Source organism: Ruegeria sp. BJ3, from assembly GCF_056535665.1.
The window spans coordinates 3307071-3364538 of sequence record NZ_JBQFIT010000001.1; the positions used below are offsets into that span (position 1 = coordinate 3307071).

Genomic DNA, 57468 nt, shown 5'->3' on the forward strand with positions numbered 1-57468 from the left:
CGCGGCCTGCGCTTTCGAGCCTTCGCTGACCTTTTCGTCGAACACCTGTTTCAGCGCCGCCTCGGCCGCCTGCTGGATCCGCTGGTCCAGCGTGGTCTTGATAACCACGTCCTCGGTGGTGTTGCGGGTAAAGAACTCGGGGCCGCTGGCCATGACCCAGTCGGCAAAATAGCCCCCGGCGCGGGCGGCGGCGGCCTCGGACAGCTCGGCCGGGTTGTTGCGGGCCGCAGTTGCCTGTGACGTGGTCAGGTGACCCTGATCCTCCATCAGGCTGATGACCACCTTGGCCCGGTCCTGCGAGCGTTGCAGGTTGTTGGTGGGTGCATAGCGCGTGGGCGCAACCAGCAGCCCCGCCAGCATCGCCGCCTCGGCCGGATCCACCTCGGCCGCGGACTTGCCGAAATAGCGCTGGCTGGCCGCCTCGAACCCGCGGGCCCCGGCCCCCAGAAACGCCCGGTTCAGATAGATGGTCAGGATCTCATCCTTGGAGTATTTGACCTCCATTGCCATCGCGTAGATCGCTTCCTTGGCCTTGCGCCACAGCGACCCCTGGCGGCAGTCAGCCTCGTATGCCGCTTCCGATTCCCACTCGGTCGGATCGTACGGCACGCCCAGACACAGCAGCTTGGCCGTTTGCTGGGTGATGGTCGAACCGCCATGCCCCGACAGTGGGCCACGCCCCTCGGACAGGTTGATCTTCACCGCACTGGCAATGCCGCGCGGGCTTACGCCGAAGTGACGGTAAAACCGCTTGTCCTCGGTCGCGACTACCGCATTCTTCAGATGCGGCGACACGGTGTCGGTGGTGATAACGCCGCCGAACTGATCACCCCGCCATGCAAAGACCTTGCCGTCCCGATCCAGCAGGGTGACCGACCCGCGCGCGCGCCCGTCCAGCAGCGCATCGACCTCGGGCAGGGTGGAGTACACAACCCCAACGGCAAGCGCCAGCAGCAGAGCGGCTATCGCACCCACCCGCCAGGTCAGCCCCCAGATCAGGTGCCATATCCAGCGGAACAGCCGGCGAAAGAAGCCGCCTTGCCCGCCTCCCGAACGCTTGCGCCGGGGCTTGCGGCTGGTCTTTCGGGTCGTAGTCTTGCGCGCCGTCGCCTTCTTGCCCGCCGGTTTCGCCGTCCGCTTGGCAGACGAGGTCTTGCGGCCTCCGGACGGATACCGTTTGTCCGCCACCAGCGGTTTTCGACGCTTGGACTCAGTCATGCTCAAACTCTGCCCGTTTTTGCTTTTGTGGCACCATACCGTGCTGTCGCGCCTATGTAGAGGTGTGAAATAGCGCGAATTTCCCTCTCACACTTGCGTATTTTTTAATCACTTTGCCGCTTTTGTGCAAAAAATGTGCAACTTTGCCCCTCTTCCCCAGCGTCTTTTTGCCGAAATCGTTCCTTGAGCGGCCATGTCGGGCTCTTTTTCTGCAGGTGCAAAGCCGGACCCACCGGAACAGAAGAGGGGAAAGACGTGAAACTGATCATTGCGACAATCAAGCCGTTCAAGCTCGAGGAGGTGCGCGAGGCACTGACCGAGGCGGGCGTGCGCGGCATGATGGTGACCGAGATCAAGGGCTTCGGCTCGCAATCCGGTCACACCGAAATCTATCGGGGCGCCGAATACGCGGTGAACTTCGTGCCCAAGATCAAGCTGGAAATCGTGGTGCCCGCCGCGATGACCGACCAGATCGTCGAAACCATCACCAAAACCGCCAAGACCGGCAAGATCGGCGACGGCAAGATCTTTGTCCTCGATGTCGAGCAGGCCCTGCGCGTGCGGACCGGGGAACTCAACGAAGAGGCGCTGTAAGGCGCCGCGACCGACAATCATTCGAGGACTGAACATGAACCTGATGAAATCCCTCATCCCTGCCGCCGCGATCGTCGCGCTGCCGCAGATGGGCCTGGCGCAGGAGGCCGCCGCAACCGGCGAAACCGCGCAGCATACGCAATATATCCTGACCTCGCTGCTGTTCCTGATGGGCGGCTTCCTGGTGTTCTGGATGGCCGCGGGCTTTGCCATGCTCGAGGCCGGTCTGGTGCGCTCCAAGAACGTGGCCATGCAGCTGGTCAAGAACATCGGCCTGTTTTCCTTTGCCGCCATCATGTACTGGCTGGTTGGCTTCAACCTGATGTATCCGGGCGACGGCTGGACCATCACCGGCATTCTGGGCGCCTTCTCGCCCACCTCGCTGGAACCGGTTGGCCTTGATGGCGTCGAAACCGATCTGTCCTATGCGTCGGTCGGTTCGGACTTCTTCTTCCAGCTGATGTTCTGCGCCACCACTGCCTCGATCGTGTCGGGCACCATGGCCGAGCGGGTCAAGCTGTGGCCCTTCTTCATCTTCGTGATCGTCCTGACCGGTGTCATCTACCCGATCGAAGCATCGTGGCAGTGGGGCGGCGGCTGGCTGTCCGAAATGGGCTTCAGCGATTTCGCAGGCTCGACCCTGGTGCACGCCGCAGGTGGCTTTGCCGCGCTGGCCGGTGCCATCGTGCTGGGCCCCCGGATCGGCAAGTACAGCAAGGACGGCAAGGTCGTTCCGATCCCCGGCTCGAACCTGGCGCTTGCCACCCTGGGTACGTTCATCCTGTGGCTGGGCTGGTTCGGCTTCAATGGCGGCTCGCAGCTGGCCATGGGCACGATCGGCGACATGGCTGACATCAGCCGTATCTTCGCCAACACCAACATGGCCGCCGCCGCCGGCGCAGTCGCTGCCCTGATCCTCACCCAGGTGATGTACGGCAAGGTCGACCTGACAATGGTGCTGAATGGTGCGCTGGCCGGGCTGGTATCGATCACCGCCGAACCGCTGGCACCGTCGCTGTTCCAGGCGCTGATCATCGGCGGTATCGGTGGCGTGATCGTGGTCTACACCGTGCCGCTGCTGGACAAGATGAAGATCGACGACGTGGTCGGCGCCATCCCGGTTCACCTGATCGCGGGCTTCTGGGGCACCTTCATCGTGGCTTGGACCAATGGGGACGCGTCCTTCGTGACCCAGATCATCGGCTTTGCGGCCATCGGGATCTTCGTCTTCGTGGTCAGCTACATCCTGTTCTCGATCCTCAAAGCCACCGTCGGCCTGCGGGTTGGCGAGGAAGAAGAGATCAACGGCCTCGACATGGGCGAGCTGGGCATGGAAGCCTATCCCGAGTTCTCGAAGGGCTGAGCCCCTTTCAATCCAAACAAAAAACCCGGGCATTCGTGCCCGGGTTTCTTTTTTGAAATGCCTAACCTCAGACGCCGACGTCGATGATGGCCTTGGCCAGGATCGGCACGGTGGCCTCATTCAACCCGGCGATGTTCATACGGCTGTCGCCGACCATGTAGATGCCGTGCTCAACCCGCAGTTTCTCGACCAGTTCGGGCGCGGCGCCCAGGCGCGAGAACATGCCGCGGTGCTGGGCCAAGAACCCGAACCGGTCCGATCCGCTCAGCCGCTGCAGCTCGTCCGCCAGTTGGCGGCGCAGGCCGAGCATCGACAGGCGAACCTCCTCCAGTTCGGCCATCCAGTCGGCGCGCAGACCCTCATCCATCAGGATCGTGGTCACCACGCGTGCGCCGTGATCCGGCGGGAACGAGTAGTTCTGGCGGTTCAGAAACGCCAGCGTGCCCTGGTTCAGCGCGGTCTGGCCCGCATCGGCGCTGATGGCCATCAGCAGACCGGTCCGCTCGCGATAGACACCAAAATTCTTCGAGCAGGACGCCGCGATCAGGCATTCCTTGACCGACGAAGCGACAAGCCGGGTCGCCTGCGCATCCTCGTTCAGACCGTCGCCAAAGCCCTGATAGGCGATGTCGATCATCGCCACCAGGCCGCGGTCGTTGATCAGGTTCACCACTTCTTGCCACTGGACCATGTTCAGGTTGGCGCCGGTCGGGTTGTGGCAGCAGCCATGCAGCAGCACCACGTCGCCGGCCTTGGCGGTCTTGAGGTCCTCGATCATGCCGTCGAAATCGACGCCACGGGTTTCCTCGTCAAAATAGCGGTAGGCGACGGTTTCGATGCCCAGGTAGTTCAGGATCGAGATGTGGTTCGGCCAGGTCGGGTTCGACACGAACACCCGGGCCGAGGGGTTGGCCATGCGGATCAGCTCGAACGCTTGCCGGCAGGCGCCTGTGCCGCCCGGGGTGGCCACGGCGGCGATATTGGCGCGCGGCACGCTGGTGCCCAGAATCAGCGTGATCATCGCATCGGCATAGGCCGGGTCACCGGCCAGCCCGGTATAGGCCTTGGTCTGCTGTTCTTCCCAGATGCGGTGCTCGGCGGCCTTGACCGCGCGCATCACCGGGGTCACTCCATTGGCGTCTTTGTAGACGCCGACACCCAGATCAATCCTCTGCTCGCGCGGGTCCTCGCGATACATCTGCATCAGGGCCAGGATCTTGTCGGCTGGCTGCGGCTTGAGATTTTCGAACATCAGGAGTCTCCGGTTGCGACGGGCAGGGTCGGGAAGGCGCCCCATTCGGCCCAGCTGCCGTCATAAAGCGAATGGTCTTTCTTGCCCATGCGCTCGAGCGCAAGGCTGAGGATCGCGGCGGTCACGCCTGACCCGCAGGTGGTGATGGCGGGTTTCGACAGATCGACGCCTGCGGCTTCGAACACCGCGCGGCAGTCCTCGGGCGATTTCATGGTGCCATCGGCATTCAGCAACTGTCCGAACGGCACGTTGCGCGAACCGGGGATGTGCCCCGCCCGCAAACCCTCGCGCGGTTCAGGCTGGGATCCGGCAAAACGGTCGGCGGCGCGGGCATCGATGATTTCGTGATCGGCCAGCTTGGCGGCGGCTGAGACCTGGGTCACGTCGCGGACCAGGTGGTTCTGCACGCGCACGGTCATGTGGCGATCGCGGATGACAGGGGGCAGATCCTCGATTTCGCGCCCTTCGGCGACCCATTTGGGAAGGCCGCCGTCCAGAACGGCGATGTTCTCCTGCCCCATCAGGCGGAACAACCACCAGACCCGCGCCGCCGAGAACAGGCCCGCGCCGTCATAGACAACGACCTGATGGCCATCGCCGACACCCATCGCGCGCAGGCGCGACATGAATTTCTCGACCGGAGGCGCCATGTGCGGCAGGTCCGAGCGGTGGTCCGAGATCTCGTCGATGTCGAAGAACCGCGCGCCAGGAATATGTCCGGCCTCGTATTCGGCGCGGGCGTCGCGCCCCTGCTGCGGCAGGTACCACGAGGCGTCGAGAATCCGCAGATCCGGGTCCTTGAGGTGGGCGGCAAGCCACTCGGTGGAAACCAGGGTTTTTGGATCGTCCAGCATCAAAGCCTCCCCTTTACGCGCAGGGATTTCCCTATACGCGCAAGGGTGCGGGTTCAAGGCTGGATCGGGTCCCTGCGGCCCTATCGCGCCCGTCGCAGGCGGAAATGCTGGATGATGCCGATCAAGCTGATGGCGATCCAGAAACTTTCGATCAGCATCGAGGCCAGGTTGAAGTTCTGCAGCAGCGAATAGACGATCAGAACCGACCCCACCAGGTTGACGACCGGAAACGCCAGATCGTCAGAATTCATCATCCGCATCTGGGTGGCGAAATAAGCCGCGACCACGATCAGCGCCCCGAAGGACCCGATGCCATCGGCCAACGTCAGGCCGTTCAGGAATTCCGTCATCGGGTCATCTCCTTCTGCCGTATCAACCGGCCGCGGCGGTCGCGGACCGGTGTCCGTAGTGATGCATGTTCAGAAACGCCGCGCCCTCGGGCCCGGCGCGATAGCCATGCGGCAGATCGGCCGAAAAGCGCAACCCCTGGCCCGCGCTCAACGGCACCCATTCGCCGTTCCGCAGCACCTCGAGCGCGCCGCTCAGCACAAAGACTTCCTCGGTCACGCCGGCGGCATGGGCGGGGGATTCGTGGCATTGGTTGCGGTCCAGTTCGACGTGAAAGGTCTCGGCCCCCAGAACCGGGTCGAAGGGAAAGACGATCTTGACCTTCAGACTGCCCGGAAAGGTCACGGTGCGGAACCGGGCCGCGTCCGCTGGATCGCGCAGGGCGCTGGTGCCGATCAGCGCGCTCAGCGGCATCTGGAACCCCTTGGCGATCTTCCACAGCGTCGCGATGGTGGGGCTTGATTCGCCGCGTTCGATCTGACCCAACATGGCCTTGCTGACTCCGGTCAACTCGGCCGCTTTGGCCAGGCTCAGCCCCGATGCTGCCCGGACGTCTCTGAGTTTCAGGGTGATGTCGTCCGATTCCATGGTCATGTCCCGCGATTTACCTTGTGCGTTATAACGCACATGTGTTACGTGCGCTATAACGCACGCAACACTGGTTTTGCAACCGGGCAAAAGGGAAACAGCATCATGCCAATGTACCGATCCAGAACTTCGACCCATGGCCGCAACATGGCCGGTGCCCGTGGCCTGTGGCGCGCCACCGGGATGGGCGACGACGATTTCGGCAAGCCGATCATCGCCATCGTCAACTCGTTCACGCAATTCGTGCCGGGGCACGTCCACCTCAAGGATCTGGGTCAGATGGTCGCCCGCGAGGTCGAGGCCGCCGGCGGTGTAGCCAAAGAGTTCAACACCATCGCCGTCGATGACGGCATCGCCATGGGCCATGACGGGATGCTGTATTCGCTGCCCTCGCGCGAGATCATCGCCGACAGCGTCGAGTACATGGTCAACGCGCATTGCGCCGATGCGATGGTCTGCATCTCGAACTGCGACAAGATCACCCCGGGCATGCTGATGGCAGCGATGCGCCTGAACATCCCGGCCATCTTCGTCTCGGGCGGGCCGATGGAGGCCGGCAAGATCGACATCGCCGATCTGGATGTGAAGAAGATCGACCTGGTCGATGCCATGGTCGCCGCCGCCGATGACAAATACACCGACGAGCAGGTCAAACACATCGAAGAAAACGCCTGCCCCACCTGCGGATCGTGCTCGGGCATGTTCACCGCGAACTCGATGAACTGCCTGGCCGAGGCGCTGGGTCTGGCGCTGCCGGGCAATGGCTCGACGCTAGCCACCCATGCCGACCGCAAGGAGCTGTTCCTGGAGGCCGGCCGCCGCATCGTCGAAATCACCAAGCGCCACTATGAGCTGAACGAAAAAGGCTTCCTCCCGCGCGAGATCGCGACCTTCGAGGCCTTCGAAAACGCCATGAGCCTGGACATCGCCATGGGCGGCTCGACCAACACGGTGCTGCACCTGCTGGCCATCGCGCATGAGGGCGGGGTGGATTTCACCATGTCCGACATGGATCGGCTGAGCCGCAAGGTGCCCTGCCTGTGCAAGGTCGCGCCCAACACCGAAAACGTCCACATGGAGGATGTGCATCGCGCGGGTGGCATCTTCTCGATCCTGGGTGAGCTGAGCCGCGCCGGCCTGCTGCATGACGACTGCTGCACGGTGCATTCGGCCAGCATGGCCGAGGCCATCGCCAACTGGGACATCACGGTGACCAACAACCCCAAAGCGCAAGATCTGTTCAAGGCCGCCCCCGGTGGCGTGCGCACGACCCAGGCGTTCAGCCAGTCGAACCGCTACAAGGAACTGGACACCGACCGGGCAAACGGCGTGATCCGGTCCAAGGACCATGCGTTCAGTCAGGATGGCGGTCTGGCTGTTCTGTTCGGCAACATCGCGCGCGACGGCTGCATCGTGAAGACCGCAGGTGTGGATGAGAACATCCTGAAATTCACCGGAACCGCCTATGTCTGCGAAAGTCAGGACCAGGCGGTGAACGACATCCTGACTGGCAAGGTCAAGGAAGGCGACGTGGTCGTGATCCGGTATGAAGGCCCACGCGGCGGGCCTGGTATGCAAGAGATGCTGTACCCGACCTCGTACCTGAAATCCAAAGGTCTGGGCAAAGCCTGCGCGCTGCTGACCGACGGTCGCTTCTCGGGCGGCACTTCGGGTCTGTCGATCGGGCACGTCTCGCCCGAGGCGGCCGAAGGCGGTGAGATCGGTCTGGTGCAGAACGGGGACACGATCGAAATCGACATCCCAAACCGCTCGATCCACCTGGCCGTGTCCGACGAAGAGCTGGCAGCCCGCCGGGAAGTCCAGGACGAAAAAGGTTGGGTTCCCGCTGCACCGCGCAAGCGCAAGGTGTCCACAGCACTGAAGGCCTATGCCAAGCTGGCCACCAGCGCTGCAAAAGGCGCGGTGCGTCAGGTCTGAACGCTGACGGCCCGCGTCATGCGGGCCGGTCCGTTGCCTGAAACCGAAGTGCTCCCGCGCCTGACAGGACCCATCGGCTGCGCCGCTGCCTCCTTCAGTCTTGGGCCGGGCGCCGCGCTGTGCGCGGCGCCCGGCCCAACCAGAGGAGATGTCTCGCCAGAGACCTCGACGATGGGCGGGAGCGCCCCTGCCTGTGGGATCAATCACCCAGCTTGGCGTGAATCTCATCCAGGTCGATTTCACCTGTCGGCATCTTGTTGGCCGGGTTCTCGAAATCGTATTTGAACAGTTCGAAATCCTGTTTGTAGATCTCATAGACCAGGTGCATCGACAGGTCGTCGAAATAGTCCTCGACCGGGTGCGCACGTTTGGGGCCGTGGCCCTCGGATTCGTTGAAGCGCGGGATCTCGGACAGGGTCACGGGATGCGGGGTTTCCAGCGCGTCCAGCACGCCTTGCATGCCCTCGTTGAACTTCTCGGTCCAGAATATCCGGTCATAGCGCCCGCCATTCACGATGAAGGTCGACACATGCCCCGACATGGCCGACCAGTGAATGTCCGGGTCCATTGGCCGCCGCCAACGGATCGTGTCGCGGGCAAACAGAAGAAACCGGCGGAAACTGGCGATCTGGTCGAATTCGCCCTTCCCGTCCTCGCCCCCGACCTCGATCCCGTAATTGTAGATCAGCGTCGGCACCAGATTGCCACGGTACCGTTTCCCGTTGCGCTGGATCCCGCAGATCTTGTCGAAAAACGAGCTGAGGATCCGCGTATAGGGGTTGCGCACGCAGGTGAACGCGAACGACTTGTGTCCGCGCACATTGGCCGAGATCACATCCTGGCTGTGGTCAAACGCCCATTTGTGCATCCCGTCTTTGGCGTCGTGGATATCGCCGTCAAAGAACCGACCGTGATCCGAGTAATACATGATCTGCCCGATGGTCGAGCAGGCGCATTTGGGCACCACGCGATAGACCATGCTTTCGCTTTCGGTCATCCATGTACCGGGAAATCCCATCTGCCATGCCTCCTTAGCCGGCCGAGTCTCAAGGTGATGCGCCAGCTTTTGACGCCAGAGAAGCAAAAATATTCTGTTTATTCAATCGCTCATCCTCAGTATCACGGTTGGAACCGGGCAGTAACGGACTTCATGCAACGCCAATGGCCAAGATCGCCTACATTCTGCTGTGTCACAAAGACCCTGACGCGATTATCGCACAGGCCGAACGGCTGACGGCCGCAGGGGACTGCATGGCCATCCATTTCGACGCCAGCGCATCCGCAGGAGACTTTGACCGAATCCAGACGGCCCTGAAAAGCAATCCCAATGTGACCTTCGCGGCCAGGCGGATCAAATGTGGCTGGGGGGAATGGTCGCTGGTGCAGGCAACACTGAACGCGGTGCAAGCTGCGGTCGAGGCCTTCCCGCGAGCGACCCATTTCTACATGCTGTCGGGCGACTGCATGGCGATAAAGACCGCGGAATATGCGCATCGGTTTCTGGATGAAACCGACAAGGATTTCATCGAAAGCCACGACTTTTTCGAAAGCGACTGGATCAAGACCGGCATGAAGGAAGACCGGCTGATCTATCGCCACTATTTCAACGAACGCACGCAGAGCAAACTGTTCTATGCCGCCTACGAGGCCCAGAAACGTCTCGGCCTGACCCGCGAGATCCCGGAGGATCTCCAGATCATGATCGGCAGCCAGTGGTGGTGCCTTCGCCGCCGGACAATCGAGATGATCCTGGATTTCCTGCGCCAGCGCCGGGACTTGGTCCGTTTTTTCTCGACCACCTGGATTCCGGACGAGACGTTCTTTCAGACCCTCGTGCGCCACCTGATCCCGAAAATCGAAATCGAAAACCGTACGCTGACTTTCCTGATGTTCTCGGACTACGGGATGCCGGTGACGTTTTACAACGATCACTACAACCTGCTGCTGACCCAAGATTACCTGTTCGCCCGCAAGATCAGCCCCGAGGCGCAGTTGCTGAAGCAGAAATTGGGTGCGCTCTATGCCAGCGAAGGGGTCGCGTTCCAGATCTCGAACGAGGGTCGGAATCTGCACGGATTTCTGACCGGCCGTGGCCGCGTGGGACGCCGGTATGCACCCCGCTTCTGGGAAACCGCCAACACGCTGGGCGCCGATCGCGATCTGTACATGGTCGTCTGCAAGAAGTGGCATGTGGCCAAGCGGCTGATCGACCAGATCGCCTCTGAGACCAACCTGTCCTGCATCGAATACCTGTTCAACGAAGAAGCCGCCCCCCTGCCCGATCTGGGGGGCTTGGAGGCCACGCTGGTCAAACGATCCCGGCATCGCAGGGCGGTCACCCGGATGCTGTACGATCACTTCGGCGCCAACCGGCTGCTGATCTGCCTGGATCCGGCCAGTCTGGATATCGTACAGGATTTCTGCTCGGACAAGGCGCGCACCCATGTGCTTGAAATCGAGTGCACTTATTCAGACGCGTATCTTGTCGGCCACGCCCACAGGGTCGGGTTGGCCGGAGAAAACAGCCCAGCCGCAACCGTCGAACGCCTGTTACCGACGATACGCAGCGATCTGGCCTATGAATCCGAACAGCTGCGCGGTGCGGGGATCGAGAGGTTCTTCCGATTGCGCGAAACCGCTGACCCGGCCGAGAACGTGGCCGCGATCGCAGAATTCCTTTGGGTTTCGGAGGAAACCGCCCAGTCGATCATGCGGCTTGATTACCTGTTCACGGACTGAACGCATGTGTTGGCCCGGCCGCGCTAGGCCGCCGGGCCGGGTTCTCAGATGTCGAACTTCACGCCCTGCGCCAATGGCAATTCGGCCGAGTAGTTCACGGTGTTCGTCTGGCGCCGCATATAGCCCTTCCAGGCATCCGAGCCGCTTTCGCGTCCGCCACCGGTTTCCTTCTCACCGCCGAACGCGCCGCCAATCTCGGCGCCCGAGGGGCCGATATTCACGTTGGCGATGCCGCAATCGGACCCGGCGGGCGACAGGAACTGTTCCGCCTCGCGCATGTTCAGCGTGAACACGCAAGACGACAGGCCCTGCGGCACGTCGTTCTGCATCTCAAGCGCCTCGTCGAAACCGTCATAGCCCATGACATAGAGGATCGGCGCGAAGGTTTCGGTCTTCACGATCTCGGTCTGGCCCGGCATTTCGACGATCGCGGGCTTCATGTAGACACCGCCCTCGGGCACGCCATCGGTCACGCGCTTGCCGCCGAAGACTGTGCCGCCCTCGGCCTCGGCCGCCTTCAGCGCAGCCTCCATCGCCTGCCCCGAAGCCTCGTCCACCAGCGGCCCGACCAAGGTGCCTTCGGCCAGCGGGTCACCGATGGGCAGACCGGCATAGGCCTTTTTCAGCCGCGCAACCAGATCGGCACGGATCGAGTTGTGCACGATCAGCCGCCGCAGCGTGGTGCAGCGCTGACCCGCGGTGCCCACGGCCGAGAACACGATGGCCCGCACCGCCATTTCAAGATCGGCCGAAGGGCCGACGATCATGGCGTTGTTACCGCCCAGTTCCAGGATGCACTTGCCGAACCGCTGCGCCACGATCGGCGCGACCGCGCGGCCCATTCGGGTCGAGCCGGTGGCCGAAATGATCGGCACCGTCTCGCTGGCCACAAGCGCCTTGCCCAGATCGGCGCCGCCGATCAGCAGTTGCAGCAGCCCGTCGGGCGCGTCGCCGAACCGAGCCACGGCCTTTTCAAAGATCTTCTGACAGGCCATCGCGGTGAGGGGCGTTTTCTCGGACGGTTTCCAGATCACCGGATCGCCGCAGACCAACGCCAGCGCCGCGTTCCACGACCAGACCGCGACCGGGAAGTTGAAGGCCGAGATCACGCCGACCGGCCCGGCCGGGTGCCACGTCTCCATCATCCGGTGGCCGGGGCGTTCGGAGGCGATGGTCAGGCCATACAGCTGCCGCGACAGGCCGACGGCGAAATCGCAGATGTCGATCATCTCCTGCACTTCGCCCAAACCTTCCGAGGTGATCTTGCCGGCCTCCCAGCTGACCAGCGCGCCCAGGTCCTCCTTGGCCGCGCGCAATTCCTCGCCCAGCAGGCGGATCAGCTCGCCCCGGCGCGGGGCGGGCACGGTGCGCCAAGCCTTGAAGGCCGCCGTGGCGCGGGCAAAGACCGCGTCCATGTCGGCAACAGGCGTTTCATGCACCCGCGCCAGCACGCGGCCGTCGATGGGCGAGCGGACCTCCAGCGTGCCGCCGGTCAGCTCGGCCGCCGTCAGGCCCAGTTTTTCGAGTGTGTGTTCTGCAGTCATGACTACGTCTTTCATGTTCAGGCCGCCTTGTTCTGGGGGGTCACTTCGCCAGCGCGGTACAGCTGGCCGAATTCGGTGTTCAGGAAATCATCCAGCCGGACCTGCTCTTGCCGGACAAAGCCTTGGGTGGGCAGTGCGCCGGTGCGCATCAGATCGACCACGCCCAGAACGCCGGCGGCGGTGGTGATCTGGATCGCACTCCAGACCTGGCCGTCGATGGTGCGGGCAAAGGATTTGTTGATCAGGGATTTCTCGCGCAGTGCCCCGTCGATCATGCCCTTGGCCGTGCAATAGACCAGAACCACGTCCTGATCGGTGCGCGGCAGCGCAGATTCAAAGATGTCCTTCAACAGGTCGCGGCGCTGGCCCAGGCCCAGATCCGTCAACAGCAGTTTCAGGATGTCGCGATGGCCGGGATAGCGGATCGAGCGATAGGACACCGCCCGGGCCTTGCCGGCCAGCGTCTCGGGCAACGTGCCCAGGCCGCCCGAGGTGTTGAAGCATTCGTATTCCACACCGTCATGGCCGATGATCTCGTAATCCTCGAGCGGCGCGGTCTTGACCCGCTCGCCATTTACGATGGCGTCGCAAGGGTTGCAGTATTCGTTGATCAGCCCGTCGGTGGACCAGGTCAGATTGTATTTCAGCGCATTTGTCGGATAGAGCGGCAGCGCGCCCACCCGCATGTGCAGGCTGTCCAGCGTGTCGAACCCGGCCGCAAGAGAGGCCCCCGCAATGCCAACGAAACCCGGTGCCAACCCGCATTGCGGCATGAAGGCGGTGCCGCTGTCGCGGGCCAGTTCGCGCACGGCGTTCGTGGCGGCGACATCCTCGGTCAGGTCGAAATAATGCGCACCCGCGGCCTTGGCTGCCTTGGCGATGGCAGGCGTCAGGAAAAACGGTGCGGCCGAGATCACCGCATCGAACCCTGCAACCCCCTGTGCCAGCCCGGCTTCGTCGCCCGCGTCGATCTGGCGGGTGGTGATGCCCTGCCTGTTCAACGCCGACAGGGCCGTCAGGTCATGATCGGCCACGGTTACAGTGTAGTTGTGCGATTTCTTCAACAGGGCGGCGATCATCTGTCCGATCTTCCCGGCCCCGACGACGCAGATGTTCCAACTCATTGCGCGCCTCCTCCTCTGCTCTGGTTCCAGTATGACCGCGCCGCCGTCCGAGCACAGCAATCGAGTTGACGAAACGGACAGCTTTTCCGTCATATTGACGGTAATTGAATCAAAATGTCAGATCGAGATCCGCAGCGCTTCGAAACCTGAAGTCAGGGGAGGAAATGCTTTGCAACCGATTGCACCATTTTTGCAATGATGCGACATTCAACAGATCCAATCGACCGCATAGAGGAGAGCAAGCAGTTGGGCGTTACGCTGAAGGAAGTTGCGGCCTTGGCCGGGGTGTCGCGGTCGGCTGTGTCGCGCACCTTCACGCCGGGCGCCTCGGTCTCGGCCAAGACCCGCGCCAAAGTGGAAAAGGCCGCCAAGGAACTGGGCTACAGCCCCAACGCGCTGGCCTCGTCGCTGACGACGGGGCGGACCAAGCTGATCGGCCTGATCTCGAACAACTTCCACAACCCGATCTTCCTTGAGGTTTTCGACCAGTTCACCCGCGCCCTGCAGGAACGCGGGCTGCGCCCCCTGATCGTGAACCTGACCGACGAGACCGAGCCCGCCAATTCTGTGCGCATGCTGCGGCAATATTCAGTGGATGCGGTAATCGTCGCCTCGTCGACCCTGCCACCCAGCTTTGCCAAGGCGTTCCACGATGCAGGGGTGCCGGTGGTGCACACCTTCGGGCGCTCGGCGACCTCGCCCGAGGTGCATGTGGTGGGCATCGACAATGTGGAATGCGGACGCATGGCCGCGCGCGAGCTGGTCGCGCGGGGCTATGCCAGCGTGGGCTATCTGGGCGGGCCGATCGATGCGACCTCGGCGCGGGACCGGCAACGGGGCTTTACCGAGGAAATGGCAAACCACCCGCAGGTTCCCGTCAGCCACTCCTTCGCTGGGGCCTACTCCTTCGAGGCCGGCCGGGCCGAGATGCTGCGCCTGCTGGCGGGTGACCCGGCGCAGGCCTATTTCTGCGGCGACGACATCCTGTCGATCGGGGCGCTGTCGGCGCTGGCCGACCACGGGCTGAAACCGGGTTCTGACATCGGGATCATCGGCCTGAACGACATGGAGATGTCGCGCTGGGAATACATCAACCTGACGACCATCCATCAGCCGATCAAGCAGATCATCACCTCGTCGGTCGATCTGGTGGAAGAGATGCTGAAGACGCCCGACCGCTACCCCGAGGCGCGGATCTTTCCCTGCCGGGTGATCGAGCGGGGCACGTTGCGGCCCCGCCCCTGATCAGCGGAACATCGGCGGGCGCGCGTCCTGCCAGGCGCCCTCGGCCCGGGCCGAGGCCACCGCTGCGTGCACCGCGGCAATCGAGCGGACGCCATCGGCGGCGTTGGGCAGCCCATCGCGCGGTTCGCCCCGGATCGCGTCGGCCAGATCGCAATAGATATTGGCCACGGCCAGCGGAAAGCCCTCGGGATGGGCAATCGCCACGCGCGACAGACGCATCGCGTCGTCATGCAGGCCGCCCTCGCCCTTTTCGATGATCTGGGTTCGTCCACCGACCGGGGTGTAGATCAGCTGGTTGGGGTGTTCGGACGCCCAGCGCAGCCCGCCGGTTTCGCCGAACACCTGGATGTCGAACCCGTGCTGCCGCCCGATCGCCACGGACGAGGTCCACAACCGGCCCACGGTGCCGCCCTCCATGCGGAAATTGACCATCGCGTCGTCTTCCAGCTGGCGGCTGGGAATGGTCGAGGCCATGTCGGCCGACAGCGTCGCGACCTCGTCATCGCAGATGAAGCTGGCCATGTGCAGCGCGTGGATGCCGCAATCGGCGAATTGCCCCGACACGCCCGCCATGGCCGGATCATAGCGCCAGCGCACGCGCGGATTGTCCGCGTCGGTGGCGTCCCCATGGTGGCCGTGGCTGAAATTGGTGACGACCAGGCGCACCTTGCCGATCTCGCCGGCGCGGACCATGGCGCGGGCCTGCCGCACCATCGGATAGGCCGAATAGCAGTAGTTGACCGCGCAGATCTTGCCCGAGGCCCGGGCCACGCGCACGATCTCTTCGCCCTCTTCCACGGTCATGGTCATCGGCTTTTCGCACAGCACGTTGAACCCGGCCTCGAGATACGCCTTGGCGATCTCGAAATGGGTGGCGTTCGGGGTGGCGATGGTTACAAGGTCGATCCGGTTGGGCCGGTCCTTTTCGCCGGCCAGCATTTCCTGCCAGTCGCCATAGGCGCGGTCGGCGGGCACACCCAGCCGCTGCGCATAGGCGCGCCCCGCCTCGGGCCGGTGGTCCAGCGCGCCGGCGGCGAATTCGAACAGGCCGTCGGCCTGTGCGCCCAGACGGTGGGCGGGTCCGATCTGGCTGCCTTCTCCGCCCCCGATCATGCCCCATTTCAACTTTGCCATGGTCTTGGTCTCTCTGCGAACAATGTTGGATTACGTGTCGGGCCTAAAACGTGCTGACGTCCTGCCAACCGCGACTGTCGGCCGAGGCCAGCGCCGCCGCCAGAACCCGGTTGACCTCGTGCCCGTCCCGGAAGGTGGGCCAGTTGCTCCGGCCGGAATGAATGGCGGTCAGAAAATCCTTGGCTTCGATGATGATCTGATCCTGATATCCGGTGCCGTGGCCGGGACCCTGGCAAAAGGGCTCATAATCGGGATGCTCCGGACCGGTCAGGATCTTGGTGAAACCGCGCTGGGCCTCGGGGCCTTCGCGGCGATAGAGCCACAGGGCGTTCTGATCCTCCTGGTCAAACCGGATCGCGCCCTTGGTGCCCGAAATCTCGTAGGCATAACCCATCTTGCGGCCGGTCGCGATACGGCTGAAATATAGGTTCCCCATGACGCCGTTTTCAAACCGACACATCATCTGGGCGTGGTCGTCATTGGTCACTGCACCGCCCGGGCGGGTGTGGTGAACGGTTTCCACATCGGCCATGACCTGCGCGATCGGCCCCACCAGAGCCAGCGCGCCATTGACCATGTGCGGCGCCAGATCGCCGATGGTGCCGTTGGCCATGCCGGTCGTGCGCCAGGTCGCCGGGGCCTCGGGGTCGGCATAGAAATCCTCGGTATGTTCACCGCGGAACCATGTGATGTCGCCAATCGCGCCGTCGGCGATCAGCTGGCGGGCAAACTGGCTGGCCGGGGTGCGGATATAGTTGAACCCGACCATGTTGACGGTGCCCGAGGCCTCGGCCGCCGCCACCATGGCACGGCTGTCCTCAAGCGACGCGCCCAGCGGTTTTTCGCACAGCACCGGCTTGCCCAGCGCCAGCGCCGCCTCGGCGATCTGCCGGTGGGTGGACTGGGGCGATGCAATCACGACGGCCTCGACCACCGGATCTTTGACCAAGGTCTGCCAGTCGGCGGTGGCACGGCGGAACCCGTAGGCGGCGCGGTAGCGTTCGGCACTGTCAAGGCTTGAGGCGCAAATCATCTCGAGCCGCGGTCTGAGCGCGGTGTCGAACACGGCGCCCACGGCGGACATGGCCACCGAATGGGCTTTGCCCATATAGCCGCCTCCGACGATTCCAATTCCGATTTCTCGCATTTTGGGCGGCTCCGAACATACTGATTGCAACCGGTTGCAAAATCAGTATCGTGAGAATCGATCCAATGCAAGGTCCATCGGATCGGCGGGATCAAAATGCCTGGGAGGTACAGTTTGAGTCACTTGATCGACGGCATCAAAGGAAACCGGTTTGCCGTTTTCGGGCGCGCTGGCATGGACATGTTCGCCGATCCGGTCGGTGTCAAAAGCGAACATGCCGACATGTTCCGCGCGGACTTGGGCGGTTCGTCCGCGAATATCTGCGCGGGTCTGGTCAAGCTGGGCAGCCAGGCGTCGCTGATCACCTCCGTCTCGGATGACGCGGTTGGGCGGTTCTGCCTCAACAAGTTGCATCACTATGGTGTCGACACCTCTTTCATCCGCGTCGTCGGCGGTGAATACCGCATGTCCTTGGCGGTCTATGAAAGCTGCATCGAGGACTTTCAGAACGTCATCTACCGAAACGGCGCCGTCGATTTTCAGGTCACCGAAGATGACATGGACCGGGTCGACTATGGCCGTTTCAGCGCGGCGATCTCGGCCGGAACCGTGTTTGCCGCCGAACCGTCGCGCAGCGCCACCTTCCGCGCCTTCGAAAACGCGCGCAAGGCCGGGCTGCCGGTGATCTTCGACATCGACTACCGGCCCTACAGCTGGCCTTCGGCGCAGGTCGCCGCCGACGTGCTGTCGCGCGCGGGCGAGGCCAGCGACATGATCGTCGGCAATGACGAAGAGTTCGGTTTCATGGCCGGTGGGATCGAGAAAGGCTTCCGGAAAGCCTGCGATCTGGCCGAGAAACCCGGCCGCATCGTCATCTACAAGATGGGCGAAAAGGGCGCCGTGACCTTAACCGACGGGCAAGAGATCCACACCGGCATCTACCCGGTCACCGCCGTCAAACCCAACGGCGCGGGCGACAGCTTCATGGCCGGGCTGCTGGCCTCGATCGCGGCGGGCCATTCGCTGGAACAGGCGGTGTTGCGCGGCTCGGCCTGCGCCTCGATCGTCGTGTCCAAACCAGGCTGCGCGCCCGCCATGCCAACCACCGAAGACCTGGACGCTTTCCTTGCGTCCCACCCCGGCCCCACCCCGGCCGGATAGGAGAGCCCGATGCACATCCCCCCGTTCGACAACCAGAACAAACCCATCGTCGATGTCGATGATCCGACCGTGCCGCTGAACTATTTCAACATCGTCAAGTTGAAGCGCGGCGAAGCCTTCGAATACCAGGTCCCAGGGTACGAGACCTGCATCGTGCCCGCCACCGGCAGCGTCGATGTGGATGTCGAGGGCGTGCACTTTGCCCATCTGGGCAACCGGGGCGAGGATGTCTGGGATGGCGAGCCCGAGGGGGCTTATGTCCCGTCAGGGGCACGGGCGCAGATGGTCTGCGTCTCGGATACGGCCGAGGTGTTCGTGGCCGGCGCAAAGTATGACAAGGTGCTGGACCCGTTCGACGTGCGCGAGCATGACTTGGTGCAATATGGCAGCGACGACACCAAGACCCATCGCAAGATCAAGCATATCCTGGGCCAGAAGCAGCATGACAAGGTCGGCCGCCTGCTGGTGAGCGAGCTGTTCACCGTGGGTCAGGGCGGCTGGTCGGGCTTTCCCAGCCACAAGCACGACACCAACCGCCTGCCGGACGAGACCCGGCATGACGAGACCTACAATTTCCGTTTCAAACCGAACTGGGGCTCGGGCCTGCAGATGCTGCAGCGCGAGGACAACGAACCGGGTGACGCCTATCACATCGTCGATGGCTCGACGATCTGTATCGACAAGGGCTATCACCCCTGCTGCGTTCTGCCGGGATACGAGATGTATTATTTCACCATCCTCGGCGGGCTGACCCAACGATCGCTGGTGCAGTATTTCCAACCCACCCATGCCTATCAGATCGAGACGATCCCGGGCATCAAAGACATGATCGCCAAGTTCAAATGACCCTCGTTACGCTCAAAGACGTCCTGCAACCCGCCTATGAACAGGGCTATGCCGTCGGCGGCCTCGTGACGTTGGGCTGGGAGGACATGCGCGCCTATGTCGCCGCCGCCGAAGCCGAGAACGCCCCGGTGATCCTGCAGGCCGGACCCAGCTGCCGCGAGCACACGCCGCTGCCGGTTCTGGGCAAGATGTTCCGGTATCTGGCCGAAAACGCCTCGGTGCCCGTCGTGGCGCATCTGGACCACGGCTATACGTTCGAGGAGTGCAAGATCGCGCTGGAGAGCGGGTTCACCTCGCTGATGTTCGACGGATCGCGCAAGCCCCTGCAGCAAAATATCGACGAGACCGCCGCGATCGCCGAAATGGCCCATGCCGCCGGGATCTCGTGCGAGGGCGAGATCGGCTTCGTCGGCTACTCCGGGGGCGAAGGCTCGGCCGGGACCGACCCGGACGAGGCCGCCACCTTCGCCGCCCAGACCGGCGTGGATGCGATGGCGATCTCGGTCGGAAACGTCCACCTTCAGCAGAACAAGGAAGGCGGGCTGGACGAGGACCGCATCCGCCGAATTCAGGCCGTGACCAGCGTACCGTTGGTGATCCATGGCGGATCGGGCGTGCCCGTCGAACAGCGCGCGCGGCTGGCGCGTGAAACCGCGATCTGCAAGTTCAACATCGGGACCGAGCTGCGCATGGCCTTCGGCGCCGCCCTACGCGAGGCCGTAAATCGTGACCCCGACCGGTTCGACCGGGTGACGATCCTGAAGGAAACCCATGACCCGGTTGAGGCCGCCGCCCGCACCGTGATCCGCGCCTTTGGTGCGCCGCCGCAGCGCTAAGCGTCCCGACCTGGGCCGTTCTGCAGAATACGCAGGCGGGTCCTAGTCGTCACGCCCCGGTTCGTTTGGATTGCTGGAAAACAGGGCGATCTTGTTGCCCTGTGGGTCCCGCAGATAGCCGACATAGAAACGCGGCCCGTACATGGCGCGAAAGCCCGGCTGGCCTTCGTCAGACCCGCCGGCCCGCAGCGCGGCGGCGTGCAGGTCGCACACCTGCTGCTGATTGCGCGCCTCGAACGCGACCATCGCACCATTCCCGGCCGAGGCCGCGGCCCCGTCAAAAGGCGGTTTGACATAAAATTCCGGCAGAACCGGCTGCTGGCCCGGCGGCACCGGCAGGGCGAAACTCAGCCCTTCTGGGCCTTCCTCCAGCGCATAGCCGAGATCCGGCAGAAAGGCGCAGTAAAACCGTTTTGCACGCGCGATGTCGTCCGCGCCGACCGTGACATAGGAAATCATGCCGCATCTTCCCTTGCAGGGTGTCAATCCGTCAACCGGCACCAGCGCATCGGCGCACGTCGATTCCGGGCATGGAAGGCCCCAAGGTCGTCAGATCGAGCCGCCCTCGACCATGAAGTTCCCGGCACTGCACATGGCCGCGTCGTCCGAGGCCAAAAACAGCACCATCCGCGCCACATAGACCGGGTCGATCGGATCAGGCAGGCATTGGCGGTCGATCTGTTTTGCCAGCGCCTCGGGGGTGACCCACAGGTCTTTCTGGCGCTGGGTCATGATCCAGCCGGGCACGACCGTGTTGACCCGGATGCGGTGATCGCCCAGTTCCCGCGCCATGGTGCGGGTCAGGCCGTGCACTGCGGATTTCGCGGTGGCATAGGCGGGAAAGCCCGCGCCGGCCTCCCACCAGGAATTCGAGCCGATATTGATGATCGACCCCGCGCCCTTGCCGATCATGCCGGGCGCCACGGATTGGATGGCAAAGAACATGTGGCGGAGGTTGGTCGCCATGCGCTCGTCCCAATAGTCCGGCGTCACCTCGCGCCAGTCGTGCCGGTCGTCATGCGCGGCGTTGTTGACCAGAACGTCCGCCGCGCCCAGCGCGTCGGCGAGTTCCTCGAATGCCGACCGCAACGCCGCGATGTCGCGCAGGTCGCAGGCGGCAAAGGCGTGGTTTCCGTCCAGTTCGGCCAGCAGCGTGTTTCCGCCCTCGGCGTTGATGTCGACAAAGCCGACCTTGGCCCCCTGCTCGGCAAAGCCGCGCACGATCTCGCGCCCGATGCCCGAGGCCCCGCCGGTCACGAACACCGTGCGCCCCTTGAGGCCGGGATAGATGGCAAAGGTCTTGGTCATTTGTCGCGCTCCATGATCCATTCCACTTCGGGCGCCGGAACGAAACGCCATTTGCGCAGCGGCCCGGCCATGACGTTCAGGTAATACATCTCGAACCCGTAGGGCGCCCCGCAAGGGTGGTGCCCGCGCGGCACCAGTACCACATCGCCATCGGACACGGCCATGGTTTCGTCCAACTGACCGTCATCGGTATAGACGCGCTGGATGCCAAAGCCGCTGGCCGGGTTCAGGCGGTGGTAATAGGTCTCTTCCAGATAGGTGATGCGGGGATAGTCATCCTCGTCATGCCGGTGGCTGGGGTAGGATGACCAATGGCCGCTGGGGGTAAAGACCTCGGTCACCAGCAGGCTGTCGGCGTAATCCTCGGCCTCCATCGCGATGTTGTTGATGTGGCGCGTGTTCGTTCCCTTGCCGCGCTCGGTCAGGGTGATGCCCTCGGGCCCGATCCGGCGCGGGGCATGGCCGCCCTTGCCCGGGGCAGAGCACACGGCGATCACGCAATCGGTTTCGGCCGTGGCCTCCCACTCGGTGCCGTTGGGCAGGTACAGGCAATGGGGCGGAGATTTTTCGAACACGTTCATCCGGTCGCCCAACACGCCCCAATCCTGCCCGGCGCCGGTGATCCGGGCCTTGCCCTCGACCATCACCAGAATGACCTCGCGGTCGCCGGTGACCTCGGCGGCGCGGTCGCCGGCCCGCAGGTGATAAAGGCCAAAGCCCACAAAGCGCCAGCCGGCGCTGGCCGGCGTGATGTCATGCACCTTGCCGTGGGTTCCGAAGGGTTTTCTCAGAAGTTCTGCCATCGGTTTCACCTGTGTTGGGGCAGCACCAGCCGCCCGGGTTCCGTCATGCCGCCTGCCGCGCCTGCAGCGCGTCCAGCGCCTGTTCCAGCTGCGCCTGCGTCCAGCTGTCCGACACCGCCCGGCGCAGGATGTCGGCCTGGCTGGGCGGAGCGTTTCCGCCCACCGGCGGATCGGTATCCAGATTGGTCGGAAAGGGATAGCGTTCGGCGGTGGCCGCGATTGCGGCGTCGATCCGGGCATCATCCAGATTGCCACGCTGTTTCAGCGCCATCAGTGCGGGGAAAACGGCCACACACATCGCATTGCGGTCCACAGCCTCCATCGCCCGTCCGAAGGCCGACGAAACCTGCAGAAGGTTGGCCATCCGGTGGATGTCGGCGCTGCTGTTTTCGCCGGCGGCATGGAACAGCGCCGGGTTGAAGAACACCGCATCGCCCTTGGCCAGCGGCAACTGGATGCAGGCCCGTTCGAAATGCGCCCGATGCGCGTCGTCGTGGAACGCGACATAGCCGGGGCCATACAGCTGCGAGAAGGGCAACAGCTTGGTCGGGCCGCTCTCGATGGGCATGTCACAATGGGCAACCGCGCCCTGCAGGGTCAGCGCGGCGGTGACCATATGGGCATGCGCCGGGAACTGCGCCGCCTTGTCGGCGGTCTGGAACCCCAGGTGATAGTCGCGATGCGCCTGCTGCGCCTTGCCGCCCGGCCGCACTTGGTTGATCTGCGCGGTCACTTGGTAATCGGGGCCCAGCCAGGCCTCGCAGGCGGCGGCAATCGCCGTGTTGCCGAAATAGAGCGCAAAGCCCTCGGGGTCGCGCAGGCATTGCTTTTGCAGCGCGTTCCACACCCGGTCATTCGCGCCCGAGGCCGCAAAGTGATCGCCCTCGCCGCCCCCGGCCTGACGCTCATCTTCGATGATCCGGCGAAACACCTCGGTCGCCCGATCGATGACCGAGGTCTCGGCATAGGCCCCTTTCAACGCGATCACCCCGGCAGATCGGCCCAGAACCCAGCCCCATTCGGCCAGCAGGGCACGCCGGGTGTCCGGCGTTTCCAGGGCGGGCCGCAGCGCGTGCATGTCATAGATGGGCACGTTCTTCTCCACCGCGGCCGCGTGAGGCACCTGCTCGGGCCACAGGCTCTGCGAGGTCAGCACCTTGAATTCGTCCAGATCACAGGACTCGGGGCCGAAATAGCCGACGAAACCAGGTTGCTGACGGACCATGAAACGCTCCTTTCCCATGGCGGCGCCCCGGGGGGCGAAAGATCAGGCCGTGATCGTCAAGCCGGCCTGACCGCAGACCTCGACGATGTGGTCATAACCCATCTTCGAGTATTCATAGGGCGGGGCCTTGGCAGGGTCCTGCTCGGCCTCGACCACGATCCAGCCTTCGTAATCCAGGGCTTTCAACGCATGGGCGACCTCCTGAAAGTCGATGCAGCCATCGCCGGGCACGGTGAAGGCCCCCGCGATCACCGCATCCAGGAAACTGCGCCGGTTGCCGCGGGTGTCGCGCACGATGCCGGGGCGGATGTCCTTGAAATGCACGTGATGCACCCGATCACCCCAGCGGTTCAGCGTAGCCAGTACATCACCGCCGCCGAACAGCAGATGCCCGGTGTCAAAGCACAGCTTCAACTCCGGCCCCGACCCCTCCATCAACCAGTTCACGTCATCTTCGCTTTCTATGATCGTGCCCATGTGGTGGTGATAGGCCATCGGCATCCCCTGATCGGCCATCCACTTGGCCAGTTCGGTGATCTTGGCGCCGTAGGCCTTGATCTCGTCTTTCGACAGCTGCGGGCGGTCATTGACCGGGGTGCCGATCTGGCCCTGAACCGTGTTCGAGCATTCGGCATAGACGATGCAGGGGCTGTTCAGCGCCACGAACTGTTCGACCTGCGCGCGCACCGCGTCGCGTTCGGCAGCGAAATCGTTGATCAGCGAATTGCCCGAACACCAGCCGCCGCACAGTGCAATGTCGTTGCCTTCCAGATAGGCGCGCAGGCCTGCGGTATCGGCGGGCATGCGCTGCCCGCGCTCAACCCCGGTATAGCCGATCTGACGCGCCTCTTTCAGGGCCTGTTCCATCGTGAACGCCGCCGTCAGGTCGGGCAGGTCGTCATTTTGCCACGCAATCGGAGAGATGCCGATCTTCACGCTCATTTGGTGTTTCTTTCCTTGATGGCAGCCTCGTAGGCCGCACGTTTTTCATTCACTGCAGGGCGGGTGCTGACCTCGGGCACCGCCACTTCCCACCACGTGCCGCCATATTCGGTCGAGGGGTACGGGTCGGTGTCGATGACGATCACATAGGGGCCTTTGACTTCAGCACGCTTTGCCAGCGCCTCTTCCAGCTCGGCGATCGAGCCGACCTTGACCGAGGTCGCCCCCATCGCCGCCGCATGGGCCGCAAAGTCGATGGCCGAGGGCATCTCGTGCACCGCATGGTCCAGCAAGTTGTTGAACTCGGCCCCGCCGGTGCCCATCTGCAGCCGGTTGATGCAGCCAAAGCCCCGGTTGTCGGTGATCACCACGGTGAAGGACACGCCCATCATCGCCGCCGTCGCCATTTCCGAGTTGGCCATCATGTAGGTGCCGTCCCCGGTGAAACAGATCACGTCGCGATCGGGCTGGGCCATCTTGATGCCCATGGCGCCGGCGATCTCGTAGCCCATGCAGCTGAAGCCGTATTCCATGTGATAGGCCCCCGGACGCGGCGCCTTCCACAGCTTGTGCAGCTCGCCCGGCATGGTGCCGGCGGCGCACATCACCACCGTGTCGTCATGTGCCGCGCGCTGTACCGCACCCACCACCTGCATGTCGGTGGGCAGCGCGTTGGCGTCACCCGGCGCATGGGTCAGCGCATCGACCTTGGCAAACCACTCGGCCTTGAGCGTGTCGGGAACCGGGTCGGCGCGATAGCCCTGAAGGGCCGCGCCCAATTCCTCGATCCCGACCCGCGCATCGGCCAACAGCGGCATCGCGCCGTGTTTCGCGGCGTCATAGGCGGCGGTGTTCAGGCAGACCATTTTGCGCTCGGGGTTGGAAAACAGCCCCCAGGACCCGGTGGTGAAATCCTGAAACCGCGTGCCGATGCCCAGGATCAGATCCGCCTCGGCGCACACGGTGTTGGCGGGCTCACCTCCGGTCACGCCAACCGGGCCCAAGTTCAGCGGGTGATCCCAAGCCAGGACCGACTTGCCGGCCTGCGTCTCGGCAACAGGAATGCTGTGGGTCTCGGCAAAGGCCTGCAGCGCGTCGGTCGCGCCGGAATAATGGACACCGCCGCCGGCCACGATGATCGGGCGTTTGGCCGACCGGATGGCGTCGGCCGCGCGGGCCAGCTCGCCTGCGTCGGGGCGGATGCGACGTTGGTGCCAGATGCACGGCTCGAAGAAGCTGAGCGGATAGTCATAGGCCTCGGCCTGCACGTCCTGGCAAAAACCCAGGGTCACCGGCCCGCAATCGGCCGGGTCGGTCATGGTGCGGAAGGCGCGCGGCAGAGCGGTCAGCAGATGTTCGGGCCGGGTGATCCGGTCGAAATAGCGGCTGACCGGGCGGAAACAGTCATTGGCGCTGACGGTGCCATCCGTGAAATCCTCGGTCTGTTGCAGCACCGGGTCGGGGCCACGGCTGGCGAACACATCGCCGGGCAACAGCAGCACCGGCAGGCGGTTCACATGGGCCAGCGCGGCGGCCGTCACCATGTTGGTCGCCCCCGGCCCGATCGACGAGGTCACCGCCATGGCCCGGCTGCGCCGCATCTGCTTGGCATAGGCGATCGCGCAATGGGCCATGGTCTGTTCATTGTGACCGCGATAGGTGGGCAGGCTGTCGCGCACACCGTGCAGCGCCTCGCCCAGACCGGCCACGTTGCCATGGCCGAAAATCGCCCAGACACCGGCGATGAAGGGCTCGCCGTTCTCGTTCATCTGCGCGCCAAGGTAGCGCACCAAGGCCTGCGCCGCGGTCAGTCGGATTGTCTTGCTCATCATGATCCCTTTCAGAACGAGGCCGCTATGGGCAATCCGTTGCAATCATTCTGTCGTGAAAGGATCCGACACGCCCACCACCCAGACCGGGTGGCCCGGCCTGCCGGACCCTGGTGATATTGGTGCCCCGCACGATACGGGACACCGGGGAGAAACCTTCAGACGGTACCGCCCAGCGACCCTTCCAGCTCGGCCATCTCCTGCCCGCCGGCCATCATGTCCTGCAGCTCTTCGGGCGAGATCTCGCCGCGCCGGGCGGTGCCCAGCGTCTTGCCGCGGTTCAGAACCGTGAACCGGTCGCCCACGGCCAACGCGTGCCGGACATTGTGGCTGATGAAGACCACGCCGATGCCCTGGTGGCGCACCTTGTCGATGGTGGCTAGCACGTTCGATGTCTGCCGCACGCCCAACGCCGAGGTCGGTTCGTCCAGAATCAGGATCTTGGCGCCGAAATAGACCGCACGGGCAATCGCCACGGTCTGACGTTCGCCCCCCGACAGGGTGCCCACCGCCTGATCGGGGCCGCGCAGGTTGATGCCCATCTTGCGCATCTCTTCCATGCAGACCTCGTTGGCGTGCTCGATGTCGAACCGTTTCAGCAGGCCTTTCCCCTTGGTCGGCTCGCGCCCCATAAAGAAATTGCGCGTGACGCTCATCAGCGGGATCATCGCCAGGTCCTGGAACACGGTGGCGATGCCCGCCTCCATCGCGTCGCGGGGCGTGTCGAAGGACATCGGCTGGCCTTCGAAATAGATCTCGCCCTTGGTGGGTTTGTGCACGCCCGACATCGTCTTGATGAAGGTCGATTTGCCCGCCCCGTTGTCACCCAGTAGACAGTGGCATTCACCCGGCTTGACGTCGAAACTGACGCCCGCCAACGCGATGATGTTGCCGAAATGCTTTTCGATCTCTTTCATTTCGACGACCGGGGCCACGTCTTTGACCGCATCGCCGTGATGGAACTTGGTATCTTCGGTCATGTCAGCGCTCCCCGGTTACGCGTTTGCGGATCGCGTTGTTGAACAGGACGGCGATCAGCAGCATCGCCCCCAGGAACACCTGGAACCAGTCCTGATCGAAATCGGTATAGGTCAGGCCGATGACCACCATGCCGAAGATAATCGCCCCGAAGAATGCCCCGATGGCCGAACCATACCCGCCGGTCAGCAAACAGCCGCCGATCACTGCGGCGATGATCGCCTCGAACTCCTTCTGGAAGCCGCGCCGCGCATCGGTCGAGCCTGCATCGATCACGGTTATGATCGCCACCAGCGCGGCACAGCAGGCGGTCAGCATGAACAGTGAAATCTTGACCCGGTTCACCGGCACACCCGAGTTCGACGCCGCAACCCGGTCGCCGCCCGAGGCGAAGATCCAGTTGCCGGCCGGGGTGCGCAGCAGAACATAGGTGGCGGCAATGGCGAAGGCCACGAACCACAGGATTTCAACCGGGACACCCGGCACTTTGGGCGCGCCACTTTTGAACGTGTCGATCAGGCCCTTTTCGGCCAGCCAGCTGAACAGGCTGCCGAAGGCTTCTCCGGAAAAGAACGGCGCGAGCCAGTCATTTTCGACCTGATCGCGCACGCCGCGCAGCTGGGTCGATCCGCCGGTGGCCGCCTTGAGCCCCACCAGGGACAGGCCGCGCAGAATGAACAGAAACGCCAGCGTCACGATGAAGGATGGCAGGCCCGAACGGATGACGATGGTGCCGTTGATTGCCCCGACAAAGGCCGCAAAGACAAAGGTCATCGGAATCGCGGCCACCAAGGGCAGTTGCCAGGTCACCACGCAGACCCCGAAGAACAGGCCGGCAAAGGCCACCATGGAGCCGATCGACAGGTCAAACTCGCCCCCGATCATCAGCAGCGCCGCGCCGATGGCCAGAATACCCAGTTGGGCGGCCGGGGTCATGAAGTTCATGATGCCGGCAAGCGTGAACATCGATTCATCGGCCGTGATGGCGAAGAAGATGAAGACAAGGATCGCCCCTGCGATGGCCCCCAGTTCGGGCCGCTTCATCAGCTTGGTCAGGAACGGCTCCTTCTTGATCCGTTCGTCCACCGCCACTTGTGCAGACTCGGTCATGGTTTCCTCCCGTTTGGCAGGGGCGGCGCCCTGACGCCGCCCCGATTTTCAGCCCGCCGGTATCAGCGGATGCCCTGAGCGGACAGCTCGACCACCTGACCGGCCTTGTCGGCGGTGATCAGGTTCGGACCCGAGGGCACGTTGCCGCCCGGCATCAGGCCGTACTTGGCGTTCAGCGCCATGAACACGACCGGCAGATAACCCTGCAGATACTGCTGCTGGTCCACCGCAAAGGCCGCGTCACCATCGACGATCGACTGCAGGAAGTTGGCCGACAGGTCGAACGAGGCCACGTTCACGTCGCGCCCCGACCCTTTGACGGCGGCCACGGTGGGCTCACCGGCCGAGCTTGCACCGAGCGCCATCACGGTATCGACGCTTTCATCCGAAGCCAGAGCCGCCGACACTTTCGACTCGATCTCGGACGGGTCGTTGGACGTCGGCAGAACGGTCACATTGCCGCCAAAGCCTTCAGCAAAGCCCGCACAGCGCAGGTCCAGCGCGACATTGCCGACCTCGTGGTTCACACAGATCGCATTCTTGCCGCCCATTTCGGCCAGCTTCTCACCGGCGGCCTTGCCGGCGTCGAATTCATCCTGACCCACATGCAGCGCCGCGCCCAGCTCCTTGGACACGTCCGAGCCCGAGTTCATCGAGATCACCGGAATACCCGCGGCAACCGCGCGTTCGATCGAGGGGCCAAGCGCGTCGGCGTCCGGGATCGAGACGATCAGCCCGTCGGGCTCCTGGTTTACGGCAGCGTCGATCAGCTGCGACATGGCAACCATGTCGAAAGTTTCGGGCGCGCGGTATTCGACGTTAACGCCCATATCCGTGCCTGCCTGCTCGACCCCGTTCTTGACCACGTTCCAGAACGCGTCATTCGCCTGACCGTGCGATACCACTACGATGTCCTGCGCAAAGGCCGGAGTGGCCAGCGCCAGCGCGCCGGCGGCCAAAGCACCTTTGAAAAATTTGTTCATTTCGTTTCCTCCCACTAGGACAGATTTTTGTCTTGTCCGGGTCCTGGACCCATTCATCCGGCAAGGCCGAATCTCTGTCGCACCGATACGCATCGGGGCCGTTTCAGTTTCAATACTTCACGTCATTTTGCAACCGGTTTCAAAATTTCCTCTAGCTTTACCGGAATACCCGTCCGGGCCGACCGGGTCGCAGCTTCGGCCAGGGCCAGCGCTGCGACGCCGTCTTCCAGCGGCACCGGCACAGCGGATCCGGTCTTGACCGCAGTCACGAACGCATCCCATTCCGCCCGATAGGCAGGCATGTAGCGTTCGAGGAAGAAGTAGGTCGGCTTGGCACTGATCACGCCATCGGCCGTGGATTTAACCAGGTTGTTCTCGAGCACGTTGCACGCCTGCAGCAGCCCGCCGGACCCCAACACCTCGACCCGTTGGTCATAGCCGTATACGGCCCGGCGAGAATTCTTGATGACGGCGATCCGACCATCCTTGTAGGTCATGGTGACGACGGCTGTGTCCACATCCCCTGCCTCGGCGATGGCCGGGTCCACGGTCGATGTGCCAACGGCCGAAACAGTGACTGGTACGTCACCCATGATGAAATTGGCGAGGTCGAAATCATGTATCGTCATGTCCCGAAATAATCCTCCCGAGACTTTCACATAGGAAATCGGGGGCGGGGCCGGATCAAACGAGGTGATCGACAGCAATTCCGGGCTTCCGATCTCGCCAGACTGAACGGCGGATTTCAATGCGCCGAAGCCCGGATCGAAACGCCGGTTGAACCCGATCATGACCGGCTGACCGGTACCTGACACGGCTCGCTGGCAGGCCAAGGCGCGGTTCAGGTCCAGATCGACCGGCTTTTCGCACAGAACGGCCTTGCCCGCGGCGGTCGCCGCTTCGATGAGGTCCGAATGCGTATCCGTCGGCGTGGCGATCAGCACCGCGTCGATATCCGGGTCGGCGATGATGTCCTCCGACGTCCGCGCCACGGCTCCATGAGCTTGCGCCAGACGTGCAGCGGCGTCTTCCATTGCGTCCGAAACCGCAACAAGCGTGCTGTCCGGGTGGTCCGAAATGGCTTGCGCGTGGACGGTTCCGATGCGCCCTGCTCCAAGCAATCCGATTCTGAGCATTGTGACCTCTGGGTATATTTCTGGCGGGAGCATGTTCTTTTTTGCAACCGGTTGCAAGGATTATTTGCGCCCTGTATGTGCCCGCGCTCTTGCCCGCCATTGCACCGCGGTCAGGACAGAACTCAGCCGGTCGTGGGCGGGGTCAATCTCTTGAATTTGCAGCCTGGGCATCCTTGGATGGCTTGGTTTTGGCCCGTTTGGTTCTGCTTTTGTGATTTTTCAATCGTCTGTTAAACCTTTGAGTCGGGGCAGAAATTGACACCGATACCAAACCGCCCCGACCAAGGAGACGATGATTTGATGAATGTGTCCCTGCCGATTCCGCTGCTGGTCATGGCCATTCTCCCTGCTGCGTTGCTGGACCGATGTTCGGGCCAGAACACCGGCACCGCGCTGGGAGTTCTGGCGCGGGACCGGGTCGCACTGACGGCAACGGCCAATGAGATCATCGTGGAACTGCCTGTAGCAGAAGGGTCTCCGGTCAAGGTCGGCGACGTGCTGGTCAGGTTCGACACGGATCTGCAGACCGCGAAGCTGAACCTCGCGCAGGCGGAACTGGAAAAATCGCAGGCCACGCTACTGAAACTGGAAGTCGGCCCGCGCGAGGAAGAGATTGCGATCGCGCGCGCCAACGTCGCCGGTGCCGAGGCGCGTCTGCTGGACGCAGAGGCCGTGTATCAGAGGAATTCCCAGCTGGTCGTCAACTCGGTCGTCAGCCAGGCGCGCCTGGACCAGGATATTGCCGCACGCGATTCCGCTCGGGCGGCACTGGAAAGCGCTCGGGAGTCCCTGAAAGAACTGGAAAACGGAACCCGCCCCGAAGATCTGTCGGTTGCCCGGGCCAATGTGCGGGCGGCCGAAGCGGCGGTTGCCGCCGAGCAGACCGTTCTGGATGACCTGACGGTTGTTGCGACACGGGACGGCATCCTGGATTCCCTTCCCTGGAACCTGGGGGAACGGGTCGCCCAGGGCAGCCCGGTCGCGGTGTTGGTGTCCGGCGCGGCCCCTTTCGCCCGCGTCTATGTCCCCGAACCCAGCCGGGTGGACATCGCTCCCGGAGACTCTCTCGAGGTTCGGGTCGACGGGCTGGACCAACCTCTGACGGGCACCGTGCGATGGGTCAGCGACGACCCGTCCTTCACCCCCTACTACGGGTTGAACAAGGATGATCGGACGCGGTTGGTCTATCTGGCAGAAATCGACCTGCCGGAAACCGCCCGAGATCTGCCTGCGGGCGTTCCCGTTCAGGTGAAGATGCCATGAGTGATCTGGTGGTCTCGACCCAGGGTCTGACGCGCCGATTCAAGGAAAAGACAGCCGTCAGCAACCTGGACCTGGAGATACGCCAGGGTCAGATCTATGGGTTTCTGGGCCCGAACGGCTGCGGCAAGACAACGACGATGCGAATGCTGACCGGACTGCTGACGCCCAGCAGCGGATCCGTCTCGGTGCTGGGCCGACCGATGCCGCAATACGCCGAGCCGCTGAAGAATGAAATCGGGTACATGACGCAGATCTTTTCGTATTACCGCGACATGACGGTGCTGGAGAACCTGCGCTTTGCCGCCGAGATCTATGGGATGCCGCGCCGCAAATCTGCCGACCGGATCGACGAACTGCTGACAACCTACGACCTGACCGAAAACGCCAATCAACTGAGCGGCAGCATGAGCGGCGGGCAGCGGCAGAAACTGGCGCTGGCGGCCACGGTGCTGCACGGCCCCAAGCTGTTGTTTCTGGACGAGCCGACATCGGCCGTCGACCCCGAAACCCGCCGGTCTTTCTGGGAACAGCTGTTCGACCTGGTCGATCAGGGCGCGACGATGATCGTGTCCACGCATTTCATGGACGAGGCGGAACGGTGTCACAAGCTGGCCATTCTCGAGCATGGGGTGAAAAAGGCGGATGGATCGCCCCGGCAACTGATGGAAGACCTGAACGCCACCGTGATCGAGGTCGAGGGTGAGGGGCTGCGGCAGGTCAAACACCTGCTGGACGACACGCCCAAGGTGCTGTCGACGGCGCAGGTGGGTGCCCGATTGCGCGTTCTGGTGGACAAGTCGGAAACCGAACCGATGGCGATGATCACGTCGCGCCTTTCGGACTTTCCCAACGTGACGATGTCGATGCAGCGCCCCAATCTGGAAGACGTGTTCGTCAGCGCGACGAAGGGGCCCGCCCAATGAAATCGCTCCGCCGCATCACCGCCGTTCTCAAGAAAGAGCTGCTGCAACTGCGGCGCGACCGGATGACCTTTGCCATGGTCATCATGATCCCGCTAATCCAGCTGCTGTTGTTCGGATACGCAATCAACACCAACATCCGCCATATACCGGTCGGGATCGTGGATCAGGCCGATTCGTCGCTGTCCCGGACCTTGGCTCAGATCGTTCAGGCTACGCAGGTCGTGACCATCACCGAGGTCTTCTCGACCCCGGAAGAAGCCGAACAGGCGATCACCGAGTCCACCGTGCGCGCCGCGTTCATCATTCCGCCCGACGTCGATGACCGGCTTGCCCGAAGCCCGTCCATCGGATTGGGTCTGCCCAACGCGACGAACCAGACATCCAGCCGCCCCGTGGCTCATTGGATCGTGGACGGGTCGGACACCATGGTGGCCAGCGCCATCAAATCCCTGCGCAGCATGCCACTGACCGAATTGCTGCGACAGCCGCCAAACCGTCAGGTCCCGACCTTCGAGGTCACGCTGTATTTCAATCCCGAGCAACGTTCGGCGGTGAACATCGTGCCCGGGCTTGTGGGTGTCATCCTGACCATGACCATGATCCTGTTCACCTCGGCCGCCATTGTCCGAGAGCGCGAGCGGGGGAACATGGAGATGCTGATCAACACCCCGGTCAAATCCATCGAACTGATGATCGGCAAGATCATTCCCTACATCTTCTTGGGCTTGCTGCAGGTCGCGATCATCCTCGGGCTGGGACATTTCCTGTTCGACGTCCCCATAAACGGAGGGATGATCCCGCTGCTGGTGGTAACGCTTCTGTTCATCATCGCCAGCCTGTCGCTTGGCCTAGTGATCTCGACACTGGCCCAGAACCAGCTGCAGTCCATGCAGATGACGATTTTCGTTCTGCTGCCTTCGATCCTGATGTCGGGATTCATGTTCCCGTTCGACGGGATGCCCAAGCCGGTTCAGGTGATCTCCCAAGTGCTGCCGGCCACCCATTTCATGGACATGATCCGCGGCGTGGTTCTGCGGGATGCAACGCTTTACGCTCTGCGCGGTGACATCCTGTGGATGATCGGGTTTGCCGTCCTTGGGATGCTGGCCGCGACGCTCAGGTTCAAGAAACGCCTGGGATAATAGAGGGGCGACCAAGGCCGCCCCAAGTGTCTGGATTGCCAGTCTCCTATCCGTGTCGGACCGTTCAGATGATCTCGTCCTCGTCGAACATGGGATCATCTTCCAGCTGCGCGTTGATGTCTTCCATCGAGTCTTCGGCCTTTTCCACGGACCCGACCCGCCCCAGGTGAAACACGGCATCGCCCTCATTCACCACAGGCATGACCGCACGCCCGACGATCAATCCGTCGAACGGAGCGATGATGTCCTCGCTGGCTTCGCCGAACGGGTCCGATACGGCACCCAACAGATCACCTTTGCGGACAAGTTCACCGTCCGCTTTGTAAATCCGGAGGATCCCACCCATCGGGGCGCGCAACCACTTGCTTGACGAACAGAACTGCGGTGCCGCTTTGGGCTTGGAGATCCGCTTGGCGGGAACCATCCCCATGTGCCTCAGTACCCGCAGAATGCCTGCAAGGCCCGCGCGGATCGACAGTTCATCCAGGCGAAGACCCTCGCCCGCTTCGTACAACAGAATATCTTTCCCCTGCGCCTTCGCCGCGCCGCGCAATGATCCATCGCGCAGGGGAGATTGGATGACGATCGGTGCTCCGAAAACGCTGGCCAGTTCCTTGGTCCGAGGGTTGTCGGGCGAGATCCGGATCTGCGGATAGTTCGTGCGATGTATCGCCGCCGAATGCAGATCGATCCCCAGATCCGAGCGGGCGACGATTTCGGTCATGAACAGATGCGCCAGCCGCGAGGCCAGCGACCCGTTCTCGCTGCCGGGAAACACCCGGTTCAGGTCGCGACGGTCGGGCAGATAGCGGGAATGGTTGATGAAGCCGAACGCATTCACGATCGGCACCGCGATCAGCGTGCCTTTCAATGTCGCCAGGTTGGGCGCACGCAACAGACGGCGAATGATCTCGACGCCGATCACCTCATCACCATGCACCCCACCGCTGACAAAAACGGTGGGCCCGTCCTGTCGGCCATGCACCACATGCGCGGACATGGTCACCGGGGTATGGTCCGACAGAACGCTGACCGGCAGATCCACGGTAAGCCGCGATCCCGGCGCCACCGTGGCGTGGCCGATCGTGAATGGCTGCCGCTTTGCCATGCCGTTACCCTTTGCCCTTGGTCTTGGTGGCTCCGGCTTTTGCGTTCTTTTCCAGGAACTCGATCATCTTTCCGGCAATATCCAGACCCGTGGCTTTTTCCACGCCCTCCAGACCCGGCGAGGAATTGACCTCCATCACCACAGCGCCGTGATTGGCGCGCAGCATGTCGACGCCGCAGGCATTCAGGCCCATCGACTTGGCCGCGCGAACGGCCGTTGCACGCTCTTCCGGTGTCAGTTTGACCACCTTGGCCGAACCCCCGCGATGCAGGTTCGAGCGGAAATCGCCCTCCGCACCGGTGCGTTTCATCGCAGCGACAACCTTGCCGCCCACCACGATGGCCCGAATGTCGGTTCCGCCGGCTTCCTTGATGAACTCCTGCAGCAGGATGTTCACACCCGCGCCGCGGAACGCCTCGACAACCGATTTGGCGGACCGGTCCGTATCGGCCAGAACCACACCGATGCCTTGCGTCCCTTCCAGCAGCTTGATGACGATGGGCGCGCCACCGGCCAGTCTCAGCACCTCGTCGGTCTGTTTGGGGTCGTGAGCAAAGGTTGTGACGGGCAGACCGACACCGTCGCGGGCCAGCAACTGCATCGACCGCAGCTTGTCGCGCGACCGACCGATGGCGACGCTTTCGTTCAACGGGTAGACACCCATCATTTCGAACTGACGCAGCACTGCGGTTCCGTAGAAGGTGACCGAGGCACCGATCCGCGGAATCACCGCGTCATACCCCGTCAGCTTTTCGCCGTTGTAATAGATCTCGGGGCGACGGGTTGCGATGTTCATGTAGCACCGTAGGGTGTCGATGATGTCGAGCTGATGCCCACGCTCCTCGGCCGCTTCCTTGAGGCGGCGGTGCGTGTACAGGTTGGCATTGCGCGCCAGCATGGCAATCTTCATGACAAATCCCCTTTGTCCTGGTGTTTTGGTTTGCCGCGCAACAGATGCGCGCGCTTGGTGTGAACGGCGATTGCGTGGTTCTTCAGCGCCGCCCGGCCCACGATCATCTGAAAGGTCATGTTCGTGCGATCGGTCAGAGACAGGTCCAACGGCCAGGTTTCGTCGCCCAACCGGATGGTGGTTCGGATGACGATCCTGTTTTCAGGAATTCCGCTGGTGTTCTTGATGTTGCGCCGTTCCTTGATCGGAGCCTCGATACGGATCATGCCTTCTCCGCCCGGCACCTCCGTCAGGAAGGACACCCAGTGATGTCCGTCCCGTTGAAACCGCCGAATGTCGGTTGCATGCAGCGCTGACGTGCGGGCGCCGGTGTCGATCTTGGCCTTGATGTCGTTCAATGGCAGGTCGGGAAGGTCGATGTATTCCATCCAACCAATGACTTTCGGCATCTGCGGCTGACCCTTGTCCGATACGTTTGCCATGATCACACCAGCCAGGGCATCATAAGGGTTGCAAGGCTCAGCACGAAGAAGAAGCCGGCCATGTCCGTAATCGTGGTCAACAGCGGGCCACTTGCGGCGGCCGGGTCCTGTCCGATCCGCTTCAGCAGCAAAGGAACAACACCGCCGATGGATACCGCCAGCATCGTGTTGAGTGCCAGCGCAGTACCAATCACCAAACCCAGGGCCGGATTGCCTTTCCAGAACCACGCGACCAGCCCGATCAGAACACCTAGCGCGATCCCATTGATGACCCCGACCGAAATTTCCTTGATCCAGACCCGCACGGCATCTTGCGGCCGTACCAATCCAAGGCTCAGTTCGCGCATGGTGACGCCGACAGCCTGGTTGCCGGAACAGCCGCTCATGTCCGATACCATCGGCAGGAAGATGGCCAGCGCGATCACGGCGGCCAGAGTCTCTTCGTAGGCCGAGATCACGCTGGCCGCGATGATGTTGAGTACGATGTTGGCCGCAAGCCAGGCCAGCCGGCGACGGGACCGCACCGACAAAGGCATCGAGCGCAACTCGTCGCCAACCACACCCTGACGTTTGAGGCTTTCACTTTCCGAGCGTTCCAAAATGGCTTCTGCCACCGCCGTGCGGGACACGACACCCGCTAGGACTCCGTCGGCATAAACCACCGGCACCCCCAGGAAAGGGTGATCGTTGAACACGTCTTCCAGCTGTTCCAACGGGGTGTCCACGGTCACGGTCAGAGGTTGAACCATGATGCTTGTCAGCTTTTCGCTGCGCTTGGCGGTCAGCAGGCTGCGCAGCGATACCACGCCAACGGCGCGCCCCTCGGAATCGACAATATAGGGGTGCTGCCCGCGATACCTTTCAAAATCCTCGTCGTCCGAAGCAAGTTCGCGCAGGACATTGCCAACGGTCTGCGTGTCGCGGAACTTGAACACCTCGGTCATCATCAGACCGCCAGCGGTGTCATCCTCGAATGTGCTGAGCAGGCGGACATCCGCAGCCTCTTCAGCGTCCATTTCGGACAGGATGGCCTCGGCATCCGGCGTATCCAACTCGCCGATAACGTCGGCCTGAATGTCCGAATCCAGCTGTTCGATGATCTCGGCAGCACGCTCGGGCTTGAGGCGTTCCACAAGCTCGACCGCCATCTCGTTTGGCGCTTCTTCGACCAGTTCCGCGGCAAGCCCAACGGGAACGATCTCCAGAACGGTATCGCGCTCAGCCGGTGTCAGCTGAAGAACTTCGCGCAGGGCTTCGCTGCTGGTCAGCGGATCCAGAAGCGCCTCAAGCTCGGACGCATTGGACTGCTCGACCGCTTCCTTGATCCGAACCGAAAGCTCTTCGTCGGTTGAGGGAATGTCTACGTTTCCGTCCATGCCTTAGCCATTCAATTGGGTTGTCGTTCCTTTATATAGGTGATAATTTTTTGTCTATAGACAAAATTATATGAGATTTAGAATGTCTGACTTCACGAATGCCGCAGAAACCCTGGCCGGGCTCTATACCCGGGAATTCGGAGGAAAGGCCTCGGGCCGGTATCGCATCCCGCAGAAGCTGCTGCGTGAACTGTGTGGCCGGAGAAGGCTGTACCAGGAGGACATCACGGCTCTGACCCGCGAACTTCTGGAAATGGGCTATGTCATGATTGATATGGACAGCTTCTTTGTCGTCATGAGCGCCAATTCCTTCGTGAACTATCGGCGGGTCGGCAAGGAAATGCTGGCCCACACGGAAGGCACTAGCTGAGTCCCGGTCCTAGCAATCGGCGCAATGGCTCCTGATCTTGTCAGATCCTCAATGCGCGAGCCGCTGCAGTCTTTGTTGCAGAAACTTTCTGGACGCCAGATTCGGTGCGGCCTCTATGGCCTGCCGATAGGCCGCGGCAGCCGCGGCGGTGCGGCCCGTCTTCTGCAGAATATGCGCGCGGGCCGCCTGCCAGGGCTGAAAATCATCAAGATCGGGCCGTAGGCTGTCCAGCTTGTCCAAGGCCAGTTGGGCATGACCTGCCTCGGCCATCACGACGGCCCAGTTCAGGGCAACCACCGGGGTTGGCTCGCAGGCCCATAAGGACTGATACAGCAGCGACATCTGCCGCCAATCCGGGGCCGGCGCCATCATGTGGCAATCCGCAATGGCGGCCTTGAGTTGAAACGGTCCCGGCTTTCTTTGGTCGACCGCAGTTTCCAGGATGCCCTGCGCCTCACGTATCTGATCCTGCTGCCAAAGTGTTCGGTCATGATCCTCTACGGGCACCATAGCGCCATCAGCGTCGATACGCGCAGGGCGGCGGGCATCGGTCAATAGCATCAGGGCCAGCGCACCTTCGATTTCCGGCTCTCCCGGTCGGAGGTCCCGCAGAACCCGCGCAAGGTAGATACCTTCGTGGCAGAGGTCCCGCGGTCCTGTATCCTCGGTCACGTATCCGGTGGTGAAGATCAGGTAGAGGGTCGTCAGCACCGTTTCCAAACGTTCCGGCCAGATTTTCGGATCGGGAAAAGAGTAGCCAATCCCCTTGGCGCGAATCTTGGCCTTGGCTCGGGACAGGCGCTGGCCCATGGTCTGGTCGTTGTCCAAAAATGCCGCGGCGATTTCCCGTGTGGTCAGGTTGCAGACCGTGCGCAAGGTCAGCGCGGTGCGTGATTTCTGGTCCAGCGCGGGGTGACAGCAGGTGAAGATCAGACGCAACCGGTCATCCGGTATCTGCTCAGACATATCGTCCGTCACAGAGTCCGGCAGGGTTATGGCCAGGGCTGCTGTTTTCCGTCCCTCCCTGTGTTGCGCTCGAATGCGATCGATGCCCTTGTTCAAACCAACCCGCATCAACCATGCGGTCGGGTTGTCCGGAACTCCGTTGCGGCTCCAGTGTTTCACGGCCGAGATTGCGGCCTCCTGCAGTGCGTCCTCGGCCAGTTGGAAGTCACCCAACCGGTTGATCAGACCGGCCAAAAGCAGCCCCCGATCCCGCCGCAACACATCATCAATGACATGTCCAACTGCGAACGCTTTGGGGGCGGCGTTCTTCATGGATTATCCAGCCGGATTGTAGTCCATCAGAGGCCGAACCTCGATTGTGCCGTAGTTGGCGGCCGGGATCAGTGCCGCGTATTTCAGCGCCGCATCCAAGTCAGCAACGTCAACCACATATTATCCGCCCAAATGCTCCCGCGTTTCGGCATAGGGCCCGTCCATGGTTTCAACTTTTCCGGAGCGGATCCGAAGGGTGGTCGCAGTTTCGATCCCTTGCAGGCCCTCACCATCGCGAAGAACACCATCCGCTTTCATCCGCTCATTGGCGGCAAAGAAGCCACTCATCATCTCGTCAAATTCCGGGGTGCCATAGGCCGGTTCCTGCGCGGGGTCAGTGTAGATCAACATCATGTATTTCATAGCAACAATCCTTTGAAAAAGTTCTGGGTCAAAGACTGGAGACCCGGGCTGCGATGCAAATCACCATGATCAGCGCAGCCAAAATATTGGTGCCATTACAGACATAGCGCAGCGGGTGGGCGGCATTGTCAATCTTCAGCCCGAAAGGATGCGCAACTTGTCCGGTCACCAGCAAGATGCCCGCCGCGTTGAGGTAAAGCGCTGGTGTTCCGCCCCCTTCGCCCAGCATCATCAATATCAATATGAAGGTCGCCCAGTCCTGGCAGATTCCGTGTTGGCGCACGCGCAACATCAGTGCCATGTCGCCGCCAACGCCGATGGATTGGCCCGTGGCCGACCGCATCCCCGAGACACGAAACCATAAGATGAGCCGGACCAGCGCCACAAGCAGCGCATAAATCGGTGTCGTTAAAAAAACCATCTATCGTCCTTCCGGTTTTCAGGTTCGTGCTCCAAGGACGCCGGGTTTTCTCAGATTTCGACAGGTGCTGAGATATTTTGGTGGCGCGCTGCAATTCTTGCGCATTTTGCGCGTGTATTACCTTTTGTATGGCTGCGATGGTTGGGTTGGCGCAAAATGAGCGGTGGAAGGCGAGCAATGCCTCCCTGAGGCGGCTCGTTCGGTGTTTTGTTCGACTGTGCTGGTTGCGGGAGCATGAAACCGCCGACAGTTGACCCTTTTGGGTTGGCAATACAATAGATTTACTACATCCGACAGAATTGCAGTCTTCAACCACTGAAGTGGTCCGCTGCTATGTCAAGATAGGCGGTTGATCCTAGTGCAAAAATTCGCCTGAGAGAAAGGCAACAAATCCGCCGCGCGAGTGGCAAGATCGATGAAGTAGTACTCTGCGGCCGGTTCCAAGCACAGTTTCTCGTGAGCTAAATCCGACGGGCGAGCCAGTGCAAACCAAAGCGCCTTAGCAAATGGCGGCGATATCTGCGCTTCGGTGACATTCCAGCATCGGGCGATAAATCCAGTTGTTCGGCCCAAGGCGTGCGCCCGGCCATTTCGCAATAGATGCCGCCCCAAGGGTGCTTAAGAGGCGCAGTCCACGGTTTAACGGAACCCGCAAAATGAAGGATAACCGGCACCTCAAAATCGCCGATCAAACGTGTAGGGTAAAATGTATAATTGTATCTCCGCTCGCATCCCATGACTTGTCCTGCAAGTGCGATATTCAGCGCGCATTGATCATGCCAGACAAGCCGATCGGACATGGTTGTAAGAACTTCAAACACACGTTTTTCGACGTTTTGTTTCCGCCAGAGGTTTAGATCAATCAACATAACGCCTGAGCTGAAATACTGTGACGGACCCACGCCCAAATCCTCATGAAGTGCGTTGCCAACCTGATATGCCGCAACTATGCTGCCACCGAGATCTCGATCATATAGTTCCGCCAAAGAACTGAGTACCAAAGTATCGCAATCTAAGTACAAGACCCGGGTAACAGTCTTTGGAAGAATGCTCCCCAAAGAACACCGGTAGAGCGCCGCCGATGAAATATGCGGTTCATCCCGCAAGGTGCCCCAAATCTCCGAATACGCGTTGTTTGAGATTTCAATGAATTGGGTGCGGAGCTCTATGTCGTTGCAAAAGGTTTGCAGCCTAAACAGCTCGTCACATGCGGGAAAACCATGCACGAGATACAATTCCAAATCACTTCGAACATTTGTGGCAGCAAGTGAATAAAGCGCCGCCGACAATGGCGCGATCATATTTCTGTCAAAAGTGAAAAGAATATTCATCACAACCGTCTTTCTACAAGTGCACTGACATCTGCACGCAAGATCACTTGAATATGCATGCTCAACAAGCATGTTTTTCCACGAGCGCAGTCTGCGGTGGCACTCTAAGGCGCGCGCTTCGCATCCGATTTAAGTAAGTGAGTTGCTTGAGAAAACCAAGTTTGGTTTTTTGTGACCAAAACTACCGAGACATTTGGCGTCACCCCAAAGATCTCTCAACACTACAACCCTTCGCATTTGAGAGCATGTTCTGCCAACCCTTGGTGAGAAGCTTTAGGTGCGCAAAGCTAAGCTGTCTATGCCGAGGCTGACCTATTTGCGCTGGGCTCTTTGCAGGACAATCTGCCCAACACGGGTGTCAAAGCCTAGGCCTGAGGCATGCCCCTAGTTGGTATTGCCACGGGAGGCTTACCTAATCTTGTAGCCGATCGCGAGATGGGTGCCCTGGCATACCCGCCACACCCAGCGGCCTTGGACCCGCGCCCATGCCGAGGCCAGCTTTGCCCCGGCACGCATTGGCTCAGCCTATGAGAACCCTTATCAGTCAGTAATACGAATACACGTGCCTTAAAGCGGTCCGTCATCCGGCGCAATCTCTCCCAGACCGCCAATCGGAGCTGGCGCCCTACGGCGCGAGATCTGACGAGCGGGATTGAAATAGATCGAAGTGACCTGCCGATACGCATTGATAGGGGCAAAATCGGTGAAATCAGCACGAGGCCACCTCATTGCAGCATCGAGAGAAGCCAGAACCCTTGGGTAGCGTTCAGAATTGTCGAGGACAATCAGCGCAGGAACAGCTCGACCGGCCTTTACCTCTTCTAAGACATACGCTGTGCAAAGACGGCGATGTGTTCCATCGATCACCACGATATCCGCATCTGCCACTTCAGGTCGCCGGGTATATGTTTCGGGTTCGGTGGCGAGATGAATGTCAAACCCTGCTGATCGGGCCAGCGTTTTTGACACCTCATCATACCATCCTTGATTATGCTCAATCGCGGTGACCATCGCGCCACGTTTTGCATAAAACACTGAGGAGTGCCCACTGCCATATTCCAGAACGCGAACTCCGTTCAAATCATACGAATCGATGTATTCAATCGCCGAGTATGCGTACCAGGGGATCTCTTCTCCCGCAGCGTCTACGCAGCGCACCTCAAGTACGCTTCGATAGTGGCCAAGATCATCCGACAACACGCGAAGCGCATCGCCTTCAGTTTTCTGTTGGCGGTTTAGCAAAAGCTTTAACCACTTCCATCCAAAATTCGACAGCATGTTGTCACCTTAGGCTGCGGACCTGTGCTTCTGTGTTGGCTAAGCAACGACCATTCGATGAGACTTACTTAATTTACAGTACGGAGACATCATTAAATTGCGAAGGGCATGAAAATTCTTGTAAGCGTTTTGTGAAACTGCGCAGCTTGAATCTGCGCCTTCTGGTTTTGAGCCTGACGCGGTGAAGACGTTGAGCAATTGATCCAGTGGATCAATTTTGGGTTTTCGGGCTGTAGTTTGATTTTTTGAGTTTGGTTGCGGGAGCAGGATTTGAACCTGCGACCTTCAGGTTATGAGCCTGACGAGCTACCGGGCTGCTCCATCCCGCGACACTTTGGTTTGGTCTGTTGCCTATTTGGCTGTTTGAGACCTGGTCGTGTTTTTTCATCGTTTTTGAGAGGGGGGATTTTTCTAGGTTTGGCGGTGACCTACTCTCCCGGGGCTTGAGCCCAAGTACCATTGGCGCTGCAGTGCTTAACTTCCGGGTTCGGGATGGGACCGGGTGTTTCACTTGCGCTATGACCACCAAACCGAGGAAAATCCCCGTCGCTCTTTTTGCTTTGCAAAAAGGCGGCGCGCGGCAGGCAGCGTATTCGCGAAGCGAATGCGCGTTGCCGCACGGTTGTTGTGTCACCCCTTGCGGGGTTTCACATCAATCAACACCGTCGCTATTTGCGTAGCAAAAGCGACGTAATTGTCCAACTCAAGGTCAGTGTATGCTTTTGGTGATTTGTCTTTCTGTTACTGGATCAAATCAAGCCTATCGGGCGATTAGTACCGGTCAACTGAACGCATTGCTGCGCTTACATCTCCGGCCTATTGACGTGGTGGTCTTCCACGGCCCTCAGGGAGACCTTGTTTTGAGGGGGGCTTCCCGCTTAGATGCCTTCAGCGGTTATCCTGTCCGATCATAGCTACCCTGCACTGCTGCTGGCGCAACAACAGGTCCACCAGTGGATCGTTCACCCCGGTCCTCTCGTACTAGGGGCAACTCCTCTCAAGTCTCCTACACCCACGGCAGATAGGGACCGAACTGTCTCACGACGTTCTAAACCCAGCTCACGTACCTCTTTAAACGGCGAACAGCCGTACCCTTGGGACCTGCTCCAGCCCCAGGATGAGATGAGCCGACATCGAGGTGCCAAACACTGCCGTCGATATGGACTCTTGGGCAGTATCAGCCTGTTATCCCCGGCGTACCTTTTATCCGTTGAGCGATGGCCCTTCCACTCGGGACCACCGGATCACTATGGCCGTCTTTCGACTCTGCTCGACTTGTCAGTCTCGCAGTCAGGCTGGCTTCTGCCATTGCACTCAACGAGCGATTTCCGACCGCTCTGAGCCAACCTTCGCGCGCCTCCGTTACGCTTTAGGAGGCGACCGCCCCAGTCAAACTACCCGCCACGCAGGGTCCCGGATCCGGATAACGGACCGCGGTTAGACATCAAGAATGCAAAGGGTGGTATCTCAAGGGAGGCTCCACAGGAACTGGCGTCCCTGCTTCGAAGCCTACCACCTATCCTGCACATTGCAGTCCTGATGCCAGTGCGAAGCTGTAGTAAAGGTGCACGGGGTCTTTCCGTCTAACCGCGGGAAGCCTGCATCTTGACAGGCAATTCAATTTCGCTGAGTCGATGTTGGAGACAGCGGGGAAGTCGTTACGCCATTCGTGCAGGTCGGAACTTACCCGACAAGGAATTTCGCTACCTTAGGACCGTTATAGTTACGGCCGCCGTTTACCTGGGCTTCAATTCAAGGCTCTCACCTCTCCTTTTAACCTTCAGGCACCGGGCAGGCGTCAGACCCTATACGTCGTCTTGCGACTTCGCAGAGCCCTGTGTTTTTAATAAACAGTCGCCACCCCCTGGTTTGTGCCCCCAGCCCCTAGTTGCCTAGGAACCGGGCCTCCTTCTCGCGAACTTACGGAGGTATTTTGCCGAGTTCCTTCAACATCGTTCTCTCAAGCGCCTTGGTATGCTCTACCAGTCCACCTGTGTCGGTTTAGGGTACGGTCTGATGGAGGGCTATTTCCAGGAACCACTCAGCAGCCCAATCAATCCGATAAGATTGAACTACACCTGTGATCCGTCACATCCTCCTGGCCTAGGAATATTAACCTAGTTCCCATCGCCTACGCCTTTCGGCCTCGGCTTAGGGGCCGGCTTACCCTGCTCAGATTAGCTTTAAGCAGGAACCCTTGGACTTTCGGCGAGAGTGTCTCTCACACTCTTTGTCGCTACTCATGTCATCATTCTCACTAGTGATCTCTCCACCGGATCCCTCACAGGCCGGCTTCATCGAAAAGACTCGATCCTCCAAGGTGCCCCGAAAGACACTAAAGAGGATAAGTCTTATGTCACACTACGCTCTGCTACCATGCCTTACGGCATCCTAAGCTTCGGCTCATGGCTTGAGCCCCGTTACATCTTCGCCGCAGGACAACTTGTTTAGACCAGTGAGCTGTTACGCTATCTTTAAAGGATGGCTGCTTCTAAGCCAACCTCCTGGTTGTTTTGGTCGTCCCACCTGCTTTCCCACTTAGCCATGAATTGGGGGCCTTAGCTGTAGGTCAGGGTTGTTTCCCTCTCCACTACGGACGTTAGCATCCGCAGTGTGTCTGCCATCTAGTACTCCCGGGTATTCGGAGTTTGGTTAGGATCAGTAAGCCTGTGGGGCCCCATTACCCATCCAGTGCTCTACCCCCCGGGGTATTCGGATGACGCTCTACCTAAATAGATTTCGCAGAGAACCAGCTATCTCCGAGTTTGATTGGCCTTTCACCCCTAGGCACAGCTCATCCCGATCCTTTTCAACGGATGTGGGTTCGGTCCTCCAGTGCGTGTTACCGCACCTTCAACCTGGCCATGCCTAGATCACTCGGTTTCGGGTCTGATCCCACGAACTCATACGCCCTATTAAGACTCGCTTTCGCTACGCCTACACCTAACGGCTTAAGCTTGCTCGTGAGACCAAGTCGATGACCCATTATACAAAAGGTACGCCGTCAGCTCGCTAGGAGCCTCCGACTGATTGTAGGCGTTCGGTTTCAGGTACTGTTTCACTCCCTCGTCGGGGTGCTTTTCACCTTTCCCTCACGGTACTGGTTCGCTATCGGTCAGCAAGGAGTACTTAGCCTTCGAAGGTGGTCCTCCGATCTTCAGACAGAATTTCACGTGTTCCGCCCTACTTAATACGTCCGTCAAAGCTTCGAATACGGGGCTGTCACCCGCTATGGCCATGCTTCCCAACATGTTCTTCTCACTTATCCGGCTCGGCTGGTCCCCGTTCGCTCGCCGCTACTAGGGGAGTATCAATTGATTTCCTTTCCTCCGGGTACTTAGATGTTTCAGTTCCCCGGGTTTGCCCTTAAAACCCTATGTATTCAGGTCTTAAGTACCTGGTCATGCTCATTATTGATCAGCTGTGCTAACAATAACAAACATTCAGGTGGGTTGCCCCATTCAGAGATCCATGGATCAAAGCTTATTCTCAGCTCCCCATGGCTTATCGCAGAGTATCACGTCTTTCATCGCCTCTTGCTGCCAAGGCATTCACCAAACGCCCTTCTCGCGCTTGATTTGATCCAGAAAGAGAAAGACTTGATATTGGCACTACCGCCTATTCGGCTACTTGAGTGCGTTTGACCGCACACAACCAAAGCTGCGCTAGTAATCAAATCAATCGCGACCGCCCAGCTGGTAACTAAAGGCGATCTTTCTTCTGAACCAAAAGCATACTTTCCCGCCTTCCATCCTGGAACCCGCGCTGCCGATGTCGGTCGGCCCCGCACGGAGAATGGAAGACAATGCATAACCGTTAAGTTATGCGGGTTAGTGTACTTGACTTGGACAACTCTGTTCGTTTCAGCCGCGATAGCCGTGGACAGGCGAGGAAACACCCGTGTCACAACCCGCTCACCCGAAGATGAGAACGACTGAGATCAACGCCACACTCGGCGCCAATCAAACAGTGTTGATTGATTTCTCTCTTAACGATGTCAAAGGATACGTCCAATCGGACGGCTGAACACTCAAACAAGTGCTCAACGATCTGATCGAAGCGAGGAATGGTGGGTCGAGGAGGACTTGAACCTCCGACCTCACGCTTATCAGGCGTGCGCTCTAACCACCTGAGCTACCGACCCATCTCTCAATAGGGCCGACTGCAAATCATGGTGGAGCCTAGGAGGATCGAACTCCTGACCTCCTGAATGCAAATCAGGCGCTCTCCCAGCTGAGCTAAGGCCCCTTGCCGGATCCAGCACCAATCGCAGGATCCATCTGTCTGAAGAGATATGAGGACGGCTCGGTCCTTGAGTTTGACCAACTTTGCTTGTTGATCTTCTGCTAAGTGTATCACGAGATCTGCGAACAAATCTAACTAGATACATCCTTAGAAAGGAGGTGATCCAGCCGCAGGTTCCCCTACGGCTACCTTGTTACGACTTCACCCCAGTCGCTGATCCTACCGTGGTCCGCTGCCTCCAAAAGGTTGGCGCACGGCCGTCGGGTAGAACCAACTCCCATGGTGTGACGGGCGGTGTGTACAAGGCCCGGGAACGTATTCACCGCGTCATGCTGTTACGCGATTACTAGCGATTCCGACTTCATGGGGTCGAGTTGCAGACCCCAATCCGAACTGAGACAGCTTTTTGGGATTAACCCATTGTCACTGCCATTGTAGCACGTGTGTAGCCCAACCCGTAAGGGCCATGAGGACTTGACGTCATCCACACCTTCCTCCCGCTTATCACGGGCAGTTTCCTTAGAGTGCCCAGCCGAACTGCTGGCAACTAAGGACGTGGGTTGCGCTCGTTGCCGGACTTAACCGAACATCTCACGACACGAGCTGACGACAGCCATGCAGCACCTGTCACTAGGTCACCGAAGTGAAAGACCCATCTCTGGGACGGTCCTAGGATGTCAAGGGTTGGTAAGGTTCTGCGCGTTGCTTCGAATTAAACCACATGCTCCACCGCTTGTGCGGGCCCCGTCAATTCCTTTGAGTTTTAATCTTGCGACCGTACTCCCAGGCGGAATGCTTAATCCGTTAGGTGTGTCACCGAATAGCATGCTACCCGACGACTGGCATTCATCGTTTACGGTGTGGACTACCAGGTATCTAATCCTGTTTGCTCCCCACACTTTCGCACCTCAGCGTCAGTATCGAGCCAGTGAGCCGCCTTCGCCACTGGTGTTCCTCCGAATATCTACGAATTTCACCTCTACACTCGGAATTCCACTCACCTCTCTCGAACTCTAGACCGATAGTTTTGGAGGCCGTTCCGGGGTTGAGCCCCGGATTTCACCCCAACTTTCCGATCCGCCTACGTGCGCTTTACGCCCAGTAATTCCGAACAACGCTAACCCCTCCGTATTACCGCGGCTGCTGGCACGGAGTTAGCCGGGGTTTCTTTACCTGCTACCGTCATTATCTTCACAGGCGAAAGAGCTTTACGACCCTAGGGCCTTCATCACTCACGCGGCATGGCTGGATCAGGGTTGCCCCCATTGTCCAAGATTCCCCACTGCTGCCTCCCGTAGGAGTCTGGGCCGTGTCTCAGTCCCAGTGTTGCTGATCATCCTCTAAAACCAGCTATAGATCGTAGGCTTGGTAGGCCATTACCCCACCAACTACCTAATCTAACGCGGGCTAATCCAAAGGCGATAAATCTTTCCCCCGAAGGGCACATACGGTATTACTCTCCGTTTCCAGAGGCTATTCCGTACCTTTGGGCATATTCCCACGCGTTACTAACCCGTCCGCCGCTCGCCCCGAAAGGCGCGCTCGACTTGCATGTGTTAGGCCTGCCGCCAGCGTTCGTTCTGAGCCAGGATCAAACTCTCAAGTTGAAAGGCTATTGCTAACCTATCCTTGACGTTCGAACCTCTGCACATCTCATCTGGTGGCTAAACCAGATGAAGTCATCTGTTTGATGTACACAGATCTCCTAAGAAATCAGTGAACCACTCAAACAGTGAAGCTGACACTCAATCATCGGGCCGAAACCCTAAGAGCGCGATATACAGACATTCAATCCGTCGAAACGAACCAAACCGCCCACATATCTCTTCAGTATCCAGCAATGTCAAAGAACATAACACCAAGAGCCAAAAACCAGACCGTTGCGCCAATAAATCAGCGCGCCCGCCTAAACACTCACTCAAGATGCCCCCGGTCTCTCCCAGGCGTCTCAACCGTCTTTCCAGTCCGTCAGGCCGTCCATCCGACCAACCAACACCGCCTCAGCAGCGCCGGTGAAGGGGTATTTACGGATTAGGTCCGGGACCTGCAACCCCCATTTTGAAAAAACTTCGCAATTCTCGGCGGAATCTTTCCTGTGTTAATAAAAACAATAGGTTAGCTTAATAACTCCCACGATATTCCCCATTTTTGCGGTTTGCGTCGGCCATTTTTCAGGGTCCCTCCGCGCGGTGCGGGTGGAATCGTGGCCGCGCGTCTTGGCAAGACCAGGACTCGGACACGACAAACGCCGCCACGGTTTCCCGTGACGGCGCTGATCATTGGAGCTGTTCCGCCTCAAGTCAGGTCGAAGCGGTCCGCATTCATCACCTTGGTCCAGGCCGACACGAAGTCACCAACGAATTTGGCGTCGGCATCTGTCTGGCCGTAAACCTCGGCCAGAGCCCGGAGTTGTGAATTGGAACCGAATACCAGGTCCACCCGGGCTCCGGTCCACTTCACCTCACCCGAAGCCCGATCCCGGCCTTCATACACTCCATTGGCGTCTGCCGCCGGCTTCCATTCGGTGCCCATGTCCAGCAGATTGACAAAGAAGTCATTGCTCAAAACCCCGACCCGGTCTGTCAGGACGCCATGCGCCGTGCCACCGAAATTCGCACCGAGAACGCGCATACCGCCGACCAGGACGGTCATCTCGGGTGCCGACAGGGTCAACAATTGCGCCTTGTCCACCAGCAACTCTTCAGGAGACACGCTGTACTCCTTGCGCTGGTAATTCCGGAACCCATCCGCGAATGGTTCAAGCGGGGCGAAGGATTCGGCATCGGTCTGGTCCTGCGTGGCATCCGTACGGCCGGGTGCAAACGGAACATCAATGTCATGCCCGGCAGCCTTGGCGGCCTTTTCGATCGCCGCAACGCCGCCCAGCACGATTACATCCGCAAGCGAAACCTTCTTGTTGCCGGACTGCGCGGCATTGAACTCGGCTTGCACCGCCGCCAGAGCATCCAGCGCCTTGGACAGTTTCTCGGGCTCGTTGACGTCCCAGTCCTTCTGGGGCGCTAGCCGGATGCGGGCACCGTTGGCGCCACCGCGCTTGTCCGAGCCGCGGAAGGTCGAAGCCGAGGCCCATGCCGTCGCGACCAATTCCGACACCGACAGGCCGCAAGCCAGCAGCCGGGCTTTCAGGTCGGCCACGTCCGCGGCATCGATCAGATCATGGTCCACCGCCGGCACGTTGTCCTGCCAGATGAGCTCCTCGGCCGGCGCCTCGGGGCCGATGTAGCGCGCCTTTGGCCCCATATCGCGATGGGTCAGCTTGAACCAAGCGCGCGCGAAGGCGTCGGCGAACTCGTCGGGGTTTTCGTGGAACCGCTTCGAGATCGGCCCATAGATCGGATCCATGCGCATCGCCATGTCGGCGGTGGTCATCATCGTCTTGACCTTTTTCGACGGGTCATGCGCAGCTGGTGCCATGTCCTCTTCCTTGACGCCGACCGGCTCCCAGATCCACGCTCCGGCAGGGCTTTTGGTCAGGTTCCAGTCATAACCGAACAGAAGGTCGAAATAGCCATTGTCCCACTTGATCGGGTTCGCGGTCCAGGCGCCCTCGATTCCGCTGGTCGTGGTATCGTCACCCTTGCCTGTGCCGAACTTGTTGATCCAGCCAAAGCCCATCTCTTCGATCGGCGCGGCCTCGGGTTCGGGTCCGACCAGAGCCGGGTCCCCGGCACCATGCGCCTTGCCGAATGTGTGGCCACCGGCAACCAGTGCAACCGTCTCTTCATCGTTCATTGCCATCCGGGCAAAGGTGTCGCGGATGTCGCGGCCCGAGGCCAGCACGTCCGGCTCTCCGTCCGGGCCTTCGGGGTTCACATAGATCAGGCCCATCTGCACGGCGGCCAGCGGATCTTCCAGATCGCGCTCGCCCGAGTAGCGGCTGTGCGGGTTTTCGGTCGGGGCCAACCATTCTGTCTCGGCACCCCAATAGATATCTTCCTCGGGCGCCCAGATGTCCTCCCGGCCGCCGGCAAAGCCGAAGGTCTTGCCGCCCATCGATTCGATGGCGCAGTTGCCGGCCAGGATTATCAGGTCGGCCCACGAAATCTGGTTGCCGTATTTCTGCTTGATCGGCCACAGCAGACGACGGGCCTTGTCGAGGTTGCCGTTGTCCGGCCAGCTGTTGAGAGGCGCGAACCGCTGGTTCCCGGTCGAGGCACCGCCCCGCCCGTCAGCCGTCCGGTAGGTGCCGGCGCTGTGCCAGGCCATGCGGATGAACAGACCGCCATAATGGCCGTAATCCGCCGGCCACCAGTCCTGCGAATCCGTCATCAGGTCATACAAGTCCTGTTTCAACGCGTCATAGTCGATCTTCTTGAACGCGTCGGCATAGTTGAACTCGGCCCCCAGCGGATTGCCGGCCGGTTGGTGCTGGTGCAGTATCGCCAGGTTCAGCTGGTTGGGCCACCAGTCCCGGTTCGATCGGGTTCCGGCGCCGTGCATGATGGGGCATTTGCCCGTGTTGGGGTTGTCGCTTCCGTCCATCTCAATCTCCGATCCTGGCTGGTGTCAGTCTGTTTGCGAGGCAACCGTGCGAATGGCACGTCAAAAAGGGGCGGACAGCAGTCCGCTGGAATACCCAGAGTCATAGCAAATCCCAGTCATGAGAAAAAATTTTGTTTTCGGATTGATTTGATAGCTATTGATTATGGCTCTGCCATGATCTTTCAAACCGATCCCCATTCACATGACGCGGCGTTCCCCGCCGCCCCGATTGCGTTTTGCCGCCGGTGCTTCAAACTGCGGGCCGTGACGCGCGACACCGCGCGGGCCACAGGGGAGGATCGCCATGCAATTCGACTACGTCATCGTCGGCGGAGGGTCCGCGGGATGCGTGCTGGCCAACCGTCTGAGCGCCAATCCGGGCACGCGGGTCTGCCTGCTCGAGGCGGGCGGGGGCGGCAACAGCATTCTGGTGCGGATGCCTGCCGCTGTGGTTGCCATGCTGCCGGGGCGACCCAAGATCAACAACTGGGCCTTTGAAACGGTGCCGCAACCGGGGTTGAACGGGCGAACGGGCTATCAGCCGCGTGGCCGGGCCCTGGGCGGGTCCAGCGCGATCAACGCAATGCTCTATGTGCGCGGGCAGCGGCAGGATTATGACGGCTGGGCCGATCTGGGCTGCGAGGGCTGGGACTGGGACAGCGTTCTGCCCTATTTCAAACGGTCCGAGAACAACGAACGCGGCGCGGATGACCTGCATGGCGCCGACGGCCCGCTTCAGGTGTCCGACCAGAAAGAAGAACGCCCGATCACGCGCGCCTTCGTCGAGGCCGCCGCCCAGTTGCAACACAAGGTGACCGACGATTTCAATCGTGGCGACAACGAAGGCGCGGGGCTGTACCAGGTCACCCAGTTCCATGACCCCGCCAAAAACGGCGAGCGGTGCTCGGCCGCCGCAGCCTATCTGTTTCCAGTCATGGACCGGCCCAACCTGACGGTCATCACCGGGGCGCAGGCGCGCGAGATCACCTTTGACGGCCACCGCGCCACGGGCGTGATTTATCGCCAGGGCGGCAAAGGCGCCGATCTCACCGTCACCGCCACGCGCGAGGTTCTGGTCTGCTCGGGCGCGCTGAAATCGCCGCAACTGCTGCAGCTGTCGGGCATCGGCGACCCCGAGGACCTGAGCCCGCATGGAATCGCCGTCCGCCACGCGCTGCCGGGCGTGGGCAAGAACCTGCAAGATCACCTGGATTTCATCCTGGCCTACAAGACAAAGGACACAGACAATTTCGGCATCGGCGCCGCCGGTACGGTGGGGCTGGTCAAACACCTTTTGCGGTGGCGCAAGACCGGTGTGTCGATGGCGGCCACCCCCTTTGCGGAAGGCGCGGCCTTTCTGAAGACCTCTCCCGATCTGGACCGCCCCGACATCCAACTGCATTTCACCATCGCGCTGGTAGATGACCACGCGCGCAAACTGCACCTGGGCTACGGGTTCAGCTGCCATATCTGCAAACTGCGCCCCGAAAGCCGCGGCACCGTCTCGCTGCACAGCGCAGACCCCTTTGCCGCCCCGGCGATCGACCCGGCCTTTCTGTCCGACCCGCGCGATCTGGACACGATGATCAAGGGCGCGCGGATGACGCGCGAAATCCTCGAGGCACCGGCCCTCGCCAGATACCGCCACAAGGAAGTGTTCGGCACCGACACCGCCCGGACCGACCCGGATTGGGAAGGCCATATCCGCGCGCGGGCCGATACGATCTATCACCCCGTGGGCACCTGCAAGATGGGGGTAGACGATTTGGCAGTGGTCGATCCGCAGCTGCGCGTGCGTGGGCTGCAGGGGCTGCGGGTGGTCGATGCCTCGGTCATGCCGACGCTGGTCTCGGGCAACACCAACGCCCCCACGATCATGATCGCGGAAAAGGCCGCCGACATGATCCTGGCGGATGTGGTCTGATCAGTCGCCGTTCAACGTCTGATCCGCGTGCAGCGCCTCAAGGCCCACGCGGTAGTTGGGATATTTCAACGTCACGCCCAGATCGGTCTTGATCCGGTCGTTCCGAACGCGCTTATTCTCGTTGTAGAAACTGCGGGCCATCGGCGTCAGGTCGGCCGTGTCGAAATCCACCGCAGGCGGCAGCGGCAGGCCCTGAAGTTGCGCGGCATAGCCGATCACGTCCTGTGGCGGCACCGGTTCGTCATCGCATACATTGTAGATCGCGCCCGGATCAGGACGTCGCATCGACGCCTCGAGCACCTGCGCAATGTCTTCGACATGAATACGAGAAAACACCTGCCCCGGCTTGATGATCCGCCGCAGACCGCCTTTTTTCAGCTTGGAAAACGGCCCCCGGCCCGGCCCGTAGATGCCCGCAAGGCGAAAAATGTGCAGCGGCAGGCCGGGGATCGCGGCCCAGTCCTGCTCGGCCCGCAACCGCCAGCGCCCGCGCTCGGCCGTGGGTGTCGCCGGCGTGGTTTCATCGACCCAGTCCCCCTGGTGGTCGCCATAGACGGCGGTGGTCGACAGGTACCCGACCCAGTCGAACTGACCGGCGCGCGCGGCAATCTCATCCCGCAGGGCGGCCAGAACCGGATCTCCCTTGGCCGTGGGCGCGGTCGAGATCAGCAGATGCGTGACCCCGTCCAGATCGGGGGCCTCGCCCGGCCAGACCAGCGGTTCGGCCCCGGCGGCGCGGATGGCGTCCTTCTCGGCGGCATCGCGGGTGGTTCCGACGATGCGCCAACCCTTGGGGGCCAGCCGGCGCGACAGGGCGCGGGCGGTATAGCCGTGCCCGAATGAAAAAAGCGTTCCAGTCATGGTCCCTTGATGATCGCGCCGCGGGCGGGATGCAAGCGCCGGATGGCCGCACTTGATTCGAATCCCCGCCTGCGCCTTCATGGTGTCATGAGTGATGACAAACCCAGCCTGCACGCGGCCTATGCGCTGAAAACTCCGGCAGACAACAAACGGCTCTATGCCGAATGGGCCGGAGATTACGATCGCGGATTCGCCGCGCGCGAGGATTACCAGCTGCATATCCATACCGCCCGCGCCTTTGTCGGCGCAGGGGGACAGGGTCCGGTGCTGGATGTGGGCGCGGGAACCGGCCTGTGCGGCGCGGTTCTGGCCGATCTGGGCGTGGGGCCGATCGATGCCACCGACATCAGCGCCGAGATGCTGGACAAGGCGATGCGCAAGGACATCTACCGCGACGCGATCGAGGCCGACCTGAACGAGGGCATCCCCGTTCCGCGCGACAGTTATTCGGGCATCGTGTCGTCGGGCACCTTCACCCACGGCCATTTGGGCCCCGAGGTTCTGCCCGCCCTGCTGCGGGTGGCCCGGCCCGGGGCGCAATTCGCCCTGTCGATCAACGCCAATCACTTCGAGGCGCTGGGATTCGCAACCGCCTTCGACATTCTGCAGGCCAAGGGCCGGATCGAACATCTGACCCTGACCCCGGTACGCATCTACGGCGATCTGGCCGCCGGCCCCAACAAGGACGACACCGCGCTGATCGCCCTGTTCGAGAAATCCTGATCCGGCTCAGCGGCCCTTCCAGACCGGGTCACGCTTTTCGGCAAAGGCGCGGGCGCCTTCCAGATTGTCCTCGGAGCCATAGAGCACATCGACCGTCCGCAGCTGGCGTTTGGTGATGCGGTTCATGATGTCCTGGAACTTGGAATCTTCGGCCTCGCGCACGATCTCCTTGATCGCGGCGTAGACCAGCGGCGGGCCGCTGGCCAGCAGGCGGGCCAGGTCCCACGCGCGGTCCATCAGCTGGTCGGCCGGGACGATCTCGTTCACCAAGCCCCAGCGGTGTGCTTCTTCTGCGTCGAACCAGCGGCCGGTCAGCAGCAGTTCCATCGCGATGTGATAGGGAATGCGCTTGGGCAACTTGACGCTGGCCGCGTCCGCCACCGTGCCCGAGCGGATTTCCGGCAGCGCAAAGGTGGCGTGATCGGCGGCCAGGATCATGTCGGCGCTCAGGGCCAGTTCCAGCCCGCCGCCGCAGGCGATGCCGTTCACGGCCGCAATCACCGGCTTGTTCATATCCCGCAGCTCCTGCAGACCACCGAAACCGCCGACGCCGTAATCCCCATCCACCGCATCGCCCTCGGCCGCGGCCTTCAGGTCCCAGCCAGGGCAGAAGAATTTTTCGCCGCCCCCCGTCAGGATCGCCACGCGCAGGTCGGGATCATCGCGGAAGTCGCGGAAGACCTCGCCCATGACGCGGCTGGTGGCCAGATCGATGGCATTCGCCTTGGGCCGGTCCAACGTGACCTGAAGGATTGCACCATCGCGGTAGGTCTTGATCGGGTTCATGAACATGCCTTTCGGATCAGGGCATCAACGGCGACCACACCGTCGGCCGCGCAGATGAGAGGGTTGATTTCAACTTCGTCCACGACCGCCGCGTTGGCAATGACGTAGTTCTGCACCGCCATGACCACCCGCACGACAGCATCAATATCCACGCCGGGCTTGCCCCGATATCCGCTCAACACGGGCGCACAGGCCAGCTTGCCCAGCGCGCCGCGGACCGCAGACGGCATGGACGGGATCAGGATCGAGGTGGAGTCGCGCAAGATCTCGGTCAGAACCCCGCCCGCCCCAAGGGTCAGGACATAACCATGCGCCGAGTCGCGGGTGACGCCGATCAACAGCTCGACCACCCCGGCCGGGGCCATTTCCTCGATCAGGACCTCATCGGTGCCGAATGATATCGCGATCTCGGGCAAACCCTGCGCGGAAACGCCCAGTCGCACCGCGCCATGTTCGGATTTGTGCGCCAGACCAACGCCTTTCACCGCGAAGGGTCCGCTCAGACCGTCCACCGCCTTTTCCGCCCGATCCGCCCGCGCGACGACCGAGCGGGGAACCGGCACGCCGAAAGCGGCCAGGTCGGCCTTGGCCTGGGCCTCGGTAAGTATGGTTGTGGCCTCAACGGGGGCGGGCAGCAGAACCGGCTCCTGCGGCTCGGGACGCGGGCGTGCTGCAGCGCGTGTCGCCGCCAGCGCCTCGCGCAGCCCGCCAAAGGGCACGACACCGCCCGCCATCAACCGCTTGGCCACGCCCTCGGGCATCAGTTCCGGCAAGGTCGCGGCCACGGCAAAGGGACGGCCGGTTTCGCGGGCGCAAGTCAACGCCGCGCGGGTGGCGCAGTCCCAATCGGTGGCATCGGTGTGAGGGTAATCGACGATCGAGATCGTCATCGCCACATGCGGCCCCGTCATCGCCGACCACGCCCGTGCCATCGCGTCAGCGTCGCGCCAGATATAGGTGTGGTAGTCCAGTGGATTGGCCAGCGCCACCATCGGCCCCAGCGCCGCGCGCAGGCCCGAAACCTGATCTACGGTGAGCGGCGGAAAGTGCAGGCCGGTTCCTTCGGCCATGTCGGCGGCCAAGCTGGCCTCGCCACCGGAACAGCTGATCGTCGCCACTCCGGTCCCGTCCAGCGGCCCGGTGACATGCAACAGTTTCAGTATTTCCAGAAACTCGGGCACGTCGTTCAGCCGCGCGATTCCCAGCCGGTCCAGAAACGCCTGCGCCCCGGCATCACTTCCCGCCAGCGACGCAGTGTGCGAAATGGTCGCCGCCTGCGCCTGTGCTGACCGCCCCACCTTGAGGGCCACGATCGGTACGCCCCGGTCACGCGCCTTGGCCGCCAGCGCTTCCCATTTGCGTAGGTCGCCGAAGCCCTCGACATGCAGGCCGATGGCGGTGATCCGGTCATCCTCCAGCAGCGCCATCGCGATTTCGGCCTGATGGGTCTGCGCCTGATTCCCGCAGGTCAGCATAAAGGCCAGCGGCAGCGCCCGGCGCTGCATGGTCATGTTGATGGCGATGTTCGAGCTTTGCGTCAGTATCGCGACGCCCCGGTCCACCGGGCGCATCCCGTGCTGGTCGGGCCAGATCGCCACCCGGTCCAACCCGTTGACGAAGCCGTAACAGTTGGGACCGAGGATCGGCATGTCCCCCGCTGCAGCCACAAGCTGCGCCTGCAGATCGGCCCCGTCGGCGTCCTCGGCCAGCGCTTCGGTAAAGCCCGAGGCGAAACACACCGCGCCGCCCGCGCCGATGCGGGACAGAGCCTCGACCGCCTCGATGGTGGCGCGGCGATTGATGCCGACAAAGGCCGCGTCGGGCGCTTGGGGCAGGTCTTCGACCCTGGCAAAGACGCGCTCGCCCGCCACCTCGTCGGCCTTGGGATGCACCGGCCAGACAGGGCCGGTGAACCCTAGTTTTCGCACCTGGCGGATGACCTCGGCGCACCATGCGCCCCCGCCAATCACCGCCAGCGAGCGGAACCCCAGCATCC

At 61.5% G+C, this 57468-nt stretch carries 47 protein-coding genes, 3 tRNA genes and 3 rRNA genes (2 of these 53 running past the window's edge); 14 read left to right on the forward strand and 39 right to left on the reverse strand.

The window, feature by feature from the left end:
* Positions 1-1218 carry the 5' portion of a transglycosylase domain-containing protein gene (locus ACR3EL_RS16740; protein WP_170342525.1) on the reverse strand. 969 nt of this gene lie to the left of the window's left edge, so the window shows 1218 of its 2187 coding nt (coding positions 1-1218); the start codon lies at positions 1216-1218; its stop codon lies off the left edge, out of view.
* Positions 1219-1473: 255 nt separating this feature from the next.
* On the opposite strand from ACR3EL_RS16740, the gene ACR3EL_RS16745 reads away from it, so the two are divergent.
* Both ACR3EL_RS16745 and ACR3EL_RS16750 read left to right on the forward strand, forming a co-directional pair.
* The gene (locus ACR3EL_RS16745; RefSeq protein WP_093963790.1) at positions 1474-1812 is read left to right on the forward strand and encodes a P-II family nitrogen regulator; all 339 of its coding nucleotides are present in this window, start codon (positions 1474-1476) and stop codon (positions 1810-1812) included.
* A gap of 34 nt (positions 1813-1846) precedes the next feature.
* A complete protein-coding gene (locus ACR3EL_RS16750) occupies positions 1847-3175 on the forward strand; it encodes an ammonium transporter (protein WP_093963690.1) in 1329 nt (442 codons plus the stop codon).
* A 67-nt stretch (positions 3176-3242) separates the two neighbouring features.
* On the opposite strand, the gene ACR3EL_RS16755 is transcribed toward ACR3EL_RS16750, so the two are convergent.
* The 4 genes from ACR3EL_RS16755 to ACR3EL_RS16770 all read right to left on the reverse strand — a co-directional run bounded on the left by ACR3EL_RS16755 (position 3243) and on the right by ACR3EL_RS16770 (position 6217).
* The gene (locus tag ACR3EL_RS16755; RefSeq protein ID WP_170342528.1) at positions 3243-4427 is read right to left on the reverse strand and encodes an amino acid aminotransferase; all 1185 of its coding nucleotides are present in this window, start codon (positions 4425-4427) and stop codon (positions 3243-3245) included.
* On the reverse strand, positions 4427-5281 hold the full coding sequence (sseA, locus tag ACR3EL_RS16760) for a 3-mercaptopyruvate sulfurtransferase (RefSeq protein ID WP_170365657.1): 855 nt from the start codon (positions 5279-5281) through the stop codon (positions 4427-4429). The genes ACR3EL_RS16755 and sseA overlap by 1 nt, the downstream gene beginning before the upstream one ends.
* A gap of 80 nt (positions 5282-5361) precedes the next feature.
* Positions 5362-5631: a CBU_0592 family membrane protein gene (locus ACR3EL_RS16765; protein ID WP_170342531.1), complete on the reverse strand. Its 270-nt coding sequence runs from the start codon at positions 5629-5631 to the stop codon at positions 5362-5364.
* A 22-nt stretch (positions 5632-5653) separates the two neighbouring features.
* Positions 5654-6217 carry a helix-turn-helix domain-containing protein gene (locus ACR3EL_RS16770; protein WP_170342533.1) on the reverse strand — a complete coding sequence of 188 codons (564 nt, stop codon included), beginning with the start codon at positions 6215-6217 and terminating at the stop codon, positions 5654-5656.
* Positions 6218-6322: 105 nt separating this feature from the next.
* On the opposite strand from ACR3EL_RS16770, the gene ilvD reads away from it, so the two are divergent.
* Positions 6323-8155, forward strand: coding sequence for a dihydroxy-acid dehydratase (ilvD, locus tag ACR3EL_RS16775; protein WP_170342535.1), 1833 nt, complete (start codon positions 6323-6325; stop codon positions 8153-8155).
* Positions 8156-8354: 199 nt separating this feature from the next.
* Here ilvD and ACR3EL_RS16780 read toward each other — a convergent pair whose 3' ends face one another.
* Positions 8355-9173, reverse strand: coding sequence for a sulfotransferase family protein (locus ACR3EL_RS16780; protein ID WP_170342537.1), 819 nt, complete (start codon positions 9171-9173; stop codon positions 8355-8357).
* Positions 9174-9316: 143 nt separating this feature from the next.
* On the opposite strand from ACR3EL_RS16780, the gene ACR3EL_RS16785 reads away from it, so the two are divergent.
* Positions 9317-10894 carry a DUF5928 domain-containing protein gene (locus ACR3EL_RS16785; RefSeq protein WP_480722413.1) on the forward strand — a complete coding sequence of 526 codons (1578 nt, stop codon included), beginning with the start codon at positions 9317-9319 and terminating at the stop codon, positions 10892-10894.
* Positions 10895-10938: 44 nt separating this feature from the next.
* Here ACR3EL_RS16785 and amaB read toward each other — a convergent pair whose 3' ends face one another.
* Both amaB and ACR3EL_RS16795 read right to left on the reverse strand, forming a co-directional pair.
* Entirely contained in the window at positions 10939-12438 is a 1500-nt protein-coding gene (gene amaB, locus ACR3EL_RS16790) for an L-piperidine-6-carboxylate dehydrogenase (RefSeq protein ID WP_437342523.1), read from the reverse strand.
* Positions 12439-12455: 17 nt separating this feature from the next.
* Positions 12456-13562 carry a saccharopine dehydrogenase family protein gene (locus ACR3EL_RS16795; RefSeq protein WP_170342542.1) on the reverse strand — a complete coding sequence of 369 codons (1107 nt, stop codon included), beginning with the start codon at positions 13560-13562 and terminating at the stop codon, positions 12456-12458.
* 246 nt (positions 13563-13808) lie between these two features.
* Here ACR3EL_RS16795 and ACR3EL_RS16800 point away from each other — a divergent pair, with 246 nt between their 5' ends.
* On the forward strand, positions 13809-14807 hold the full coding sequence (locus ACR3EL_RS16800) for a LacI family DNA-binding transcriptional regulator (RefSeq protein ID WP_170342544.1): 999 nt from the start codon (positions 13809-13811) through the stop codon (positions 14805-14807).
* Here ACR3EL_RS16800 and ACR3EL_RS16805 read toward each other — a convergent pair whose 3' ends face one another.
* Both ACR3EL_RS16805 and ACR3EL_RS16810 read right to left on the reverse strand, forming a co-directional pair.
* Positions 14808-15941: a Gfo/Idh/MocA family protein gene (locus tag ACR3EL_RS16805; RefSeq protein WP_170342545.1), complete on the reverse strand. Its 1134-nt coding sequence runs from the start codon at positions 15939-15941 to the stop codon at positions 14808-14810.
* Positions 15942-15984: 43 nt separating this feature from the next.
* On the reverse strand, positions 15985-17088 hold the full coding sequence (locus ACR3EL_RS16810) for a Gfo/Idh/MocA family protein (protein ID WP_170367493.1): 1104 nt from the start codon (positions 17086-17088) through the stop codon (positions 15985-15987).
* Between the two features lie 96 nt (positions 17089-17184).
* Between ACR3EL_RS16810 and ACR3EL_RS16815 the strand changes: the two genes are divergently transcribed.
* Genes ACR3EL_RS16815 through ACR3EL_RS16825 form a run of 3 tightly spaced genes read left to right on the forward strand, consistent with a single transcriptional unit; the run spans position 17185 to position 19871 of the window.
* On the forward strand, positions 17185-18189 hold the full coding sequence (locus tag ACR3EL_RS16815) for a PfkB family carbohydrate kinase (protein WP_170342549.1): 1005 nt from the start codon (positions 17185-17187) through the stop codon (positions 18187-18189).
* Between the two features lie 9 nt (positions 18190-18198).
* Positions 18199-19035: a 5-deoxy-glucuronate isomerase gene (locus ACR3EL_RS16820; protein WP_170456715.1), complete on the forward strand. Its 837-nt coding sequence runs from the start codon at positions 18199-18201 to the stop codon at positions 19033-19035.
* Positions 19032-19871, forward strand: a complete 840-nt coding sequence (locus ACR3EL_RS16825) for a class II fructose-bisphosphate aldolase (protein WP_480722419.1) — start codon at positions 19032-19034, stop codon at positions 19869-19871. The genes ACR3EL_RS16820 and ACR3EL_RS16825 overlap by 4 nt, the downstream gene beginning before the upstream one ends.
* A gap of 42 nt (positions 19872-19913) precedes the next feature.
* On the opposite strand, the gene ACR3EL_RS16830 is transcribed toward ACR3EL_RS16825, so the two are convergent.
* The 10 genes from ACR3EL_RS16830 to iolG form a co-directional block, all read right to left on the reverse strand.
* Complete coding sequence (locus tag ACR3EL_RS16830; protein WP_170342554.1) at positions 19914-20330, reverse strand: VOC family protein; 417 nt, start codon at positions 20328-20330, stop codon at positions 19914-19916.
* Between the two features lie 90 nt (positions 20331-20420).
* Positions 20421-21179 carry an SDR family NAD(P)-dependent oxidoreductase gene (locus ACR3EL_RS16835; RefSeq protein WP_170342555.1) on the reverse strand — a complete coding sequence of 253 codons (759 nt, stop codon included), beginning with the start codon at positions 21177-21179 and terminating at the stop codon, positions 20421-20423.
* Positions 21176-21982, reverse strand: coding sequence for a 5-deoxy-glucuronate isomerase (gene iolB / locus ACR3EL_RS16840; RefSeq protein WP_170342557.1), 807 nt, complete (start codon positions 21980-21982; stop codon positions 21176-21178). The genes ACR3EL_RS16835 and iolB overlap by 4 nt, the downstream gene beginning before the upstream one ends.
* A 43-nt stretch (positions 21983-22025) precedes the next feature.
* A complete protein-coding gene (locus ACR3EL_RS16845; protein WP_170342558.1) occupies positions 22026-23207 on the reverse strand; it encodes a phytanoyl-CoA dioxygenase family protein in 1182 nt (393 codons plus the stop codon).
* A gap of 42 nt (positions 23208-23249) precedes the next feature.
* Positions 23250-24149, reverse strand: coding sequence for a myo-inosose-2 dehydratase (gene iolE, locus ACR3EL_RS16850; protein WP_170342561.1), 900 nt, complete (start codon positions 24147-24149; stop codon positions 23250-23252).
* A complete protein-coding gene (gene iolD, locus ACR3EL_RS16855) occupies positions 24146-25978 on the reverse strand; it encodes a 3D-(3,5/4)-trihydroxycyclohexane-1,2-dione acylhydrolase (decyclizing) (protein WP_170342563.1) in 1833 nt (610 codons plus the stop codon). The genes iolE and iolD overlap by 4 nt, the downstream gene beginning before the upstream one ends.
* Positions 25979-26136: 158 nt before the next feature.
* Positions 26137-26958: an ATP-binding cassette domain-containing protein gene (locus tag ACR3EL_RS16860; RefSeq protein ID WP_093963708.1), complete on the reverse strand. Its 822-nt coding sequence runs from the start codon at positions 26956-26958 to the stop codon at positions 26137-26139.
* A 1-nt stretch (position 26959) separates the two neighbouring features.
* Positions 26960-28066: an ABC transporter permease gene (locus ACR3EL_RS16865; RefSeq protein ID WP_170342564.1), complete on the reverse strand. Its 1107-nt coding sequence runs from the start codon at positions 28064-28066 to the stop codon at positions 26960-26962.
* A gap of 62 nt (positions 28067-28128) precedes the next feature.
* Positions 28129-29049 carry a sugar ABC transporter substrate-binding protein gene (locus ACR3EL_RS16870; RefSeq protein ID WP_093963710.1) on the reverse strand — a complete coding sequence of 307 codons (921 nt, stop codon included), beginning with the start codon at positions 29047-29049 and terminating at the stop codon, positions 28129-28131.
* Positions 29050-29171: 122 nt separating this feature from the next.
* Complete coding sequence (gene iolG, locus ACR3EL_RS16875) at positions 29172-30185, reverse strand: inositol 2-dehydrogenase (RefSeq protein ID WP_170369999.1); 1014 nt, start codon at positions 30183-30185, stop codon at positions 29172-29174.
* 300 nt (positions 30186-30485) lie between these two features.
* Here iolG and ACR3EL_RS16880 point away from each other — a divergent pair, with 300 nt between their 5' ends.
* From ACR3EL_RS16880 to ACR3EL_RS16890, 3 genes are read left to right on the forward strand one after another with little or no spacing between them, the layout of a single operon-like run.
* The gene (locus ACR3EL_RS16880; RefSeq protein WP_254432983.1) at positions 30486-31448 is read left to right on the forward strand and encodes an HlyD family secretion protein; all 963 of its coding nucleotides are present in this window, start codon (positions 30486-30488) and stop codon (positions 31446-31448) included.
* A complete protein-coding gene (locus tag ACR3EL_RS16885; RefSeq protein ID WP_170342568.1) occupies positions 31445-32371 on the forward strand; it encodes an ABC transporter ATP-binding protein in 927 nt (308 codons plus the stop codon). The genes ACR3EL_RS16880 and ACR3EL_RS16885 overlap by 4 nt, the downstream gene beginning before the upstream one ends.
* The gene (locus tag ACR3EL_RS16890; protein WP_170342570.1) at positions 32368-33513 is read left to right on the forward strand and encodes an ABC transporter permease; all 1146 of its coding nucleotides are present in this window, start codon (positions 32368-32370) and stop codon (positions 33511-33513) included. The genes ACR3EL_RS16885 and ACR3EL_RS16890 overlap by 4 nt, the downstream gene beginning before the upstream one ends.
* 64 nt (positions 33514-33577) lie before the next feature.
* On the opposite strand, the gene ACR3EL_RS16895 is transcribed toward ACR3EL_RS16890, so the two are convergent.
* Genes ACR3EL_RS16895 through mgtE form a run of 4 tightly spaced genes read right to left on the reverse strand, consistent with a single transcriptional unit; the run spans position 33578 to position 37389 of the window.
* Entirely contained in the window at positions 33578-34621 is a 1044-nt protein-coding gene (locus ACR3EL_RS16895; RefSeq protein WP_170342571.1) for a succinylglutamate desuccinylase/aspartoacylase family protein, read from the reverse strand.
* Between the two features lie 4 nt (positions 34622-34625).
* Positions 34626-35531, reverse strand: a complete 906-nt coding sequence (rimK, locus tag ACR3EL_RS16900) for a 30S ribosomal protein S6--L-glutamate ligase (RefSeq protein WP_093963715.1) — start codon at positions 35529-35531, stop codon at positions 34626-34628.
* Complete coding sequence (locus ACR3EL_RS16905) at positions 35528-36013, reverse strand: ATP-dependent zinc protease family protein (RefSeq protein ID WP_170342576.1); 486 nt, start codon at positions 36011-36013, stop codon at positions 35528-35530. The genes rimK and ACR3EL_RS16905 overlap by 4 nt, the downstream gene beginning before the upstream one ends.
* 2 nt (positions 36014-36015) lie before the next feature.
* Entirely contained in the window at positions 36016-37389 is a 1374-nt protein-coding gene (gene mgtE / locus ACR3EL_RS16910) for a magnesium transporter (protein ID WP_170342577.1), read from the reverse strand.
* Positions 37390-37471: 82 nt separating this feature from the next.
* Between mgtE and ACR3EL_RS16915 the strand changes: the two genes are divergently transcribed.
* Entirely contained in the window at positions 37472-37759 is a 288-nt protein-coding gene (locus tag ACR3EL_RS16915) for a hypothetical protein (RefSeq protein ID WP_170589195.1), read from the forward strand.
* 48 nt (positions 37760-37807) lie between these two features.
* Here ACR3EL_RS16915 and ACR3EL_RS16920 read toward each other — a convergent pair whose 3' ends face one another.
* The 12 genes from ACR3EL_RS16920 to katG form a co-directional block, all read right to left on the reverse strand.
* Complete coding sequence (locus tag ACR3EL_RS16920) at positions 37808-39037, reverse strand: RNA polymerase sigma factor (protein WP_170583062.1); 1230 nt, start codon at positions 39035-39037, stop codon at positions 37808-37810.
* 120 nt (positions 39038-39157) lie between these two features.
* Positions 39158-39400, reverse strand: a complete 243-nt coding sequence (locus ACR3EL_RS16925) for a YciI family protein (protein WP_254432984.1) — start codon at positions 39398-39400, stop codon at positions 39158-39160.
* A 28-nt stretch (positions 39401-39428) separates the two neighbouring features.
* Positions 39429-39821, reverse strand: coding sequence for an MAPEG family protein (locus tag ACR3EL_RS16930; protein WP_170342582.1), 393 nt, complete (start codon positions 39819-39821; stop codon positions 39429-39431).
* A gap of 461 nt (positions 39822-40282) precedes the next feature.
* Positions 40283-41152, reverse strand: a complete 870-nt coding sequence (locus tag ACR3EL_RS16935; RefSeq protein WP_170342584.1) for a glycosyltransferase family 8 protein — start codon at positions 41150-41152, stop codon at positions 40283-40285.
* Positions 41153-41719: 567 nt separating this feature from the next.
* On the reverse strand, positions 41720-42430 hold the full coding sequence (locus ACR3EL_RS16940) for a hypothetical protein (RefSeq protein ID WP_170342586.1): 711 nt from the start codon (positions 42428-42430) through the stop codon (positions 41720-41722).
* Positions 42431-42682: 252 nt separating this feature from the next.
* Positions 42683-42759: transfer RNA gene (locus ACR3EL_RS16945), tRNA-Met, on the reverse strand.
* Between the two features lie 86 nt (positions 42760-42845).
* A 5S ribosomal RNA gene (gene rrf / locus ACR3EL_RS16950) occupies positions 42846-42960 on the reverse strand.
* A gap of 220 nt (positions 42961-43180) precedes the next feature.
* Positions 43181-46009, reverse strand: a 23S ribosomal RNA gene (locus ACR3EL_RS16955).
* A gap of 488 nt (positions 46010-46497) precedes the next feature.
* Positions 46498-46574 (reverse strand) — tRNA-Ile (locus tag ACR3EL_RS16960).
* A gap of 28 nt (positions 46575-46602) precedes the next feature.
* Positions 46603-46678 (reverse strand) — tRNA-Ala (locus ACR3EL_RS16965).
* A 148-nt stretch (positions 46679-46826) separates the two neighbouring features.
* Positions 46827-48282: ribosomal RNA gene (locus ACR3EL_RS16970) — 16S ribosomal RNA — on the reverse strand.
* Together the 16S, 23S and 5S rRNA genes with 3 tRNA genes alongside form the textbook arrangement of a ribosomal RNA operon.
* Positions 48283-48970: 688 nt before the next feature.
* A complete protein-coding gene (gene katG / locus ACR3EL_RS16975; RefSeq protein WP_170340557.1) occupies positions 48971-51178 on the reverse strand; it encodes a catalase/peroxidase HPI in 2208 nt (735 codons plus the stop codon).
* A 304-nt stretch (positions 51179-51482) separates the two neighbouring features.
* Here katG and ACR3EL_RS16980 point away from each other — a divergent pair, with 304 nt between their 5' ends.
* Entirely contained in the window at positions 51483-53102 is a 1620-nt protein-coding gene (locus tag ACR3EL_RS16980; RefSeq protein ID WP_480722432.1) for a GMC family oxidoreductase, read from the forward strand.
* On the opposite strand, the gene ACR3EL_RS16985 is transcribed toward ACR3EL_RS16980, so the two are convergent.
* Complete coding sequence (locus tag ACR3EL_RS16985) at positions 53103-53963, reverse strand: SDR family oxidoreductase (RefSeq protein ID WP_170364247.1); 861 nt, start codon at positions 53961-53963, stop codon at positions 53103-53105.
* An 87-nt stretch (positions 53964-54050) separates the two neighbouring features.
* Between ACR3EL_RS16985 and ACR3EL_RS16990 the strand changes: the two genes are divergently transcribed.
* Entirely contained in the window at positions 54051-54686 is a 636-nt protein-coding gene (locus tag ACR3EL_RS16990) for a class I SAM-dependent DNA methyltransferase (RefSeq protein ID WP_480722433.1), read from the forward strand.
* 6 nt (positions 54687-54692) lie between these two features.
* Here the strand turns inward: ACR3EL_RS16990 and ACR3EL_RS16995 are convergent, their stop codons facing one another.
* Entirely contained in the window at positions 54693-55472 is a 780-nt protein-coding gene (locus ACR3EL_RS16995; RefSeq protein WP_170340564.1) for a carnitinyl-CoA dehydratase, read from the reverse strand.
* A protein-coding gene (locus tag ACR3EL_RS17000; RefSeq protein WP_170340565.1) for an acetate--CoA ligase family protein crosses the window boundary here: on the reverse strand, positions 55469-57468 show its 3' portion. 64 nt of this gene lie beyond the right edge of the window; 2000 of the gene's 2064 nt are visible here — the last part of the coding sequence; the start codon falls outside the window, past its right edge; it ends in the stop codon at positions 55469-55471. Before ACR3EL_RS17000 ends, ACR3EL_RS16995 begins: the two co-directional genes overlap by 4 nt.

Excerpts from the sequence above, each read along its gene's own strand:
- ACR3EL_RS16750 (WP_093963690.1), top strand. The coding sequence starts at position 1,847 with ATGAACCTGATGAAATCCCTCATCCCTGCCGCCGCGATCGTCGCGCTG.
- ACR3EL_RS16755 (WP_170342528.1), bottom strand. The coding sequence starts at position 4,427 with ATGTTCGAAAATCTCAAGCCGCAGCCAGCCGACAAGATCCTGGCCCTG.
- sseA (WP_170365657.1), bottom strand. The coding sequence starts at position 5,281 with ATGCTGGACGATCCAAAAACCCTGGTTTCCACCGAGTGGCTTGCCGCC.
- ACR3EL_RS16765 (WP_170342531.1), bottom strand. The coding sequence starts at position 5,631 with ATGACGGAATTCCTGAACGGCCTGACGTTGGCCGATGGCATCGGGTCC.
- ACR3EL_RS16770 (WP_170342533.1), bottom strand. The coding sequence starts at position 6,217 with ATGGAATCGGACGACATCACCCTGAAACTCAGAGACGTCCGGGCAGCA.
- ilvD (WP_170342535.1), top strand. The coding sequence starts at position 6,323 with ATGCCAATGTACCGATCCAGAACTTCGACCCATGGCCGCAACATGGCC.
- ACR3EL_RS16780 (WP_170342537.1), bottom strand. The coding sequence starts at position 9,173 with ATGGGATTTCCCGGTACATGGATGACCGAAAGCGAAAGCATGGTCTAT.
- ACR3EL_RS16785 (WP_480722413.1), top strand. The coding sequence starts at position 9,317 with ATGGCCAAGATCGCCTACATTCTGCTGTGTCACAAAGACCCTGACGCG.
- amaB (WP_437342523.1), bottom strand. The coding sequence starts at position 12,438 with ATGACTGCAGAACACACACTCGAAAAACTGGGCCTGACGGCGGCCGAG.
- ACR3EL_RS16795 (WP_170342542.1), bottom strand. The coding sequence starts at position 13,562 with ATGAGTTGGAACATCTGCGTCGTCGGGGCCGGGAAGATCGGACAGATG.
- ACR3EL_RS16805 (WP_170342545.1), bottom strand. The coding sequence starts at position 15,941 with ATGGCAAAGTTGAAATGGGGCATGATCGGGGGCGGAGAAGGCAGCCAG.
- ACR3EL_RS16810 (WP_170367493.1), bottom strand. The coding sequence starts at position 17,088 with ATGCGAGAAATCGGAATTGGAATCGTCGGAGGCGGCTATATGGGCAAA.
- ACR3EL_RS16815 (WP_170342549.1), top strand. The coding sequence starts at position 17,185 with ATGCCTGGGAGGTACAGTTTGAGTCACTTGATCGACGGCATCAAAGGA.
- ACR3EL_RS16820 (WP_170456715.1), top strand. The coding sequence starts at position 18,199 with ATGCACATCCCCCCGTTCGACAACCAGAACAAACCCATCGTCGATGTC.
- ACR3EL_RS16825 (WP_480722419.1), top strand. The coding sequence starts at position 19,032 with ATGACCCTCGTTACGCTCAAAGACGTCCTGCAACCCGCCTATGAACAG.
- ACR3EL_RS16830 (WP_170342554.1), bottom strand. The coding sequence starts at position 20,330 with ATGATTTCCTATGTCACGGTCGGCGCGGACGACATCGCGCGTGCAAAA.
- ACR3EL_RS16835 (WP_170342555.1), bottom strand. The coding sequence starts at position 21,179 with ATGACCAAGACCTTTGCCATCTATCCCGGCCTCAAGGGGCGCACGGTG.
- iolB (WP_170342557.1), bottom strand. The coding sequence starts at position 21,982 with ATGGCAGAACTTCTGAGAAAACCCTTCGGAACCCACGGCAAGGTGCAT.
- ACR3EL_RS16845 (WP_170342558.1), bottom strand. The coding sequence starts at position 23,207 with ATGGTCCGTCAGCAACCTGGTTTCGTCGGCTATTTCGGCCCCGAGTCC.
- iolE (WP_170342561.1), bottom strand. The coding sequence starts at position 24,149 with ATGAGCGTGAAGATCGGCATCTCTCCGATTGCGTGGCAAAATGACGAC.
- iolD (WP_170342563.1), bottom strand. The coding sequence starts at position 25,978 with ATGAGCAAGACAATCCGACTGACCGCGGCGCAGGCCTTGGTGCGCTAC.
- ACR3EL_RS16860 (WP_093963708.1), bottom strand. The coding sequence starts at position 26,958 with ATGACCGAAGATACCAAGTTCCATCACGGCGATGCGGTCAAAGACGTG.
- ACR3EL_RS16865 (WP_170342564.1), bottom strand. The coding sequence starts at position 28,066 with ATGACCGAGTCTGCACAAGTGGCGGTGGACGAACGGATCAAGAAGGAG.
- ACR3EL_RS16870 (WP_093963710.1), bottom strand. The coding sequence starts at position 29,049 with ATGAACAAATTTTTCAAAGGTGCTTTGGCCGCCGGCGCGCTGGCGCTG.
- iolG (WP_170369999.1), bottom strand. The coding sequence starts at position 30,185 with ATGCTCAGAATCGGATTGCTTGGAGCAGGGCGCATCGGAACCGTCCAC.
- ACR3EL_RS16880 (WP_254432983.1), top strand. The coding sequence starts at position 30,486 with ATGAATGTGTCCCTGCCGATTCCGCTGCTGGTCATGGCCATTCTCCCT.
- ACR3EL_RS16885 (WP_170342568.1), top strand. The coding sequence starts at position 31,445 with ATGAGTGATCTGGTGGTCTCGACCCAGGGTCTGACGCGCCGATTCAAG.
- ACR3EL_RS16890 (WP_170342570.1), top strand. The coding sequence starts at position 32,368 with ATGAAATCGCTCCGCCGCATCACCGCCGTTCTCAAGAAAGAGCTGCTG.
- ACR3EL_RS16895 (WP_170342571.1), bottom strand. The coding sequence starts at position 34,621 with ATGGCAAAGCGGCAGCCATTCACGATCGGCCACGCCACGGTGGCGCCG.
- rimK (WP_093963715.1), bottom strand. The coding sequence starts at position 35,531 with ATGAAGATTGCCATGCTGGCGCGCAATGCCAACCTGTACACGCACCGC.
- ACR3EL_RS16905 (WP_170342576.1), bottom strand. The coding sequence starts at position 36,013 with ATGGCAAACGTATCGGACAAGGGTCAGCCGCAGATGCCGAAAGTCATT.
- mgtE (WP_170342577.1), bottom strand. The coding sequence starts at position 37,389 with ATGGACGGAAACGTAGACATTCCCTCAACCGACGAAGAGCTTTCGGTT.
- ACR3EL_RS16915 (WP_170589195.1), top strand. The coding sequence starts at position 37,472 with ATGTCTGACTTCACGAATGCCGCAGAAACCCTGGCCGGGCTCTATACC.
- ACR3EL_RS16920 (WP_170583062.1), bottom strand. The coding sequence starts at position 39,037 with ATGAAGAACGCCGCCCCCAAAGCGTTCGCAGTTGGACATGTCATTGAT.
- ACR3EL_RS16925 (WP_254432984.1), bottom strand. The coding sequence starts at position 39,400 with ATGAAATACATGATGTTGATCTACACTGACCCCGCGCAGGAACCGGCC.
- ACR3EL_RS16930 (WP_170342582.1), bottom strand. The coding sequence starts at position 39,821 with ATGGTTTTTTTAACGACACCGATTTATGCGCTGCTTGTGGCGCTGGTC.
- ACR3EL_RS16935 (WP_170342584.1), bottom strand. The coding sequence starts at position 41,152 with ATGAATATTCTTTTCACTTTTGACAGAAATATGATCGCGCCATTGTCG.
- ACR3EL_RS16940 (WP_170342586.1), bottom strand. The coding sequence starts at position 42,430 with ATGCTGTCGAATTTTGGATGGAAGTGGTTAAAGCTTTTGCTAAACCGC.
- katG (WP_170340557.1), bottom strand. The coding sequence starts at position 51,178 with ATGGACGGAAGCGACAACCCCAACACGGGCAAATGCCCCATCATGCAC.
- ACR3EL_RS16980 (WP_480722432.1), top strand. The coding sequence starts at position 51,483 with ATGCAATTCGACTACGTCATCGTCGGCGGAGGGTCCGCGGGATGCGTG.
- ACR3EL_RS16985 (WP_170364247.1), bottom strand. The coding sequence starts at position 53,963 with ATGACTGGAACGCTTTTTTCATTCGGGCACGGCTATACCGCCCGCGCC.
- ACR3EL_RS16990 (WP_480722433.1), top strand. The coding sequence starts at position 54,051 with ATGAGTGATGACAAACCCAGCCTGCACGCGGCCTATGCGCTGAAAACT.
- ACR3EL_RS16995 (WP_170340564.1), bottom strand. The coding sequence starts at position 55,472 with ATGAACCCGATCAAGACCTACCGCGATGGTGCAATCCTTCAGGTCACG.